Source organism: Mesorhizobium sp. M0208 (assembly GCF_040322015.1).
Lineage (GTDB): Bacteria > Pseudomonadota > Alphaproteobacteria > Rhizobiales > Rhizobiaceae > Mesorhizobium.
Window position 1 is genome coordinate 1 of sequence record NZ_JAMYSP010000027.1, and the last position, 57,299, is coordinate 57,299.

Annotated in this window: 47 protein-coding genes and 10 pseudogenes (1 of these 57 running past the window's edge); 20 read left to right on the plus strand and 37 right to left on the minus strand. The window is 60.8% G+C overall.

Annotated elements, in window-relative coordinates:
- From NKJ17_RS23450 to NKJ17_RS23465, 4 genes and pseudogenes are all read left to right on the plus strand, one after another.
- On the plus strand, positions 1-732 hold a 732-nt coding region (locus NKJ17_RS23450; RefSeq protein WP_352690158.1), incomplete at its 5' end, for a transketolase family protein.
- A 106-nt stretch (positions 733-838) separates the two neighbouring features.
- A pseudogene (locus NKJ17_RS23455) lies at positions 839-1,125 on the plus strand (transposase); the annotation flags it as partial.
- 79 nt (positions 1,126-1,204) lie between these two features.
- Positions 1,205-1,351 (plus strand): annotated as a pseudogene (locus NKJ17_RS23460) (ATP-binding protein); the annotation flags it as partial.
- A gap of 264 nt (positions 1,352-1,615) precedes the next feature.
- On the plus strand, positions 1,616-1,972 hold the full coding sequence (locus NKJ17_RS23465) for a hypothetical protein (protein WP_352690160.1): 357 nt from the start codon (positions 1,616-1,618) through the stop codon (positions 1,970-1,972).
- Positions 1,973-2,110: 138 nt separating this feature from the next.
- Here the strand turns inward: NKJ17_RS23465 and NKJ17_RS23470 are convergent, their stop codons facing one another.
- Entirely contained in the window at positions 2,111-3,079 is a 969-nt protein-coding gene (locus NKJ17_RS23470) for a glycosyltransferase family 10 domain-containing protein (RefSeq protein ID WP_352453731.1), read from the minus strand.
- Between the two features lie 536 nt (positions 3,080-3,615).
- Between NKJ17_RS23470 and NKJ17_RS23475 the strand changes: the two are divergent.
- Positions 3,616-4,740: pseudogene (locus NKJ17_RS23475) on the plus strand (site-specific integrase).
- A 241-nt stretch (positions 4,741-4,981) separates the two neighbouring features.
- Here the strand turns inward: NKJ17_RS23475 and NKJ17_RS23480 are convergent.
- The gene (locus tag NKJ17_RS23480; protein ID WP_352690162.1) at positions 4,982-6,643 is read right to left on the minus strand and encodes a tannase/feruloyl esterase family alpha/beta hydrolase; all 1,662 of its coding nucleotides are present in this window, start codon (positions 6,641-6,643) and stop codon (positions 4,982-4,984) included.
- A gap of 191 nt (positions 6,644-6,834) precedes the next feature.
- Between NKJ17_RS23480 and NKJ17_RS23485 the strand changes: the two are divergent.
- Positions 6,835-7,153: pseudogene (locus NKJ17_RS23485) on the plus strand (integrase); the annotation flags it as partial.
- Between the two features lie 2 nt (positions 7,154-7,155).
- On the opposite strand, the gene NKJ17_RS23490 reads toward NKJ17_RS23485, so the two are convergent.
- From NKJ17_RS23490 to nadE, 3 genes and pseudogenes are all read right to left on the minus strand, one after another.
- Positions 7,156-7,413 carry an aminopeptidase gene (locus tag NKJ17_RS23490; protein WP_352453904.1) on the minus strand — a complete coding sequence of 86 codons (258 nt, stop codon included), beginning with the start codon at positions 7,411-7,413 and terminating at the stop codon, positions 7,156-7,158.
- Positions 7,414-8,074: 661 nt separating this feature from the next.
- The gene (locus NKJ17_RS23495) at positions 8,075-9,157 is read right to left on the minus strand and encodes a sensor histidine kinase (RefSeq protein ID WP_352690164.1); all 1,083 of its coding nucleotides are present in this window, start codon (positions 9,155-9,157) and stop codon (positions 8,075-8,077) included.
- A gap of 404 nt (positions 9,158-9,561) precedes the next feature.
- Positions 9,562-9,893: pseudogene (gene nadE / locus NKJ17_RS23500) on the minus strand (NAD(+) synthase); the annotation flags it as partial.
- A gap of 1,013 nt (positions 9,894-10,906) precedes the next feature.
- On the opposite strand from nadE, the gene NKJ17_RS23505 reads away from it, so the two are divergent.
- The 4 genes from NKJ17_RS23505 (at position 10,907) to NKJ17_RS23520 (ending at position 16,073) form a co-directional block, all read left to right on the plus strand.
- Positions 10,907-12,973, plus strand: coding sequence for a carbamoyltransferase family protein (locus NKJ17_RS23505; protein WP_352690166.1), 2,067 nt, complete (start codon positions 10,907-10,909; stop codon positions 12,971-12,973).
- A gap of 582 nt (positions 12,974-13,555) precedes the next feature.
- Positions 13,556-14,740 (plus strand): glycosyltransferase family 9 protein, encoded by a 1,185-nt coding sequence (locus NKJ17_RS23510; protein WP_352453586.1) that lies wholly within the window; start codon positions 13,556-13,558, stop codon positions 14,738-14,740.
- Positions 14,741-15,278: 538 nt separating this feature from the next.
- Positions 15,279-15,563: a type II toxin-antitoxin system TacA family antitoxin gene (locus NKJ17_RS23515; protein WP_352690167.1), complete on the plus strand. Its 285-nt coding sequence runs from the start codon at positions 15,279-15,281 to the stop codon at positions 15,561-15,563.
- Positions 15,564-16,073, plus strand: coding sequence for a GNAT family N-acetyltransferase (locus tag NKJ17_RS23520; protein ID WP_352457366.1), 510 nt, complete (start codon positions 15,564-15,566; stop codon positions 16,071-16,073). It begins immediately after the preceding gene.
- Between the two features lie 214 nt (positions 16,074-16,287).
- Here NKJ17_RS23520 and NKJ17_RS23525 read toward each other — a convergent pair whose 3' ends face one another.
- From NKJ17_RS23525 to NKJ17_RS23535, 3 genes are all read right to left on the minus strand, one after another.
- Positions 16,288-16,596, minus strand: a complete 309-nt coding sequence (locus tag NKJ17_RS23525) for a hypothetical protein (protein WP_352690169.1) — start codon at positions 16,594-16,596, stop codon at positions 16,288-16,290.
- 100 nt (positions 16,597-16,696) lie between these two features.
- Positions 16,697-17,179: a hypothetical protein gene (locus tag NKJ17_RS23530; RefSeq protein ID WP_352690170.1), complete on the minus strand. Its 483-nt coding sequence runs from the start codon at positions 17,177-17,179 to the stop codon at positions 16,697-16,699.
- Complete coding sequence (locus NKJ17_RS23535) at positions 17,071-17,577, minus strand: class I tRNA ligase family protein (protein ID WP_502906566.1); 507 nt, start codon at positions 17,575-17,577, stop codon at positions 17,071-17,073. Before NKJ17_RS23535 ends, NKJ17_RS23530 begins: the two co-directional genes overlap by 109 nt.
- 441 nt (positions 17,578-18,018) lie before the next feature.
- On the opposite strand from NKJ17_RS23535, the gene NKJ17_RS23540 reads away from it, so the two are divergent.
- Positions 18,019-19,665 (plus strand): MFS transporter, encoded by a 1,647-nt coding sequence (locus tag NKJ17_RS23540; RefSeq protein ID WP_352690174.1) that lies wholly within the window; start codon positions 18,019-18,021, stop codon positions 19,663-19,665.
- Between the two features lie 891 nt (positions 19,666-20,556).
- Positions 20,557-20,756 (plus strand): annotated as a pseudogene (locus tag NKJ17_RS23545) (phage integrase N-terminal SAM-like domain-containing protein); the annotation flags it as partial.
- A gap of 751 nt (positions 20,757-21,507) precedes the next feature.
- Here the strand turns inward: NKJ17_RS23545 and rlxS are convergent.
- The 9 genes from rlxS to NKJ17_RS23590 form a co-directional block, all read right to left on the minus strand.
- Complete coding sequence (rlxS, locus tag NKJ17_RS23550) at positions 21,508-23,478, minus strand: relaxase/mobilization nuclease RlxS (protein WP_352690176.1); 1,971 nt, start codon at positions 23,476-23,478, stop codon at positions 21,508-21,510.
- 185 nt (positions 23,479-23,663) lie between these two features.
- Positions 23,664-24,350 carry a lytic transglycosylase domain-containing protein gene (locus NKJ17_RS23555; RefSeq protein ID WP_352690178.1) on the minus strand — a complete coding sequence of 229 codons (687 nt, stop codon included), beginning with the start codon at positions 24,348-24,350 and terminating at the stop codon, positions 23,664-23,666.
- Positions 24,338-24,886, minus strand: a complete 549-nt coding sequence (lepB, locus tag NKJ17_RS23560; RefSeq protein WP_352690179.1) for a signal peptidase I — start codon at positions 24,884-24,886, stop codon at positions 24,338-24,340. The genes NKJ17_RS23555 and lepB overlap by 13 nt, the downstream gene beginning before the upstream one ends.
- The gene (locus NKJ17_RS23565) at positions 24,883-25,152 is read right to left on the minus strand and encodes a helix-turn-helix transcriptional regulator (RefSeq protein ID WP_352690181.1); all 270 of its coding nucleotides are present in this window, start codon (positions 25,150-25,152) and stop codon (positions 24,883-24,885) included. The genes lepB and NKJ17_RS23565 overlap by 4 nt, the downstream gene beginning before the upstream one ends.
- Before the next feature lie 151 nt (positions 25,153-25,303).
- On the minus strand, positions 25,304-25,627 hold the full coding sequence (locus NKJ17_RS23570; RefSeq protein ID WP_023672372.1) for a DUF736 domain-containing protein: 324 nt from the start codon (positions 25,625-25,627) through the stop codon (positions 25,304-25,306).
- Positions 25,628-26,169: 542 nt separating this feature from the next.
- Positions 26,170-27,102: a hypothetical protein gene (locus tag NKJ17_RS23575; protein ID WP_352690183.1), complete on the minus strand. Its 933-nt coding sequence runs from the start codon at positions 27,100-27,102 to the stop codon at positions 26,170-26,172.
- A gap of 63 nt (positions 27,103-27,165) precedes the next feature.
- On the minus strand, positions 27,166-27,891 hold the full coding sequence (locus NKJ17_RS23580; RefSeq protein ID WP_352690184.1) for a ParB/RepB/Spo0J family partition protein: 726 nt from the start codon (positions 27,889-27,891) through the stop codon (positions 27,166-27,168).
- A gap of 78 nt (positions 27,892-27,969) precedes the next feature.
- On the minus strand, positions 27,970-28,389 hold the full coding sequence (locus tag NKJ17_RS23585; RefSeq protein WP_352690186.1) for a DUF2958 domain-containing protein: 420 nt from the start codon (positions 28,387-28,389) through the stop codon (positions 27,970-27,972).
- A gap of 211 nt (positions 28,390-28,600) precedes the next feature.
- Positions 28,601-29,563, minus strand: a complete 963-nt coding sequence (locus NKJ17_RS23590) for an ArdC family protein (protein WP_352690188.1) — start codon at positions 29,561-29,563, stop codon at positions 28,601-28,603.
- 343 nt (positions 29,564-29,906) lie between these two features.
- On the opposite strand from NKJ17_RS23590, the gene NKJ17_RS23595 reads away from it, so the two are divergent.
- Positions 29,907-30,071: a hypothetical protein gene (locus NKJ17_RS23595; protein WP_352690190.1), complete on the plus strand. Its 165-nt coding sequence runs from the start codon at positions 29,907-29,909 to the stop codon at positions 30,069-30,071.
- Positions 30,072-30,280: 209 nt separating this feature from the next.
- Here NKJ17_RS23595 and NKJ17_RS23600 read toward each other — a convergent pair whose 3' ends face one another.
- The gene (locus tag NKJ17_RS23600) at positions 30,281-30,508 is read right to left on the minus strand and encodes a hypothetical protein (RefSeq protein WP_352453620.1); all 228 of its coding nucleotides are present in this window, start codon (positions 30,506-30,508) and stop codon (positions 30,281-30,283) included.
- 154 nt (positions 30,509-30,662) lie between these two features.
- Positions 30,663-30,896, minus strand: a complete 234-nt coding sequence (locus NKJ17_RS23605) for a helix-turn-helix domain-containing protein (RefSeq protein ID WP_023679646.1) — start codon at positions 30,894-30,896, stop codon at positions 30,663-30,665.
- A 128-nt stretch (positions 30,897-31,024) separates the two neighbouring features.
- Between NKJ17_RS23605 and NKJ17_RS23610 the strand changes: the two genes are divergently transcribed.
- A complete protein-coding gene (locus NKJ17_RS23610; protein WP_352690192.1) occupies positions 31,025-31,294 on the plus strand; it encodes a DNA -binding domain-containing protein in 270 nt (89 codons plus the stop codon).
- Positions 31,295-31,389: 95 nt separating this feature from the next.
- Here the strand turns inward: NKJ17_RS23610 and NKJ17_RS23615 are convergent, their stop codons facing one another.
- The 11 genes from NKJ17_RS23615 to NKJ17_RS23665 all read right to left on the minus strand — a co-directional run bounded on the left by NKJ17_RS23615 (position 31,390) and on the right by NKJ17_RS23665 (position 44,554).
- The gene (locus NKJ17_RS23615; RefSeq protein WP_352690194.1) at positions 31,390-33,297 is read right to left on the minus strand and encodes a putative bifunctional diguanylate cyclase/phosphodiesterase; all 1,908 of its coding nucleotides are present in this window, start codon (positions 33,295-33,297) and stop codon (positions 31,390-31,392) included.
- Positions 33,298-33,596: 299 nt separating this feature from the next.
- The gene (ubiM, locus tag NKJ17_RS23620) at positions 33,597-34,778 is read right to left on the minus strand and encodes a 5-demethoxyubiquinol-8 5-hydroxylase UbiM (protein ID WP_352690237.1); all 1,182 of its coding nucleotides are present in this window, start codon (positions 34,776-34,778) and stop codon (positions 33,597-33,599) included.
- A gap of 423 nt (positions 34,779-35,201) precedes the next feature.
- Positions 35,202-35,354, minus strand: a complete 153-nt coding sequence (ccoS, locus tag NKJ17_RS23625; RefSeq protein WP_023679633.1) for a cbb3-type cytochrome oxidase assembly protein CcoS — start codon at positions 35,352-35,354, stop codon at positions 35,202-35,204.
- The gene (locus tag NKJ17_RS23630; RefSeq protein WP_352690196.1) at positions 35,351-37,639 is read right to left on the minus strand and encodes a cation-translocating P-type ATPase; all 2,289 of its coding nucleotides are present in this window, start codon (positions 37,637-37,639) and stop codon (positions 35,351-35,353) included. The genes ccoS and NKJ17_RS23630 overlap by 4 nt, the downstream gene beginning before the upstream one ends.
- Entirely contained in the window at positions 37,636-38,133 is a 498-nt protein-coding gene (locus NKJ17_RS23635; RefSeq protein WP_352457384.1) for a FixH family protein, read from the minus strand. Before NKJ17_RS23635 ends, NKJ17_RS23630 begins: the two co-directional genes overlap by 4 nt.
- Positions 38,130-39,689, minus strand: a complete 1,560-nt coding sequence (ccoG, locus tag NKJ17_RS23640) for a cytochrome c oxidase accessory protein CcoG (protein WP_352690198.1) — start codon at positions 39,687-39,689, stop codon at positions 38,130-38,132. The genes NKJ17_RS23635 and ccoG overlap by 4 nt, the downstream gene beginning before the upstream one ends.
- Before the next feature lie 132 nt (positions 39,690-39,821).
- Positions 39,822-40,685: a cytochrome-c oxidase, cbb3-type subunit III gene (gene ccoP / locus NKJ17_RS23645; RefSeq protein ID WP_352690200.1), complete on the minus strand. Its 864-nt coding sequence runs from the start codon at positions 40,683-40,685 to the stop codon at positions 39,822-39,824.
- 2 nt (positions 40,686-40,687) lie between these two features.
- A complete protein-coding gene (locus NKJ17_RS23650) occupies positions 40,688-40,837 on the minus strand; it encodes a cbb3-type cytochrome c oxidase subunit 3 (RefSeq protein WP_352690201.1) in 150 nt (49 codons plus the stop codon).
- A gap of 11 nt (positions 40,838-40,848) precedes the next feature.
- Positions 40,849-41,580, minus strand: coding sequence for a cytochrome-c oxidase, cbb3-type subunit II (gene ccoO / locus NKJ17_RS23655; protein ID WP_352690202.1), 732 nt, complete (start codon positions 41,578-41,580; stop codon positions 40,849-40,851).
- Complete coding sequence (ccoN, locus tag NKJ17_RS23660) at positions 41,571-43,202, minus strand: cytochrome-c oxidase, cbb3-type subunit I (RefSeq protein ID WP_352690204.1); 1,632 nt, start codon at positions 43,200-43,202, stop codon at positions 41,571-41,573. Before ccoN ends, ccoO begins: the two co-directional genes overlap by 10 nt.
- Before the next feature lie 605 nt (positions 43,203-43,807).
- On the minus strand, positions 43,808-44,554 hold the full coding sequence (locus NKJ17_RS23665) for a Crp/Fnr family transcriptional regulator (RefSeq protein WP_352690206.1): 747 nt from the start codon (positions 44,552-44,554) through the stop codon (positions 43,808-43,810).
- Between the two features lie 155 nt (positions 44,555-44,709).
- Between NKJ17_RS23665 and hemN the strand changes: the two genes are divergently transcribed.
- Positions 44,710-46,059: an oxygen-independent coproporphyrinogen III oxidase gene (gene hemN / locus NKJ17_RS23670; protein ID WP_352690207.1), complete on the plus strand. Its 1,350-nt coding sequence runs from the start codon at positions 44,710-44,712 to the stop codon at positions 46,057-46,059.
- 559 nt (positions 46,060-46,618) lie between these two features.
- On the opposite strand, the gene queE is transcribed toward hemN, so the two are convergent.
- Genes queE through queC form a run of 3 tightly spaced genes read right to left on the minus strand, consistent with a single transcriptional unit; the run spans position 46,619 to position 48,404 of the window.
- The gene (gene queE, locus NKJ17_RS23675) at positions 46,619-47,353 is read right to left on the minus strand and encodes a 7-carboxy-7-deazaguanine synthase QueE (RefSeq protein WP_023722052.1); all 735 of its coding nucleotides are present in this window, start codon (positions 47,351-47,353) and stop codon (positions 46,619-46,621) included.
- The gene (gene queD / locus NKJ17_RS23680) at positions 47,350-47,706 is read right to left on the minus strand and encodes a 6-carboxytetrahydropterin synthase QueD (RefSeq protein ID WP_023722053.1); all 357 of its coding nucleotides are present in this window, start codon (positions 47,704-47,706) and stop codon (positions 47,350-47,352) included. Before queD ends, queE begins: the two co-directional genes overlap by 4 nt.
- Positions 47,706-48,404 carry a 7-cyano-7-deazaguanine synthase QueC gene (gene queC / locus NKJ17_RS23685; protein ID WP_031194962.1) on the minus strand — a complete coding sequence of 233 codons (699 nt, stop codon included), beginning with the start codon at positions 48,402-48,404 and terminating at the stop codon, positions 47,706-47,708. Before queC ends, queD begins: the two co-directional genes overlap by 1 nt.
- A gap of 601 nt (positions 48,405-49,005) precedes the next feature.
- Here queC and NKJ17_RS23690 point away from each other — a divergent pair.
- The 3 genes and pseudogenes from NKJ17_RS23690 to NKJ17_RS23700 all read left to right on the plus strand — a co-directional run.
- Positions 49,006-49,395 carry a hypothetical protein gene (locus NKJ17_RS23690; protein WP_352453859.1) on the plus strand — a complete coding sequence of 130 codons (390 nt, stop codon included), beginning with the start codon at positions 49,006-49,008 and terminating at the stop codon, positions 49,393-49,395.
- Between the two features lie 674 nt (positions 49,396-50,069).
- A pseudogene (locus NKJ17_RS23695) lies at positions 50,070-50,954 on the plus strand (IS1380 family transposase); the annotation flags it as partial.
- A gap of 168 nt (positions 50,955-51,122) precedes the next feature.
- Positions 51,123-51,287 (plus strand): annotated as a pseudogene (locus NKJ17_RS23700) (LysR family transcriptional regulator); the annotation flags it as partial.
- Here the strand turns inward: NKJ17_RS23700 and NKJ17_RS23705 are convergent.
- A complete protein-coding gene (locus NKJ17_RS23705; RefSeq protein ID WP_352453892.1) occupies positions 51,274-52,479 on the minus strand; it encodes a beta-ketoacyl-[acyl-carrier-protein] synthase family protein in 1,206 nt (401 codons plus the stop codon). The pseudogene NKJ17_RS23700 and the gene NKJ17_RS23705 overlap by 14 nt on opposite strands.
- Complete coding sequence (locus NKJ17_RS23710) at positions 52,480-52,755, minus strand: acyl carrier protein (RefSeq protein ID WP_352458906.1); 276 nt, start codon at positions 52,753-52,755, stop codon at positions 52,480-52,482. It abuts the gene before it with no gap.
- A gap of 575 nt (positions 52,756-53,330) precedes the next feature.
- Between NKJ17_RS23710 and NKJ17_RS23715 the strand changes: the two are divergent.
- Positions 53,331-53,432: pseudogene (locus NKJ17_RS23715) on the plus strand (LysR family transcriptional regulator); the annotation flags it as partial.
- 69 nt (positions 53,433-53,501) lie between these two features.
- Positions 53,502-54,512, plus strand: a pseudogene (locus NKJ17_RS23720) (IS1380 family transposase); the annotation flags it as partial.
- Between the two features lie 694 nt (positions 54,513-55,206).
- On the opposite strand, the gene NKJ17_RS23725 reads toward NKJ17_RS23720, so the two are convergent.
- Together NKJ17_RS23725 and glmS are read right to left on the minus strand one after the other, a co-directional pair.
- On the minus strand, positions 55,207-55,467 hold the full coding sequence (locus NKJ17_RS23725) for a helix-turn-helix domain-containing protein (protein WP_352496595.1): 261 nt from the start codon (positions 55,465-55,467) through the stop codon (positions 55,207-55,209).
- 406 nt (positions 55,468-55,873) lie between these two features.
- Positions 55,874-57,299, minus strand: partial view of a glutamine--fructose-6-phosphate transaminase (isomerizing) gene (gene glmS, locus NKJ17_RS23730; RefSeq protein WP_352690209.1) — the 3' portion only. The gene runs 398 nt beyond the window's last position; only the last 1,426 of its 1,824 coding nucleotides appear in the window; its start codon lies beyond the right edge, outside the window; its stop codon occupies positions 55,874-55,876.

A 57,299-nucleotide genomic window follows, 5' to 3' on the forward strand; every position in this document is an offset into this window, starting at 1 on the left:
GGTTTTACGCCCTTCGCCACCACCTACGCCGTCTTCGCATCGCGACGTGCCTACGATTTCATCTGCATGGCGATCGCCGAGGAGAAACTCAATGTGAAGATCGTCTGCGCCTTACCGGGGCTGACGACCGGCTACGGCCCCAGCCACCAGGCGACGGAGGACATCGCGATTTTCCGCGGGATGCCGAACCTGACGATCATCGACCCTTGCGACGCGCTCGACATCGAACAGGCCACGGAGGCGATCGCGGACTACAACGGGCCGGTCTACATGCGGCTTTCGCGCGGTAAGATTCCTGTCGTGCTCGACGAAGACGACTATACATTTGAAATCGGCAAGGCGCGAATGCTGCGCGAGGGCGCGGACGTATTGTTCATTTCCAGCGGCCTGATGACCATGCGCGCGCTGGAGGCCGCGAAGGCGCTTGAAGCCGACAGGATCGGCTGCGCCGTTCTGCACGTTCCGACGATCAAACCTCTGGATACGGAGGCGATACTCGCTGCCGCGCGCCGTTCGGGACGGCTGGTGGTGGCGGCGGAGAACCACACCATCATTGGTGGCCTTGGCGAAGGCGTTGCCGCGCTGCTGATGCGCGAGAGAGTGACCCCAGTCTTTCGCCAGATCGCCCTGCCCGACGAGTTCCTCGACGCTGGCGCGCTGCCGACGCTTCACGATCGCTACGGGATCTCAACTTCCGAGCTCGTGCGCCGCGTCCGCATTTGGAGCGAATGAGAAGTAAGAGCTCTCCCCACACAACAGTTGAGTCATCGACCTTGACCTTGCCCCTCTTATCTAATCCGGTTTGAAGTTCGTTCTCGCCCATCGAGAGGACCAGGACATGAAACGTAGCCGCTTCTCTGAAGAGCAGATCATCGGAATTTTGAAGGAACATGAGGCCGGGGTATCGGTTGCCGATCTGTGCCGCAAGCACGGGGTCAGCGACGCCTCGATTTACAACTGGAAGGCCCGCTTCGGCGGGATGGATGTCTGCGAGGCTCGGCGACTGAAGGCTCTGGAGGACGAGAACACGCGGCTGAAGCGGCTTTTGGCCGACGCCATGCTCGACAATGCCGCGTTGAAGGATCTTGTGGGAAAGAAATGGTGACGCCCGCGGCCAAGCGGAAACCTTTCCAGCGACCAGATCGATCAACTTCAACGCCGACTGCAACGGACCAGGCGATCAAGGAAAGGTGCATCATGAAGCATTCGGGAGCCGACAATAGCCGACGCCATTCTCGACCGGATCATCCACAACGCCCATCGCATCACCCTCGAAGGCGACAGCATGAGAAAGCAAAAAACACCGCCGCCCTTGACCGGCGCCGAAAACGGCGAAATCAATCGCAAATGACTTCAACCAGACAACCGAGCGCCGACCCCATCCTGCTGTCCGCGATTAGTGAAACTGCTGTCCGCGATTTAGCGGAACGACTGTCCCGTTTTTGCGAAATACGCACGTCCGACGCAGCTTGCGTTGACAGAGGCGGTTTCCGCGCAGTTGCAATAGCACTTCCGCCGGCCTATTTTTGTGGAGTTCAATGGTGGTTCGGCCAAGGGCGCTTTGGGCGCCGGACCGGCCCCGTGTAAACCTCATTAAAGAGAGACGAACCCTGCCATGGAAGAATTCTTATCGCGCATCGCCACTGGTGCCAGCATCGGCCCGGCTCTCGCAGAGAAGGCCGTTGGGTTAATGCTGGGTTTCCTGCAACGCCACGCGGCCGACGGTCCCGTTGCGCGCATGATCGCGGCCATTCCCGGAGCTTCGGAATTAGTGGCGAAGTATCATGGCAACGACCCAGAGGGCGGAGGCGGCCTCATGGGGCTCGGCCAGCAATTGATGAGTGAGGGTCTCAGCATTCTAAAGATCGCCGCCATCGCCAACGAGACGATCGCCTTCGCCAAGGAACATGCCGGCGACGAACTCGTGGACGAGGTCCTCAATTCCGTTCCTGGCCTTCCCCAGTTCGTCTGATCAGCGGCAGCCGGGGGCGCATGACCTCGTGCGCCCGTGCCGGCCCGTCTGCGCAGGTAGGCATTCTCCGCCGAGCGCTCCGTACCGATCTCGCCAGACCACCAACCGCCGGGCACGCGAAGCGAGCGTTGGAGTACTTCATTCGTCTGTCCCAAAATCGACCGCAGGCGAACCGATGTGTATAACTTCCGGCGGTAAGGGTTTATCGTGAACGCTTTCGATGAAGCCCGCGAGATAAGCAAACGTATTGTATTTCTCAAGAACCAACCGCTTCGCCTCTTGTATTGCGCCGCGACGCTCCTTCCAGAGGTCCGAGTCGATGATTTCTTGAATTTTTTGGATTACGTTCTTGTCCTCTGGGTCAATCAGAACCATTGAGTCGGAAGGGAAGAACCTCGTGATTGCCGGGCTGCCGTAATAGATCGGCATTGTTTCAGCAACGAAGCAGTCCATAAGCTTCTCTGTAAAATAGTAATCAGCACGAGTATTCTCGAAAGCTATACTGTAACGGTACGGTGCGAGTGCGTCCCATTTATCTCCAATCAGCCGAAAACCTCGGCCGAACAGGTCAAAATCGAGCTCCTCTCTCAGCCGTTCCAGAAACGCCAGCCGATATCGATGCCCTTTAAGCAGGGCGATGTTACTGGTAATCCATGAGAGCCGAAGCGGCTTGTCCACGACTTCGCTGACCAGAAGTTGGTCATATGTCTTTGTTACAGACCAAGACCGAGTGATAGGTGGAGACAAAACGAATCGGCGCTCTGCATTCTGCCGAGCAGCCAGCTCTGCGTCAGACGTCAGGACGATGGTATTTTTCCCTTGCCCTTCATGAAATGCGCGATGAGCTTTCGTCGGCGGTTCGCCGATTGCAAAAATTGTCCTGTTTGGACTCGCCTCGATATCAACAGGGAGCCCAAAAATAGAAGCAGAGTTAAAGACAATATGCCAATCGGGCGCGAAGGATGTCCTGCGTACAAAAGCGACATTGTTCCAGATTCCACTGCCCTTTGGAGTGAGATGGTGGATTGCATCATCCAAAACGCCCCAAGAATCCAGACATGTAGCAACAATGGGCGCCGGACGTTCCGTCAACAATTTGGTCGACAAAGCAGTTCCACCCCATTCACTTCCGTTGGACCGGGAGCAACTCGTGCATCGGGCGCAAGACCTCTCTGCGCCTGAAATAGCTCGCGATCCTGATCGGTATCAAACACACGATTCTGTGCGACTTCGCGATTCTGTGCGACTTCGCGCCATTCGACAACTCATCTCTAAGACCGCGGGAATCCCTTCACTCGTGAAGGTACTCAATCGCCATTTCGGATTGCGGTAAGATTGGGCAGCATAAACCTTCCGGGACCCGCTGTCGAGGCAATTGTCGCTTTGCACCTAACCAGGTTCTTCCTCACTTTGTGTGGTGATCAGGCCGGTTGAGTGGCAGCATGCGTGCCCTCTAAAATATGGAAGTTGACTACATTCTTATTATTAATCGGGATATACGACCAGTTTAGAGGCGGCTCGCCTCTCACAGGCGACGTTTGCAGCGGCGACGGCAGATCGAGATATTGGCGGGTTGATGCCGGGGCTTTGTCCGAAATCTGTGGTCCGATTTCGGACGAAGTGACGGTCAAGATGTCCGAAATATGCTACGAATTTCGGACAAGCTTCACACACAAAGCGCCGCGGCTTTGCCCGACATCATCGATATCGTCATGCAGATGGGCGATGCCGACCTAGCCTCGTCCCCCTCCCCTTCCAGCCATTGCCAATCCCAGCCTGCCTGCGCAGCTTGAGGCGCTCGCCGGCCGCGCGCGCGATTATATCGAGGCGGCGAGTTCGGCCAACACGCGCCGCGCCTACGCAGCCGACTGGAAGCATTTTTCGAGCTGGCGCCGGCGCCAGGGCATCGAGATGTTCCCGCCCGATCCTGAGGTCGTCGGGCTCTATATCGCCGCCTGCGCGTCAGGTACGGCCACTGGCGACAAAAAGCCCAACACCGTTTCAACCATCGAGCGCCGGCTTTCGTCGCTCTCCTGGAATTTTGCCCAGCGCGGCCAGCCGCTGGACCGCAAGGACCGGCATATCGCCACGGTGATGGCTGGCGTTCGCAACACCCACGCCTCCCCTCCCCGGCAGAAGGAAGCGATCCTGCCCGAGGATCTGATCGCATGTTCGAGACCCTCGACCGCGGCACGCTGCGTGGTCTGCGCGACCGCGCCATGCTGCTTTTGGGTTTCGCCGGCGGCCTTCGCCGATCCGAAATCGTCGGCCTCGACGTCGGCAGGGATCAGACCGAGGACGGGCGCGGCTGGGTCGAGATTTTTGCCGATAAGGGTCTGCTTGTCACATTGCGCGGCAAAACCGGCTGGCGCGAGGTCGAAATCGGCCGCGGCTCCTCCGACGCCACCTGCCCTGTGGTCGCTCTGCAGACCTGGCTAAGACTGGCGCGCATTGCGCACGGACCGCTGTTTCGGCGCGTTGCTGGTCAAGGCAGAGCCGTCGGTGCCGATCGCTTGAACGACCAGGAGGTCGCACGCCTGGTCAAGCGCACGGCGCTCGCCGCCGGCGTGCGCGGCGATCTGTCGGAGGGCGAACGGGCCAAGAAATTCGCCGGCCACTCACTGCGCGCCGGCCTCGCCTCGTCGGCCGAGGTCGACGAACGCTATGTGCAAAAACAGCTCGGCCATGCCTCCGCGGAGATGACGCGAAATTATCAGCGCCGGCGCGATCGTTTCCGCGTAAATCTCACCAAGGCGTCCGGGCTCTGATGCCCCCGTTTTGCCCGCTGGGATGAGGCGGTCAGATCCCAGGCGATAACAATACCTCATCGAGCACAGGGAGCGCTGTATCCAGACTATCGGCGGCCGACGCTTCGTAGTCAGGCATGATCATCAACTGCGTTATGGCACGGCCCACAAATTCCGGGTTTAGCTTTTCCAACCGATCCTTGGTCCGGGAGACCTGTTCCGGGAATGCGCGCAGATTGAAGCGAACAAATGACGAGGTCTCTTATCCCCGACACGAATAGCTCGCGATCTCATCGGGATTTCCCTTACCGCCATAGGCAGCTTGAGTGGGATAAGCGCAGATCGGCTGGTGCTTGCCGGGGAATGCCTTGCTGCCAGCCGCGAGAGAATCCGGAGCCTTGTCTTGGTTTATCCAGCCCTCGATGGCGGCCAAAGGATCAAAGTCGTCGAAGGCTTGGCCATCGCCGCAGTGGGTCATCCCCGGGATTATGAACATGCGCACGAAACGGCGAGTCGCTTCCAAATCGCCGCCGCTTGTGACCTCGACGACTTGCTTGTACCAGCGCACCAGATCGTTGGCTGAGAAGACCGGATCGGAAAGTCCCTGAAACAAGAGCAGCTTTCCACCGTGGGCACCGAAGCTGGCGAGATACGTGCCGGTCGCATCATTGAGCTTGGCCGTATCCGCAACGCGTGCCGGATCCTTGTCGAAGTCGAACTTCAGGGGGTCAAAATTCGGCGCCGGGGGCGTCATGAAGTAGTATTGAAGCGAGCGGGCTCCCAGAACGATGTTATTTGCATCCGACTGGGAAGTGGGGGAATTGCCCAGCTTCCACATTCTCCAGTCCGCGCCCGCAACGCCCGTATCATATGGCCAATCGCTGTAAAGCTTTTCGCCATCGGAGCTTTCCGGACCCGCGAACGCGCGGCTCATGGCCTGCACTTGACCAGCCGTGAGGCAGCTGTCCGTCTTATCGCCTTGGCAGGACAGGACCTTTGGGTCGAACCGGCACTGCTGCCAGGCGTTGATGACGCCATCCTCAATGCCATCGCGAGCATCACAGGCAGCGAGAACCGCCTTGGCGACGATGTTCAGATCCTGCTGGGAGAAGGCGCGGGATAGAATGGGATGGCCGGCCTCATCCTTGGGAGCGATGCTCATGTACTGGCGAGTATCCCAAGCTTCGGCAATGTTGGCGGCACTGAGACGAAAACCCGGGCTACCTGCAACAATGCCGTCGAACTCGAGCGGATATCGCTGAGCCGCTATCAACGCCTCACGACCGCCATTCGAGCATCCCATGAACACCGACTTTTTCGGAGCCGCCCCATAGAACTTTGCAATCACCTGCTTCGAGACCGAAGTGACTTTGCCAATGGAGGCGTACGCAAAATCAATGCGTGCGGCTTGATCGACCCCGAAAGCCGGATCGGGGCTTGGGTGCCCGCCATCCATGCTTACAACAGCGTAGCCGCGCAAGAGCCCGGGAGCCGCGGTCGAGTTCCGGCAAGGAATGGTCCCGACGGCCGGCGCCAGGAAGCCATCAACTGCGCCGCCGCCCTGGAAAAGGAACATGTCGTTCCAGGTCGTCGGAAGACGCACCTCAAACCGGGTGCCATATGATTGACCATCGACCCCCTGGCGTTTCCCGATAACACCTCGGACAAGGCAGTGCCCGCCCACTTTTACCGCCTGAGGCGAGGCGCCGGTGAATGCAGTGAAGGGATCTGCGGGGATCTCCTGCGGCTTTTGAAGGCTAGCCTCGGTAAAGATCACGCTTGGAATTTGGAGCTTGGCGATGGACCGGCACGCCTGATCCGACGCGTTTGCCGCCAGTGCAGGCGCACATACAAATATGATCGCCAACATCAGTGCCAGCGTGCACCCGCGGTCCCGCAGCTTGAGCCCGTTAGCCAAGAACATACCCATCCTCCCTGGATGCGCCCGATAGCCCGAAAGCTGATCGCATTGGTAGCTAGTTGTGAGCTTTCAGTAGCTTGTCCATCCGGTCCGAACCGGGAAAGCTGAGATTATCGAAGCTTCAGTGACTCCAGGGGGACCGGATGAACATCCATAAGAATACCGGTCTGACGCCGCTCGGTCGAGAGCGGATTTTTTGCGCCTGGGCGCGCCGGCAGCACCTCGGAGGTGTTGCCGCCTGATCCGCAGACCGTCGGCCTCTACATCACGGCCTGTGCATCCAGAAAGGTTACAGGAGACAAGAAACCAAACTCTGTGGCGACGATCGAGCGCCGTCTCTCCTCCCTGGCGTGGAATTATACGCAGCGTGGCGAGCCGCTCGATCGAAAGGACCGCCATATCGCCACCGTGCCCGCCGGCATCCGTAACAGCCACGCAAAACCGTCTGTGCAGAATGAGGCCATACTTCCCGAAGACCTGATCGCCATGCTGGAGACGGTGCTCCGCAAGACCCATCAGGTCGCCCCAGGCCAGAGCAACCGGCTCGTCCCCGGGGAGGACGAAACGGTCGACCACTCCGCTTGTTCGACTTGTGTTCGGGCGACTATCCCGGCTTCTATGCATCGCGCTTCGGCGCGGCGAGCTTTGTCCAACGCGCCAAGCCTTTGAACCGAATCGCTGTAGACGGAAGTCGCGGCGAGCTTCGCGTTGTTGATCGGAGCATCGAACCAGGCGTCGTATCCGCGGTATCCACCCCATCGTCTGTCGCGCAATCTGTTGGCGAGCGCGTCCTCAGCCGTTCGATCGCGGCCGTCTTTGCCGCAAACTATTATATGGCGGCCGCCGATGCCATTCGGGCGCGCAATATCTCAGGGGTTGAAGGATCGTCGATCAGTTTTCCGATGTCTTGGCGGGCCGCGATGATCTGCACATGACCCTACAAAGATTGCGCGTAGTAGGAAATACTGGTGCAACTGGTCACCCCAGGCGTCAGGATAATCGTAGAACCAATCGAACGAATGCACGCATCGCGGTTTGCCTATAGCACTGCTCTCCTGTCCCGATAGCGCAAATTCGCGGTTACCTCCGGCCACGAACAGTCGGACCAATTTTATTTGTAAGTTAGACCTTCGTCCTCGGCAAGATTGGCCAAGCGATGACTCGCTGCTGAATTGCCGGCCCGCGCGTGATGAGCGCGAAGGCGTCAGGTGCCCCCGCCGTCAAGACTCAAGCCGCAACGTAATCAGGCGGGAGTGCCTTCCGCTAGGTGGGGATGGACTGGCCGCCGAAGTCAGAAGCAGCAAGCCTGGAGCATAATGGAAGACCTCGACCATGTGAAGCAGGCCGTGAAGGGCGACCTAGCCTATTTGCAGCCACCTGCTCAAAGCCGCGACATGAAGCCAGCCGCCAGCCTGCTAGTTCGACAGCAACCGTTCAGCTTGCTGCCGCCGACCGCTTGAAAACGATGGTCACCTTCGTCCCTTTGTTGGCGCTGGACTCGACGGCTAAGTGGGCCTTGGCGTTCTCGGTCAGCGATCGCGCGATCAGCGCTCCGAGCTTGCCTGGTTTGGGCCACACCTCGCCTTCCGGCAGGCCGATTCCGTCGTCCGCCACTATAACCCGGCAGCCGTCGCCATCGACGACGCTGTGCAGTGTTATCGTGCCGCCATCGCGGCCCCGGAACGCATGCTTTAGTGAATTGGTCAGCAATTCGTTTACGACCAGCCCGGCCGGCATGGCGACGTTTATTGACACGGGATATGTATCCACCTTCATATCCAGGCGGATCCCCTCGACTGCATGCGAGCTCATCACCGCGGACGCGATCTGGCTGAGATAGACGCCAAGATCGACCTCCTCCTTCGGCTCGTCGGCGGTTAGCGTCTGGTAGAGGATCGCCAGAGCGTCGACGCGACCGGCGAGCCGCTCAAACCGTCTCCGGTCGGCCTCGGTCGCGTTGCGGCTTTCCAGCCGGATCAGCGCGGTGATCATCTGCAGGTTGTTCTTCACCCGGTGCTGCAGTTCGCGCAGCAGCGTGTCTTTCTCGCTGACACGCTCCTCGGCCGAGCGCTGATCTCCCGCCTCGCCGTGAGCCGATACGTCGACCAGGGCCACCAGTCGGAAGCAAACCTTGCCGTTGTCGTCTTCGATCACGTTGGAATAAACGTCGACGATCGCGGGTTTGTCCTCGCCGCGCTCCAGCCTGAAGGTGCCGACCAAATCGGTTCCCTCGACCACCGCCTCGGCTAGCGGCCTGTCCTTTTGCTGATGGAGGCCCGTGCCTAAAAGGGCCGCCCAGTTTTCTTGGGTGAGCCTGGCGGCCATCAGGCCTGAGAGTTTCTCGAATTCCGGATTGGCGTAGACCACGCGCTCTTCACCGGCAAGGTCCGAAACGGCTATGGCGATCGGCACCTGGTCGAGGAATTTCTTGAACTGTTCGCTTTCCAGTGCGGTTGCAAGGTCAGGTGTATCAAGTAACTGCTCGACCGCCTCAGCCTTCTCTGAATCCGATGTCATTTGCGCGCCTGTTCTGTGCGGATGATATCAACAATGCGGCGAGCCCGCCATCGCCAAAACTGGAGCTGCATCTCACGTTTCGCATCACGCATCTGACAACCAGCTCTGCATCGCGTAACGGCCGCACGTCCAGCATTGCGACCGGCCGAAGGAGAGCGGCAAGGATCGGCTAGAATCCAGGTGCCTGGAATGTCGAAGCGACCGGTCAAGTGGGTACGCTGCGGAAGATCGATAGAGCAGGCATTCAGGGAGAATGAGTTCGCGTGCCGGCCTCGGCGATACGTGCCGACACTGTCAACCTCATGACCGCATGCGGGCTGAAAGAGCAGCGCTTCGCTCCAGCGGTAATTCAGGCCGCTAGCTGCCTAACTGCGGCAAGCCCATCGATCGTGTATGTTGAGACGCTATTGCCGATGCCTAAATATCGAACCCGTCATGGCAATCGTTGTGACGGGAAGCGCTCGCTTATGGGCTGTGCTGGAATGCGCATGAAGTATACGCCTGTGCGCCGCTTCGTTGATCTCTTGGCCTTCGAGGAAGTCGTCAATCTCATCGTATGTGAGACCGGGACGAGGTTCTCCAGGTCGGCGGTCGGGATCTTTTCAACAAGATCAGACGGAGCGCCCAGATACACTGCCAAGGCGCGAACTCTGCGCTTGTTCAGCCCGGAAAGAGGAAGAATGTCTGCGGCACCATCGCCGAACTTGGTGAAGAAGCCCATCAAGGCCTCGGCTGCTTCGAAGCGACTTCTGAAAAAGAAGTGTGGGTTTGCTCTCATACCCTTTGCTGAAAAATGTTGTCATAGAGCGCATGGAATGCCACGCGCTTCGAATCGGAGTAGCCATCCGGGAAGCCTGAAGCCCCTTTGAAGCGCATGTCCGGCAGCTATTCATAGCGTGGATGACTTTGATCGAAACAAACGATTTCATAACTCTTCGGAAATCTTGCATGGACAAAAGCACGTCCGCACCGATCACCCATCCAAAGGAGAAAATCTTCCATGCGCCCTGACGTGCAGTGGAGGTCGTGCCGAGAAGTGAGTTGCAACTGGCCGATCATGTCGGCGGTTCGACGCTAGTCGTCCCCAATGTTCCTGAGCTGCGAAGTCTTGCAGGCGAGCCAGCTGCCCAGCGCGATTCTGCTTGTGGCGGGCTTTTTGCCGCAGGCAGTCCGCTCGTTTGGGCAGCGGATTGGAGACCCGGCCGGCAGCGCTACCATACAACATCAGCGCACTTTACATCTACGCGGTATTGCCGGGCTTCCAGTCGGTGCCATGTTTGGCCGACGAATGACGCGATGCGGCCTCCTGCACAAGCGAAGGCGTTATCGGATGTGCGACCGGGAAGCAGGCGGACAGTGCAGCACATGTCACTCGCCTGTGCGACGGTCTTTCGGGAAATGAAATCGGGCCAGTTCACGGCGCGGCATTATTCGTCAACAGCCGCCCCTTCGCAAGGATATAGGCAGCCCGCGTCACAAGTTCGTGCTGCAGATGAAAACGGCATCGCCGGCATGCAAGTCAGCAGCCGCTCAAGATTCGATGATCCAGCCAAGCTCTCGGCGTCATGGAACGGCAGGCGCCACGATCGAAGCATCTCATGTTGATTCAGGCGGACCCTTATGAGGCGTTCTTTGATGCCGGTGATGCCTGACAGGCGGTTGCAGCTGCAAGCGACAACGCGGCCTATTTAGTTGGAAACGGTCTGAGGCAGGCCAATTTGGCTTGCCCGTCACTATGTGGAGAAAGAAATGCTGTGTCTAGGAATTAGCGGCGGACTTGACCAAGTCCATGAAAACCGATTCGAGCTTCGGAACGCCTTTATGCACGATGGCGCCGCGGTGCTCGTCCGAGACGGACGGGTGATAGCAGCCGTCGAAGAGGAACGCCTCAATCGGATGAAACACTCCAACAAGCTCCCAATTCGTTCGATTCAATACTGTCTGTCAGCGGCGGGGGTTCAGCTCAACGACATTGATCGTGTCGCGCTCTACGCCAGCGAGCCCTATGCCAACGCCATGCTTGAAGGTATGTCCGCATCCCACCCGGACATTCTCTCCATTCCGTTGGATGCTAAAACGTTGGTGCAGGATCTGTTAACGCGTGAGTTCGGCACTAAGTTGGACAGTTCGCGTATTTCATTCGTAAGTCATCATCAGGCGCACGCCGTGAGCGCCTTTGCAATGTCGGGCTTCGAACAAAGTCTCATTCTAGCGATTGATGGCTCTGGTGATTTCCTATCGGGCCTCTTGGCGGTAGGGTCTGGCACAGAAATTACGCAACTCGAGGCTTTCCCCGAGAACAATTCTCTTGGGCTGTTTTATCTCGAGACGATCCGCTATCTCGGCTACGGCTTGTTCGACGAGTATAAGGTAATGGGACTCGCGCCCTACGGCGACCCCGCTCCCTATCGCGAGCTCTTCGAGCAGTTCTACGAGCTCTCCGCCAACGGCGGTGGCTACCGTGTTCACCTCGACCGCATCGGTCCGGCGTTGCTCCGCAATATCGAGGTCAGGCGAAAGGGAATGCCCTTCACCCAGCAGCATCGAGATGTGAGTGCGTCACTGCAGGAAGCGCTTGAGCGGATCGTGTTCCACATTCTCCGGCATCACCGTGAGGCCACCGGCATGAAGCGGTTGTGCCTGGCGGGGGGGGTGGCCCACAACTGCACGATGAACGGTAAGCTGCTGTATTCAGGGCTTTTCGACGACATTTTCGTGCAACCCGCGTCTCACGACGCTGGCTGCGCATTGGGAGCTGCGCTGATAGTCTCTAACGAGATGGGCCGCCCCGCGCCGTGTGAGCGACTGCAGGAGGTCTATTGGGGTCCTGATCTCGGGACCGAGCGCGCCGTGCAACAGGAACTGAATGCATGGGCCGGACATCTCGAGGTTGAACGCTCTGATGACGTGGCAAGCAGTGCAGCCGACTGGATCGCCAACGGCGCCGTGATCGGCTGGGTGCAGGGTCGTTCGGAGTTTGGGCCACGTGCGCTGGGCAACCGCAGCATTCTTGCCGACCCTCGGCCCGCCGCAAACAAGGACCGGATCAATGCGATGGTCAAGAAGCGCGAAGGCTATCGGCCCTTCGCGCCATCTGTGCTGGAGGAGGATGCGAGCGAATTTTTCGACCTCCCGGACGGTAGGCACGAATTTCCATTCATGAATTTCGTCGTTCGCGTGCGTGACTCAAAGCGCGCCTTGCTCGGTGCCATCACGCACGTCGACGGTACCGCTCGCCTGCAAACAGTATCGCGCAACGCCAATCCCGCGTACTGGGAGGTCATCAATGCGTTCAAGAAGCGCACAGGCACTCCAATTCTGCTCAATACGTCCTTTAACAACAATGCCGAACCGATCGTGGATTCGGTTGCAGACGCGATTGCCACCTTTCTGACGACAGAGCTGGATGGACTTGTGGTCGGGCCCTTCCTGGTAAAAAAGCGGGCTGCAACGCTGCAGGATTGGACTGCGCTTGCGGTTTCGTTGCCGCCCTATGTGTCCCTCCATCAAACCCGCGCTTACAAAGCGCCAGATCGTCGGGAGACTCACTGCGAGATCAGCACGACCCACTTCAGCAGTGACAGTGTACGAATTTCACACGACTTGTTTAATCTGCTGATGCGGATTGAGGGCGAAGCCGTGTTGGGAGATCTCCTCAATACAATTGCGCCGGATCAGGCTAAGCGTGAAGCTCTGATGGAGGGCCTGCGACGGCTGTGGGAGCAGCGCCTCGTTCGATTGCATCCCTCACAAGCTGCTCGCATGGATCAAGACCGCGATCAAACGCTGGACCAGCATAACAGGCTCTCAGCGTGATAGAGGTGCCGCTATCCAAGCTCGGCGAATAAAGGTGTTCATCGACGCCGCCTGCCAGCTAACCGCGGGGAGGCGGGGGGCGTCATCACACGGTTGTTTAGTGCACTTCATGTTGGACGACCCGGACGCGCAGAAAAAAGCGCCTGCGGCGGGTCCTTTGTAACCACCATGATGCGGGACCACAGCGACAGGGCGTGCCGGAGACAGTCAATCCGGCCGGCGATGTCGTCGCCGGCGGCGACGGTCTCATTCAGGATCAGCATCGACCAAAGAGCGAGGCCACTGCCGTTATGCTCCGAGATCTGGGGACGGCGGCTTGGCGATCACCGTCTACTCGGCGTTGCCGAACTAATGCATGCGAGACCGTGACGAAGCCCTTCACATTGCGGGTCGGGACATAGCTGGCTTTCTTGGCGCGCTACCATCGCTAGAGATGCAGACTTCGCCCAACAGCTCCTGCTGGAGCGCGGCTTGGATCTGATGGCAGAATTCTTGCGGAGACGCGGACAAAGTGGGGAGCACTCCAACCTACACACGCGTCACTGGGCTATCAGTGTTGACCGTATAATCTTCGGAATGGCAATGGCATATTTTACAAAGCACGACGGCAATCAAATTATATACCGCAGCTGGGAAGAGCCGGAACAGTCAAGCGCAAGGATGAGAATTTTGGTCCTCAAGCTTGATCATGTCGGCGACTTTTGGATGTCTCTAGGGCCTCTAAAGGACCTTCGTCAGCGTTTTGCGCATGCCCACATTACGCTGGTGGTGGGAAGCTGGAACATCGCTACTGCAAAACAGTTTGACCTCGCCGACGATCACGTTGCTTTTGACTTTTTTCCTCGCAACCCAAAAGTCAAAACGCGCAAAGAAGCCGCGGACATAAGGCCGCTGCTGACCGGCGAGTTTGATCTTGCCATTGATATGCGTGTTCCGGAAGAAACAAGGCCGATCTTGCTTGAAGTTCCCGCCAGGCACCGTGCGGCGATAGTTGATCCGTACAGCATGCATCAGATCGATATTGCGATAGCGCCATTCAATCTGAAACTGCGCAGAACCATTTTCTACAAGCTGGTCCAAAAAATAGGGCTTGCTAACAAAATCCCCCGTAGATGGCTTGATTGGTTCATTGACCGTAAGCAGGTGCGTCTCCAGCATGTGTCAGAAATCCTCCTCTTTCTGGTCGCAAAGGCAGCTGCCTATTTCGAAAGCGGAGCGGGTCACCCACAGAATTCGACTACAGGCAATGCCCCGATTGTCGTGGCTCCGTTCTCCAATTCCAGCCTGCGAGATTGGCCCATTGAAAGTTTTGGCAAAGTTGTCGCTGCTCTTTCGACCCGTGGTGAGGTGGTCCTCGTTGGCCGTGGCGAATGCCTGGAAGCGCTTGAGGAGGTTGCGAAGATAGCTAGGGAACGTGGGGCCGCGAACATTCGGACGGCTGTCGACTTGTCAGAATTGGAATTCAATTGTCTCGTGAATTCGGCCGCGCTCGTCGTTTCGAACAATTCAGGCACCGGCCATGTCGCTGCCCAGCTTGGCCGCCCTACTATCGGCATTTTCACGGCGTCACATCTACCGGAGATTTGGGGGTTTCGAGGTCCCTTGGTCAGCATGCTTATGAGTGTTATTGAATGTCGCGGATGTGGTCTGGACCAAGTGCGGCATTGTCCGGTCAAAGTCCGATGCAAGTTCGACATCACGCCGGATCTCGTGATTGCCGAGGTAAACGCCTTGATGAATCATTGTAAGGGTACGGCACAAGCTTAGTGGCTCGCGGTCACCACAACCGCGATTGCCCAGCCCTTGTCGCTGATTCAATCGCTACAATCATCTAAAGGCCGAAATTCAGAATCGAATCGACTTGTTCGAAGGACCGCAGTGGCGATGTCACATTGGCCGACAGGTGGCATAGAGCGGCGCCTGAGAATGAAAGTGCCGCCGCCCAGCCTTCATAGCCGTTCCTCCTTTGTTGCGTGACGGCCCGAAAGTCGCCATCGCGTCAGATGTTCATCAGGTTCGGGATAGCCGGGGCTCGTCCGGCGACAGTCATGGCAGCGACTTCGCTTCTGGACCCGCTCATCCGGCCGCCAAAAACAAATGCGCTTTCTAAGCCGTAATTGATCCGCAGGAGCTGACCAAAGCCACCTTGCTCTGGGTTGCGGCAATGGCGACTGGGGCGAGAAGCCGAGAAGAACCGATGCGGCGAGAAATCCTGAGACCATCCGCCACGAGACGTCGCCAGGGAACGTAGTATTGCGTTCCGCGTTACACTAACGTATATACGTCCGCAGCACAGGAGCGCGCCATGGCCACCATACCCACCAGGAAGGAAGCACCCGTCTCGATGCGGTTTCGCGACGATGATCTCACCATCATCGACCGCGGCGCGGAGCTGCTCGGCCTGTCGCGCACGGAGTTCATGCGGCGCGCCGCGCTGCACGAGGCGCAGGCGGCCATCCTCAACGAAACCGTCATCCGCGTGTCCCCGGAAGCCTATGACGCCTTCATGCAGGCGATCTCAGCCCCGGCCGCTGCGCCCCCGGCGAAGGCGGCCGAGCGGCTGCGTCGGTCCCCGCCCTGGGACCGCTAGGTGGCGCTTTCAGGCATCGAACTCCTCGACGACGCGCACCGCCTCGACAGCTTCGATTGCGGCAAGCCGGCGCTCAATGCTTGGCTGGCCGGCTTCGCGCGAACGAACCAGGCCCGCGGGTTTACCCGCGTCCTGGTCGTTCACGACGAGGGAACAGTCGTCGGGTATTACGGCCTCGCGCCGGGCGTGATCCAGCCAAATAGCGCACCGCGCGCCATCCGCACCGGACGCCCGCCCGATCCGATCCCCTGCCTGCTGATCGGACAACTCGCCGTCGACCACCGCTATGCCGGACAAGGCGTCGGTAGCGGCTTGGTCAAGGACGCGCTGTATCGCTGCGTCGCCGGCGCCGACATCGTCGGCGGCCGCGCGGTGGTGGTGCGGGCGATCGACGCCGAGGCAGAGCGCTACTGGCAGAGCTGGGGCTTCATTCCCGCGCGGGACAATCCGTCGGTGCTCATGCGCTCGATCCAGGACGTGAGCCTCTGGCTGGCCGACAAAGGCCACTAGCTCCGCGCGCGTAGCGCCTCCGGAAGCGGCAGGTCTGCGCGCGGGCCTGCCGCCGACCGGGCTCTAGTTGCGGCGTCCCGCCGCTCCCCGAGCCGGCTTCGCCGTCTCGGCGTTCGGGTGACCCCTCACGCAGGGCCAGAGGGAGACGGCGGTCAGAGCGAGGGAGCCCTGGAGAGAAGGGAAAGTCATGATGTCGATGATATTCATAGGGGGTTCACGCGAGATATTTGAGCTGCCGGAACCTGCCATCGCTCGGATCCGCCCAATCGTTGTTGCCGTGCACGGCGTGCTGATTGGCGACGCCTCTGGAGCCGATGCCGAGGCGCAGCGCCTGCTCGCGGGCTACGGCTACAAACATGTCGGGGTCTTCCATGCGGCCAAGGAACCCCGCAATGATCTGGGCGACTGGGCTGTACGCCGCCAAAGACCGGGAGATGGCGCGCGCCGATTTTGGGATGATAGTCTGGGACGGCGCATCACCCGGCACGGCCGTCAACGTGCTTCGGCTCGCCATGGCGAACAAGCCGAGGTCATCTACGATCTGGCCAGGGGCAGCATGGCGACTACGCACCATGTCGTCCCGGCGAGAAAGTCGTCATTGTCCGTGAGGGTGACCGCCGCCTCTACGGTGAGAATATTGATCGCCGGCAACTTATGGCGCCTGCCGACCTCAAATTCGTTGAAGTCGTGCGCCGGCGTGATCTTGACCGCGCCGCTGCCTTTCTCCGGATCAGAATACTCGTCCGCCACCACCGCGATCCTGCGGCCGACGATCGGCAGAGGATGAGGTTCTTGCCGACAAGATGCCGGAAACGCTCGTCGTCGGGATGCACCGCCGACCGCCATATCGCCCAGCATCGTCTCCGGGCGGGTCGTCGCCACGGTGATGAAGGTTTTAGGATTTTCCGGATCCAAAACCTCGCCCTCGACGGGGTAGCGGAAATGCCAGAGGTTGCCGTTGACCTCCTGCTGTTCGACCTCAAGGTCGGACTCGCGATCAAGAGCTTCGGGTCCCAGTTGACAAGCGCTTGTCCTTGTAGATCAGGCCTTTCCTTGTAGAGCGTGACGAACACTTCGAGCACCGCCTTGGATAGGCCCTCGTCCATGGTGAAACGTTCTCGGCTCCAGTCGGCCGAGGCCCCAGCCGCTTCAACTGGTTGAAGATCGCGCCGCCGGATTCGGCTTTCCACTCCCAGACTTTCTCAATGAACTCGTCGCGCGTCAGGTCACGGCGGTGGATCTGCTTCTCCATAAGCTGGCGCTCGACCACCATCTGCGTGGCGATGCCGGCGTGATCCATGCCGGGCTGCCACAGCACGTTCTTGCCGCGCATGCGCTCGAAGCGCACCAGAATGTCCTGCAGCGTGTTGTTGAGCGCATGGCCATGTGCAGCGAGCCGGTGACGTTCGGTGGCGGGATGACGATGCTCAAGGCTTCCGCGCCCTCCTCGGCGCCTGCGCCGACACGAAACGTCTTTTACAAGCGTATTATGTTTTTTGCGCATAGACCAACGAGTTGAACGGCGGCCCCATGAATCGCCGATGTGTAGGTCGGGCAAAGGCGCCCACCAGCTCGTACTTGTCAAGACGATGCCACCCTTGATCTTGCACCCGCCTCCGATACCAGCGATGCACTGCGTCGTATGCTCATGCCTGTCAGGATGGGATGGGCGCTGCTAGCACCGTGGCAATTTGACAACCCGGCCATCGGGGCGGTAGCACCGTCCAAGGCCAAGAGTCGCAGGGCAGACCGCACCCCATCGGGCTGCGCGACCCAGACCAGCTGACGCCCAACTGGCACACTCATCGCGCATCGGCACCGTGGATGCGACATCTACTTTGTTGCGAGCGCGATATCGGAACTTGGTTGTGACGCAGCTGTGCGTAAGCGCACCGCTGTCAGCGAGTGAGTGAGTGAAAGAACTACGTGGTGGAGGTGAGAAGTCATGCGGCGTCAAGATTCCCCGCCCTTTGCGGCAAACACACTGATCCCTCTTCAGAATCCGGTCTTTCGTTCGATCTGGACAGCCACGCAGATATCCAGCCTTGGCTGGCTGGTGCAGAGCGTGGCTATAAGCTGGCTTATGGCAACGATTTCAGCCTCCGATCTGATGGTTGCGCTCGTGCAGGCTGCATCGACACTGCCCGCCTTCTTCTTGTCGATCCTTGCTGGAGCGATTGCAGACAGCTTCAGCCGCCGCGGCGTGATGCTTGCCGGACATTGCCTGATCGCACTGGCATCCACGGCGCTGGCTCTCTCTGTTGGACTGGGCTTTGTCAGTCCATGGCTGATCTTGGGACTGAGTTTCTTGGCGGGATGCGGCTTTGCCTTGAATGATCCAGCCTGGCACGCCTCGGTCGGCGACATCCTGGAAAAGCGCGACATACCCGCTGCAGTGACGCTGATGTCGGTGGGGTACAACGTGGTTCGAAGCATAGGACCGGCGCTTGGCGGTGTAATTTTGGCTTTGCTGGGCCCCCTTACGGCTTTCGCCTTCGCTGCGCTGACCGACCTGGTCCCGTTGAGCGCTGTACTGCGCTCCAAGTGGCAAGTTCGCTCTTCGCCTCTTCCGCGCGAGCGGATGACGACGGCCATTCATGATGGCATGCGCTTCACGGCAATCTCCTCGGAGATCAGAGTGGCGATCGTGCGTGCAACCCTGTTCGGGCTGTCAAGCATCTCGATCCTTGCTCTGCTCCCCCTCCTGGTTCGCGACCAACTGGCGGGGGGGCCAATTGTTTACGGCGTCCTGTTGGCCGGCTTCGGCACAGGCGCCTTCATCGCGGGCATTGGCAATAGCTACTTGCGACGCATCACGTCCCAAAATCGATTGATCACGTTCGCGTCCGTTGCTTGCGCAACGTGTTGCCTTTTACTGGCTCTCACATCATCGGTGGCTGTAGCAGCGATCGCGCTTGCAATCGCTGGCGCAGGCTGGGTTGTCACCTGGACCGGAACCGACGTGTGTGTGCAGTTGGCAAGCCCAAGGTGGGTCGTTGGTCGCACCCTGTCGATCTATTACGCCCTGACCTACGGCGGCATGGCAGCGGGCAGCTGGATCTGGGGTGCTGTCGCGCAGAACTATTCCCTGACGTGGGCTTTGGAAGGTGCTGCAGCGGCGCTGTTGCTGGTTGCAGCTGTGGGAAAGCTATTGCCGGTCCGCCTATGGGAGGAATCGGATCAAGGGGCCTTCGACTTCAGGCCACCAGAACTGGCCCTCGATTTGAAGCCCAGGAGCGGCCCGATCGTGATCAAGGTGGAGTACTCGATACCCGAGGAGAATATCGAGGACTTTCTGAGCTGCATGCGCGAAAGGCGGCGCGTTCAGAGCCGTGCCGGTGCGCGGGACTGGACCCTCCAGCGCGATCTTCAGAACTCGACTCTTTGGACCGAGACATTCCGCACGCCGACATGGACGGACTATCTTCGTCTAAACCATCGGCTAACGGTGACTGACAGGGAAGTAGGCGAGCGCCTTGCCGCTCTGCAGGTCGGTGATTCTCCTCCTCGTCTCTCACTTTCGATTGAGCGGTCGACAAGCCCCGCCCCCGGCAGCCAAGTCCAGCCTGTGCCCTTTGTATCGCGCCCGTAAGGAAACCAGTAACTTTTCTGGGTTCGGACACGGGAATGGCCGAGACCTACTCCTTCTTTCGTCGGGTCTGCCCGGATTGCCATACGTTGCAGCCGGTTAGGCGAGCATGAGGATTTGTGTGGCACGTATGTCCACCACGGGCCCATGTCCAGCCCCACCGCCTCTGCGGCCATCAGATCGGCTTGGGCACGGGTTCAGGTCGCCTGTCCCCCTGCATCGCGGCGAGCAGCGGGAGCAAGGGGGGCGGAAGGGTCTCCCCGGTCTGCAGGGAGCGCAGCGGGCAGACGGAGGAATCCGCCAGCGGCGGCTTGCTGGGAGAGGGCCGCGCGCCTCTTTCCCCTCCCTGACAAAACGTGCCGCCAAGCACGTTCACGTCGGCGCAGCCGTGCCGCAGAGGCGGCCGCAACAAAGAAGGCCTACAAGGCGGAAGCATCGAAATGTTCGCCAGCGGGACCAATTCAGTTCGGTGCTGGAGAAAGCGATTCAACAGGGCGGCCATGGGAGCGCCAGCATAGCGCCGCTGTCAGGCGCGATGCGGACCGACAGCCCCGGCGAAGGGCGCTGATTGATCGACCGAAATTGGATCGGGTCATAATCCATGAATTTTTCACGATGCTTCAGCACGCGCGTGGATTTGTGCATTTAACTGCAGCGTCCAGGTGGTCCGGTGGAAGCGCGCCCGGGGCATCTTGGAACTTATTTGATGCAGCCATCCAGGACTGCTGCATTGCCACAGCAATGGTCACAACCTGCTAGGATCCGGACCCATAAAGGGATTGAACGAAGCCGCTGACGCGTCATTTGGTGCGTGGGTTTGCGGATGACGCTTCTGTTTTGAAGGATTGCGGCTGTTGAAGCGCAATCTTGAGAACAGGAGTTTGAGAGTTTGAGATGGCCGAGTTGAGCCCTCTTCGCCGACGCATGATCGAGGACATGACGATCCGCAATCTGTCGCCGGCCACCCAGCGATCCTACGTGCACGCGGTGGCCAAGTTTTCGCGATATTCGACCGCTCGCCGGACCGGCTCGGCCTGGAGGACGTTCGCGCCTCCCAGGTGCATCTGGTCTCTACCGGAATCTCGTGCCCCTCCCAGGCGCTGCGCCAGTAAAGCGTCGGCGAGCCAGCATCCGACGGTGCGTTCGAAGCGATCTCATTCGGCGGCCATGATCGCGCCGGTCACCATGCCGCAGCGGAAAGCTGCCGAGCTCGTCTGGTCAGGTCGCTGACCGCCTCGTCGTCGCGGGCGACGATCGAAATCTTCCCCACCGCAGCGAGGTTTCTCCCGTTAGAAGATCCTCAGCGGGATGGGCTGCCAGTTCACGCCCGGTCAACAGCATCCGGCCCGCGGGGTCGACCTTGTCTCCCGGTCGTGTGAGCAGAAGAACATCGCGAAGTGCGGCTTCATCCTCGACGCCGCGAGCCTGCTTCGCCGTACCACGGCCGCCGAAAGCCCTAGGCGCTGTCACCAGGCGCCAGCCCACCTCTCTAGCTGGCGGACCATCTCATCGAGCGCGCCGATGGCTGCACGGTCAGTGATTGCAATGTCCTCAATGCGCCGCAACTGTTTGGGTCGGGGGCAGCCCTGTGCAACCAGGCCGGTAGCGCCGCGTCGGCGCGGCTTCCGTGGCACCGGGAAGAGTGCCGTGGTGGCGCAGGAGGGTTTTGGCTCAGAATCATGGAACACGATGAATCATCGCGGCGCATTTTGTAGAGCGAACGATAAGTCTTGCACGACCAGCCATTTATCCCTCGCGAGATCAATGCCGCGGGCAATTAGCAGGCGAACTCCGTCCGGACTGAGTACCTGTTTCAACGCGGGCAAAAGAAGTTGTGTAGCCATGTCACGAAATGCTTGGTCCGCTTCTCTGCCGGCCGATGGTCCATGAAATCCCCTCGCCACCCATGACACCAGACACCTCCTTGCCAACAGACCGATCAAGCACTGGCCTCCATGGTACCAGCGTGAACTCGCGCGCCTTCTCGACTATGACGTACTTGCCGCTGGCAAGGTCGATCGAGCGGCGCAATCGACCCTCTATTCGATCACCAGGCTGCGCTTCGGAATACGAGAGTCCGAGTTCGTCAGACAGTTGACCGGCAACACGGTTCAGCTCACGTTGACGCAGGATCGAAAGCATGTTGGCGCGATAGACGATCCGGTCCTGCTCTTCCCGAGCAAGACCTTGCGCAATCAGCCACTGCCGTCGGCGGCCTTGCGCCTCTCGGACATCGCGGCCGAAACCAGAGCTGTGCAAGGCCTCCGGTGTGTCGGAAACCAGCTCTCGATCGAGCCAGGTGGCGCCGTCGAAGCTGACTTGGCTCTCCAGCAGCATTGATGAGAGCTTGTCGACGACAACCGGCTCGGCCCTCGCTCGCTGACGCTCGTAGTCAGACACACGGTCGAGATGGTCCGGCGCGATAGTCCATGTACCGTCCGGCTCGCGCTCGACACCACCGGTCGCCCGGCGGATCGCCTCCAGTCGCCGCACGTGCGTTTCGGCAAAACGTTCGGTGGCCGACTGGTCATGCTTGAGATGGATATCGATGCTGTAGCGCCCGTCATGGGCCGTGGCGATCTCGGCAATTGTGCGGTCGACTTGCCTTGGCCCGGTGTCCCTCGGCGTGACCCGCACTATGCAGCCCTCTGCCGTCGGTTGGGTTGCCTCGCCTTTGCCGATATCAACATAGTGGCTTTTGCCGTCCACGCCGTCGACGACGAGGTAATGGCGGTCAGTGATTTCGTCGGCCAGGCCGCGCGCAACGATGCGGCCGACGACAGGCTGCATCGGCTCTGCAGATCGATCATGGACAACATAGTCGGCGGCACTGCGGGCGAGCCCCTTGCCGGTCAGTTCGCGGTGCATGGTCTTGATGATGTCGCCCCGCTCGCCGATGCGGCGCAGCGTCGCTTCAAGCTCGCCATCAAGGCGCCAGCGGCCCGAGCCGACTTCCTCAGCCAGACCCATCCGCTCGAGCTTACGCAGGCGCCCCTGGTGCAGCGTCTGGCGAAACGTGTCTCGGCTGGCCGGTGAGACATGCCCCTCATGGTCGCGCATGCGGAGCAGCTGCCGATCGATGCTGGTGAAGCGTTCCCGCTCCATTTCCTGGCGCAGGCGTTGCTCGATCTCGCGGTCCGTTCTCGGGCCAAGGTCGAGGCTGACCAGCTCGGCCGCCCGTTCACGGATTCCAGACGAGATGTAGTCTCGCGCGATGACAAGATTTTCGCCGCGGTCGTCCTTGCCGCGGACGATAATATGGGTATGCGGATGACCAGTGTTGAAATGATCGACGGCCACCCAGTCGAGCCTGGTGCCGAGGTCTTCTTCCATCTGCGCCATGAGGCGCCGCGTGAGCGGCTTCAGGTCATCATACTCGATGCCGTCTTCAGGGGCGACGATGAAGCGGAACTGATGCCGGTCGCCATCGGCACGATCGATGAAGGCCTTGCCATCGACGCGGTCGCTGTCGGCGCTATAGAGCTCGCCAGGCTCGCCTTCGCGGGTCACGCCGTCGCGCTGGAGGTAGCGAAGGTGTGCACGTGCCCCGTCAACACCCTTGCCGGCCAGCTTGACGATACGGGCCTTGACGACGGCGCGCCGCTGCCGAAACGCCGCGTGGGGGTCGCGCGCTCTGAGAACGGCGGCAGCAGCCCCGCCGCGCCCCGCCCGGCTTCCGATGAAGCGGCCACGGCGACCGCTGCCGCCGCCGGCTCGGTTGATCGCGGCGCGGATCTGGCCGGCGAAACGCTTGCCTGCCTTCGAGCCGCGCGATCCGATTTTGCCCAGGCTCGGCTTGAACTCTTCATCCTGCATTGAGCCTCCTAGTAATCTTGAGCAAAATCAAAGCTTTGTCGGCAGAATCTCTCCTGACGCTGAAGGCAGCCTCCATGAAAAACGATGTGCAGACAAAGACTTCGCCGCCTCCAGGAGGCGATGCCTTTATCTTGCCTTCCGCGGACCTGCCTCCCTGCCCCGCCCGACCCACGGTACCCCTGCCCTCACCTGCGATCCGGCCGGCCTGACCTTGCTCGCTCCGATCCGAGCGGCACCACAATTTGGCCATTCGGATCGGTCGCGGAAACACCGTTTCGCAGGAAAAACAGCGACTGCCCGGACGGGATTTCCGGCGCTTTTCCGGAACGGGATTTGCCGGTGAACGCGTCCATGTCGGCGGCCGAAATCCCCGCAGCCTTGAGCTGTTCCAAATACGAAACCGTCTCGCTGGGCAGCGGTCGCCCACGCTGCAAATGCTGTTCGTAGCGGTCCGGCCCAGCGTTATAGGCGGCAAACAGGCCGGGAAAGCCGAAGCGGTCATACATGGCGCGCAGATAGGCAGTGCCTGCCAGAATGTTGTCGCGAGGGTCGTGCGGATCGGCCCCCAGGCCAAGCTCTGCGCGCATCTCCTCGTAGGTGCCGGGCATCACCTGCATAAGGCCAATGGCGCCGGCGTGTGAGGCGATCGGCCGTCCGTCCAGCATTGTCTGCCCCCGGCTTTCGGCATCCATGACGGCATAAATCCAGGGTTGTGGAATGCTGAAACGCCGGCTTGCCTCAGCTACGTAGTGCTGCCATTTTGCCAGCTGCGGACCACGGGAGATGTCGGCCCGCTGAGCGTCGGTCGCGGCGGAACAGGCGCATGGCGCTATCGCGACCATGCCCAGCATCAGGAGGGTTACTCGGTCCATAGCGGCACGAGCCTCCCGGCAATATTTTCGGCCGGCACGGGCCCGAAATAGCGGCTGTCGAAGGAGCGGTTTCTATCGTTGCCGAGCAGGAAAAACTCGTCGGCGGCGAGCTTGCGGCAGGCATTCCACCAAGATAGCGGACGGTGCTGTGTGTCGGTTGCCAGCCGGCGCGCGACGATCTCGCCGCCGATGATGATGGCGTCGCCGAAGGCGCAGACATGCTCGCCAGGCAGCGCGGCAAGGCGCTTGACCAGCGGCACATTGCTGGGCAGATAGAAGCGTTCGGCGGCGAGATCGGCGACCGGTTTTGGCGGGCGGACGAGCACCAGATCGCCACGAGCCGGTGATCCGGACGCGAGGCGATAGAGGCCGACCGGCGCACTGGCCGAGGCGTTCCAGACCAGCCAGGGCGATGGGTTGTCGAAAGCGGCGAAGCCGATCAGGCCGAGGCCTATTGTGGCCACGGCGATCGTCTTGCGCGCCCGAATGCGCCGCAGATGGCTGCCGATCAGACGGATGGTGGGACGCCGGCTCATGAGCGGCCTCCCTCACCGGCCGATCCGGAATCGTGCTCGCCATCCTGGGACCGGGTCTCCTGCGCGCGTCCCTTCGACCAGTCGTCGAGCTCGTCGATGTGATAGCGGACATAGCGGCCGTGTTTGCGGAATTGCGGGCCACCGCCTTTGAGCCGCATCTTCTCCAGCGTGCGCTGGGACAGCCCGATATAGAAGGCGGCCTGCGCGGTGTTGAGAAACGGACTGCCCTTCTTGGCGCGGGCCGCGCGTTCGTTTTCGTCGTCCATGATGGTCCTCGTTTCGTTACGGACAAGCGAAGGCGAGGATCGGCGAGCGAGATCGTTTCGGGGACGGGCGAAGAGTGGGGGGCGAGTTTTCGCCGCCCCTTCTTGAGAAGAGCCCCGCGCCGGTTGCGGCGCGGGGCTCGAGGCTGGCGGTTCAGTCGACGGGGTTCCAGATGATGGCGTATGTGTCGTCGTCATCCTGGCCGGCGGCGCGGCCGAGATTGGCGTAGAGCTTGCGCGGACCGAACTCCGGGGCGGCAATCGACAGGCTCACATAGTCCTTGCCGGAGGTCTCGCCGGTGCGGATCCAGCCGGCCCCTACTTCGACCCCTTGCGTCAGCACCCGGAAGTCGGGATGGGTGTCGGCGCTCTTTGCCTGATTGGGCACGATGTCGATGTCGGCGCGGACGCTAAGCGTCTTGAGCTGGCCCTTGTAGCCGCCGTTTTCCTGTTTGGTAACGTATCCGATCGCGGTCATTTTCAGTCTCCTTTGGTGCTCGCAGGGGACCATTCCCCTGCGATGGCGGACCGTGATGGGCGCGTCCGGACCGCCGGAACCGGGACGGCCGCAGCGATAGCGGAGGACCCGAGCGGACAGCTTTTTTGAAGCGAAGCGGCGCGAGGAAGCCGCCGCAGGCGGCGGGGAAAAAAGCTGCTGGCGAGGGTTTCGGGCGGGCCGGATCCGCCCATAGGTCGTCAAGCCAGCCGCAGTGGAATGGTCCCTGAGACACATGGAGACAGGTGGCGCGATCGGTGGCACAAGAGCGGGCGGCAATGCAGGGGGCTGGCTGCGCGGGCTCTGTCGGCAACCGGATCGGACAATTGGCCCCATGCGCGGAGCGCCTCGGCAAGCAACCCGGCGTGGTGCAGGGCTGCCGAAATGGGGCGAGTTGGCGTCGGGATTTCTCGCGCGCGGCACCGGCTCGACAAGACGACCGATCGGCAGCCGGCGCGGTCCGGAGCGGCGCGCGCGACCTGAGCGGCGGCACTCGAAAGAACCGCCGCTTGAGGCTAATCGGTTCATTCGCGCACGAACAGCGGCTGCACATGTGTCCACTGATCGGCGGTGCGGAAGCCGCCGCGGCTGGTGTAGCTTTCGGCCGGGAATTTCATCCAGCGCGGCAGCCAGGTCTCGACCCTGAGGCGGCCATTCTCGCCCGCCAGGAAGTCGCGGATGATCTTCTTTTGCGTCTTGACCTTCTCGGCGACATTGCCGTCGGCGACCAGCTTGCCGCCGACATCGGCCAGCATCGAATTGGCGATTTCCTTGTCGCGCAAGAGGTCGAAGAACGCATCGTCCGCTTCCCACCATGCGCCCATATCCACGTTCAGATGGTTGCCGAGCGCCTCGATGACGGCGCTGCCGGCTGCAAGCGTCTCGGCCATGACAAGGGTGAGAACGCGCATGACATCGTCGTCGCACAGCGCCAAGAGGCGGGCGAACACGCCGGCGATAGCAAAGGCGTCGCCATTGCTGCCGGCCACCACTCCATCCTCATCCGGTGATCCGACCAGGGCCAACACTTCGCGCCGCTTTTTGCCGAATGCAGCTTCAGCCTTGCAGCCGGCAAGGCTGGCAGTCACCGTTTCATTGACTGCGCGCTGTGGCTCACGGCGCACCTGCCACAGGCCGGAACCGGTGATGGCGTGCGCCACCACGAGTCGCAGCGCCACGGCGGGATGGTCGAGAATGGCCGCGCGCACGGCCGCATGGCGATGCAGATCGACATAGTTCTGCATCGGGCCGGTGAGTTCGGGGCGCGGCGGCTTGGCGGCTGTTTCTTCTTGCTCACCGCCCTCGCGGGCGCGGCGGGCTTGCTTGTGTGACAGCCAGCCCTCGTGACACTCGACCTCGCCGCGAAACGTGACCGCGATAAAGACCTTGCCGCCCTTCTTCTTCGGGGTCTTCTCGTGGTCCCATGGGTGGAAATACTGGCCCGGCTCCAGCAGCACCACCTCGCTCCAGCCGTCGTTGAGATAGGTGTCGCGTCTGGCGGCAATCGCTTCGTTCTGCTTTTACCAGAACAGGTCGGCATCGGCGAAATAGCTGTCCTCGCCGAACAGGTCCGAGGTGATCAGGCCGGGATATTCGTCGATGGCAAACAGCGCCACCTTGGTGGAAATCGACTGGCCGCCGAACAGCCATTGCTTCAATTGAAAGCCACGCGGCGCGTATTGATCTGGATCGGCACAGAGTGCCAGCCAGTCCTTCTGCTGCGCCTTGGACGCCATGGTGAGATGGCGCACCGTCTCGGCGTCGATCTCCTCGCGCCGATAGGCTTCGCGGATTTTGGGCAAGAGGTCGCCAAGCGCCAGAATGCGTTTGACCTTCAGGTCAGTGATGCCGAAGGTCGCAGCGATGTCTGGAACGGTGCGGCCTTGCCTGACGAGCCGCGAAAACGTCTCCCATTGCGAGACTTCGTCAGGATCGAGGCGGGCGAGGTTTTCGATCAGCGAGGCTTCCAGCGCCTCGGCGTCGTCGCCATCCTCCATGATGGCGCAGGGCAAGGGATCGCGTTCGCCGCGCTCGTCGGCAAGCGATTTCGCGGCGAAATACCGCCGCCTGCCGGCAACGATCTCGAAGGTTTCCGGCTGGCCGTTGGGCCGCACAAGGAGAGGCACCAGCACGCCGCGCGCACGCACGGACGGCAGGATGTCGGATATGTCGGGCGCGCGTTTTCCATGGCGCATGTTGAGCGCGGAAATGTTGAGCTGATCTAGGGGGATGTGGGCAAGCTGCATGGTTACTCTCCTTCGCTTTGGTTGAGGGTGTCCCCGCCGCAGGGGCCGAAGGCCGGCGCGGCGGGACGGTTTTTGCGCCTATCGGCGCTGCTGTTCCGCCGTGTCGGGCGGAAGCTCGGAATGGGGCTTTGAAAGGGCGTCTGCTGCCTGCCGCAGAAGTCGCTCGGCCTCGGTGATGTGGCCGCACATGCGGGCGGCTTCGGCATAGACGGAGAGCGTAAAGCGCGCGTGGAAATGCAGGTCGCGCTCTATGCCGAGGCCAAGCGGACCTTTTACGGATGCAAGCTCGGCCAGACTGACGCTGCCGAGTTCGGGGAAGCCGAAGCCGAGATCGCAAAGGCCGAACAGCGTGTCGCCATCGGCGTCGAGTTCGGTCAAAAGCCACGTGGCGGCACCTGTGGGATTAAACAGTTTCACAACCGGAAAATGGTCGATGTCGGCCTCGGCGGCGCCATTGGCGAGCAGTCGTGCGCGCAGTGGATCGGTGATCAGGATCATGGAAAGACTCCTTGTCAGAACAGGTCGAGTTGATTTGTGCTGGCTTCATCGAAGAGGCCGATATCGAGCGGCTTTTGCGCCGCGCGGACACATCGGCGCGTCCATCAGGAGGGTGAGCCGATCGCGCGTGGTGATCGGCCGGACACCGGGAATGAGCATCTGCCGCCTTGCGGCGTCGGCTCGCTCGCGGTCAGTCGAGGATCGCGCATCGTCATGCCGCAATCCCTTCCTGCGCCTCGCCTTCGGCATCGGCCTGAAGGGCAAACAGGAAATCGGCGGCCTTGGAAGCAAGACTGGCGGCACGGAAGATGGCGCGGTTGTCCTCGCGCAGCACCTTCAGCCATGAGCCGATGTAATCGGCATGACGCACGGTCGGCTCGATACCGAGCTTGCTGCAGACGAAGGCGGCAGTGATTTCGGCGACCAATTCTTCACGCGCGTAAGCCTTGGAGCCGAACGAGCCGGAGAGGTCGCGAGCAAGCCGCGTCGGGTGGCCGGTCCAGTGGCCAAGCTCGTGAAAGCAGGTCCGGTAATAGTCGATCTGGTGATGGAACGCCGGCTGCGGCGGCACCTGAATGTGGTCGCTGCCCGGCATGTAGAAAGCGCGATCGCCGCCGACCCTGAAATCCGCACCGCTGGCGCGAATGAGCGTCTCGGCGTGCGGCACGATCTCGCACTGAGGCAGCGGCTCGGCGGCGGCATAGAGGTCTTCCGGAAGATTATCGCACTGCGCGACATTGAAGACGGTGAAGCGCTTTAAAAAAGGCACGGCCTGTGGTTCATCGCCCTCGTGGCGTGCGCGCTCCTTCTCGTCCTTGGGGACAAAGCGGTCGGCATGCACGATGGTCGTGCCGCGCTCGCCCTTCCTGACATTGCCGCCAAGCACGAGCGCCTGCCGGAAGGTGAGCCAGTTCTGGCTGGGATAGCTGCGCTCGATGACCGCGCCCCACAGGATGAGGATATTGATGCCGGAATAGATGCGCCCAGAGGATGCATTCCTCGGCAGGCCAAGGCCTGCCTTTGCGCTGCCCCATGGCTTGACCCATGGCACGGTGCCGCGCTCCAGTTCGGCAATGATGCGGTCGGTGATCTCCTGATAAAGGCTGGCGCCGGGGCGCCCGCCCTTGCCTGCGCCAGCCTCTCCGCTGGGGGTACGCTTGCTGTTTGCATGCATCGTCTCATCCTCCGCTCGCCAATCGCCGCGCCTTTCCCCGGAAGCGGGGTGGGCGGCGAGTCGCGACCGGAAAGGCCCGCCGTGGTAGGCGGACCGCATCCGAAGGACCGGAACGAAGAGGAGGACCCTGAGCGGCAGCGAAGGGTTGCGGGCTGCCGCGGCGGGCCTAGAAGGGAGTGCCGCCCACCCCGCGCCACCGGGAAAGGCCAACAGACAAACCGCGCCGCCCGCAAGGGTGGCGGCCGTCACAGCCCGAAGGGCTGCCCACGCCAAGGGGCGAAGCCGAATGGCCGAGACCGCCTGAGCTTGCCAAAGAAAAGCGGGCTCGGTTCACGAGCACCTGGTGCGCGTCGTCAGGCGCGCGGGCGCCCGCCAGGACGGCAGGCTGGACAGATTTTTCGCACGGATCATCGTCAAGCGCCGCAGTTACGTCGAGAAACTCGACGACATCGCCCCCGTGGCGCGGCTTCCTCCGAACAAAACCAGCGCTCGCCTTTCAACAGGTTGAGGCGCGTGTCCCAGTAATATTCCTGACCGGGATCATGATAGACGCGCTCGCCCGTTTTGTAGCTTGATATTGGCTTTGATGTTGCAGCCGAGGGTCGATTCGAAGGCAAGAAAGCCAGCCAGGAGTTGTCTTGATAGCGATGGTTGCCCACGCCCCTTCTCCCCGAAGAGAGAATGCGACGTTTGCAGCCTGGAGTCTATAAGTCTGGTCTAATTCACCGGTCCTGTTCCGAACCATTGAATGAACGGCGCATCCTTCCCGGTGATATCCTTCACCGTCTTCAACAGCGCTTCATGGGTGCGTTGGAGAGCCCGGTAATGGTTGCTGGTAGGTGATAGAAGCGGCTGGACGATGCTCTGGTGCAGCCGTTCCGCCTCCGCGAGAAAGCGCTCGATTTCAGCCTGTGAAAGCTGCTTGGAAAGTTTGGTCCTAGCCATTGCGATCTCCGTTGAGGAATCGCCCCACCTAGGATTATCATCCTATATCGGCATGGCTTGGTAAAGACCCACCCGCAGCGGAATGGCAGCTTGCCGAAGAAAAGCGCGCTCGGTTCACGGCACCGGCGCGAGCCGTTAGGCGCGCGGGCGCCCGCTAGGACCGCAGGCTGGACAGAATCTCGCACGGATCAGCGTCAAGCGCCGCAGTTAAGTCGAGAAACTCGATGACGTCGAGACGACGCTCTCCACCCTCGTACTTGGCCACGAAGGATTGGGGACGATCAAGCTTCTCGGCCACCTGCGCCTGAGTCAGGCCTTTGGCCTTGCGCAAGGAAACCAGCTGGGCCAGAAACCGCTGGTGGCGGGGCGATCGAAGAGACTTGGGCATGTAGGCGAACCGGTCGGGTAAAGACCGGATCAGCGACTAATCCCGGTTTCGGATTATCCCATTTTGGGATATGCTGCGTTGCATCCAGCGCTCAACAGCCGAGGCTCGCAACAGGCATGAATCGATCAATGGGAACAGATGAGACTCGAAGCTCAACTCTGTGTGACGAAGTCCCCTGGTCGGATAACCTCACGAGCTACGACAGGCAGCATTTCACGATCTACCTGCGGATCCTGGATGCCTGCGCCGACAATGCCAGCGAAGAGGAGATGGCCGATCTCATTCTCGGCATCGACCCGGCCCTTGAACCGGTCCGCGCCCGCAAGGCTCTTCGCAGCCATATCGACCGTGCGAACTGGATTGTGACGACCGGCTACAAGGAACTGTTCGCCGGCTGACGCACAGCACGGACTGTCATGCTCTTCAAACAAGGACGTTCAGATACCCGCCATTCATGAGCGCACGGCCGCGAGAGACGGCGCGGCGGGAGCGGTCACAACTGGTTCGCGTGCTGTTTGACTGCCATTTCTAGTGCTTGGCTCAGAGGCACAGCCTTGGAGAACAGGAAGCCTTGAGCGGTTCGGCAGCCAAGCTTGTGCAGGGTTTGCCGATCCGCCTCTGTTTCGACGCCCTCGGCCATGACCTCGATCCCGAGCATGTTACCGAGATCGATGACCGATTTGACAAGCAGTCGGTCCTCTCGGGACTTGGCCAAGCCGCGAATGAAGCCCTGGTCTATTTTCACCTTGCGTATCCGACTGTCCTTGAGCGATGCCAACGTAGAAAAGCCGGTGCCGAAGTCATCGAGCGCGATGGAAATGCCGGCATGTGAAAGCCGTCCGAGCTTTTCATCCACTCTGTCCGGGTCAACCGGGGATTCTTCGGTAATCTCGATCTCGAACATCGTTGCAGGGAGACCTCTTGCCGCCAGACCATCCAGAACCATGTCGTCGATATCGCCGGCTTCCAGTTCGCGCGGTGAAACATTCATCGCCACACGGAGATCACGACAGTCAGCTTTCACCAAGTCGTCGATAAAAGCACAACAGTCGGCGAATACGGTTTGCGTCAGCAGCTGAAGCATTCCGGTTTCGCGTGCAGCTGTGATGATTTCGGGTGGAGAGATGGCACCATGAGTCGGATGGGACCACCTCAGCAAGGCTTCAAAGCCGACCACAGCCTCGGTGTCGAGTTTCACGATCGGCTGGAACCAAGTTTGCAAGCTTCTCGTCTTTATCGCCGAATGAAGGTCCCGTTCGACGGACTGGCGGCGTTGCAGTTCCCTGTCGAGTTCGGCATCGAACAGGCAAAATTCGTTCCTGCCACGACGCTTGGCCGTATAAAGGGCGATATCCGCCCGCAACAACATTTCGGTCAGGCCCGGGCTTTCCGCCAGGTATATTCCTATTGATGCCCCGACCCGGACGGACGCGACCTCGATATAGGGGCGGGCAATTTTGGCTATGATATTGGAGGCGAGATCACTGGCAGAAAGCGAAACCCTCGTTGAGGGAAAAAACAGCACGAATTCATCGCCGCCGATACGAGCGAGCGTTGAGCCTTCCGGTGCTTCCTCCTCTATGCGGCGGGCGATCCTGACAAGCAGTTCATCACCGGTCCTGTGACCGTAGGTATCGTTGACGGATTTGAACCCGTCCAGATCAATCAGCATTGCCACGAAGGGGCTATCCGCGGTCTCGAACCGTCCGATAGCGTGTTCGAGGCCACGCCTGTTGAGAAGGGCCGTCAGGTGGTCCTGCCTGGAACTGGCCTTCATCTCCGCCGCAAGCCGCTCGGCCTCATGCCTCAGGCGGCTCGCTTCGCGGAACCGTGCTTGCCCAACAAACGAAGCTCGAACCAAGCCGCCCATGAAGAGCAGAACGGTAAAAGCCAGAATGTAGTCTTCAAAATTGCCTTTCGCCAAAAGGCAACCCACCGTGATGAGGAGCGGAGGTGTGATGAAGTTGGTCGCCGCCGCGGCATACGAACTGCCGTATGTAACCGCACCAGCGGAAATGCCCGCCAGAATGACCAGATGCAGCGGTGCTTGAGGTGTCGTGTATCCAACAGTCAGGACGGCCAGGAAGGACCAGGCAAACCCTGCCAGAAGGGCAAGGATGCCAAACCAGCGAAGCCGCGGCAAAACCCCCACTAAACCGTCATGGCGCCCCGTTTCCTTTAGCTGATAACGCGCGAGTGCAAGGCGGGCGGCATTTATCGCATTGACGGCCAGGAACCAGATTGCAGCGGCAAAGCCGCTGCCAGAAAGGGCGTGCACCGTCAAAATCAGGCCTGACAGGATAGCGCTTATCGGCATCGACACGAAGAGGCCGGTCCTCAGGTCAGCAAGCTGATCCTGACGGATTTTGGCCTCCAGCGTGTCTACTTTCTTCGGGGCCATGGACGGACCGGCTTGCTCCCATCGTTGTTCGCGAGGACAAGCTTACGCAGGCCCACTGAAGGACGGGTTAACTATCCAGCGGGGCTAACCAGTGCGCTCACCATGTCTTCGGGGCGCACGTCTGCTCTTGGCCTTGCCGTCTGACCATCGAGCTCTTGCCCGCACGCGTGCCTTGATCCGAATCATCCCAGAATCGGCAACGTCACCATGGAAGCAGCCCTGCCAACGGCATCAACGCGCCCGGCGAGACAAAAAGCCGGGCCGAGATAGCGTTCCAGAGCGGCAGCGCTGCCTGCGATTCACCGCCTGAGCATGGCCGAAATGCCATGGCGGATAAAGGGAAGATATTGGGCAAAGCGAAGCCCTGCATGTCTTGCAAGCCGTGCCGCCGGGTGCTCGCCTGAGTAGAGAGCGACAAGTGCATTCGTAGCATGATAGAGCGGTGCCGCCGACAGACGCAGCCGGCTTTCGTATCTGCCGAGTATGTCGGGATCAGCAATGTCGCGGCGCTCGCGACATGCCGCCAGGATTCTATCGGCGAGTTGCTTCTGGCCACTGAGGCCGATGTTGAAGCCATGCGCGGTCACCGGGTGCATGCCGAGGGCAGCATCGCCGATCAGTGCCGCACTCGGAGCCCAGAACTTGTGCGCCCAGGTCGTGACCAGCGGATAGGCATGGCGGGTGCTTGCCAAGGTCATCTCTCCGAGGCGTCCTCGACACCGGCTCGTCAATTCCATGAGGAACAAATCGTCGTCGAGAGCAAGCAGTCTGTCGGCCTCGCTTGAGCGCAAAGTGAGAAGCAGCGACGACACGCCTTCCATGAGCGGCAACATCGCTATCGTCTGATGGTGATCGAACCATTCGACCGCGATCTGGTGATGGGCGCGCTCGTGCCTCACCCGGCAAATCAGCATGGAGTTGCCAAGCCGATTGATGTCGGCGCCAATGCCGAGCAGGTCGCGCGTCGCGGACAAACGCGAATCCGCTGCAACGAGCAGCCGAGCGGCCAATTGCCTGCCATCAGAGAGCGTTATGACTGCTTCTTTGTGGCTGGTTGTTGCATTGACGACCGAGCGGCCGCACAGCAGCTGGGCATGATCCTGGAAGTGGACAAGCTTGAACAGGGCGTCGCGGATCCGACAATTTGGGACCAGAATTCCGAGTGGTTCCCCAGATCCGCTGGGAGAGTCGAAGCTCAGGGCGAAAGGGCTCGATCCGTTGAGCACGCGCGCGCCTTGTAGCGGTGATTTGTCCGAAGCGGGGATGGCATCCCAGGCGCCGAGCTCGCGAAGGATTCCAACCGATGCGTGGGTCAGCGCGATCTCGCGACCGTCGAAAGCCGGATTCGCCAGGCTTTCGAGCGACTGCCGTTCAACCACTGCCACCTTGAGTCGGCTCTGGGCAAGCGACGCGGCGAAGGAAAGTCCGACCGGCCCGGCTCCGACCACAATAACGTCGAATCTATCGACAGAGCCGGCCATCAGCGTGCCGCCATTGCGTCGGCTATCTGCGACGAAGGGCACTGGAACGCATCGCAATCGATCCACGGTTTGCGGCTCATCTCCCCAAGCGTCTCCACGCGACCTAACCGTCCGTTAGACATCCGTTCTCGTTCAAAAATGCTCAATGAAACCATGCCTATGAAGAGATAACCCTGATGTGGATCAACCAGGCTCGATAAACGCGGCAACGGCGGGTTCACGGTCGACTGGTCGACCGCCACGCCATGGTCTGGTCAGGTCATCATGGAATGGCCGGCTTCCCCGTTCGGTGCGGCCCTTTCCTGGCCGAAAGTTCGGCAACGTATTCTGGCTGATCCGTTCGCACCCGTCGCGCGCCGAAATCGGCATGACGCGAAGCAACCGCGGAAAATATTCGAGCGAGTCGTCGCAGGGCAGGCTGGGTCAACTGCGCGGCTCGTCGCGGTCGATCAGGATCCGCTCGGCGGCGCCATCGAGATCTTCATATTGGCCGCTCCTCAAGGCCCACAGGAACCCGGCCAGCCCAAGCGCTCCGAGGAACAGGGCCACAGGTATGAGGTAGGCGAGCGTCGTCATGAGGAGTGTGCCAGTGCGCCAATGTCGGAGCGCCTGTCATGTCGGGCATCTTGCACCGATGCATGTGACACGAAACCTTGCAGGCGTAGCGCATTGCCGATGACCAGGAGGGAGGAGGCGGACATCGCGACCGCCGCGATCAGTGGTGTAACGTGCCCCAGAATGGCGACCGGCACGGCGATGCCATTGTAAACGATCGCGATGGCGATGTTCTGCCGGATCAGCAGTCCGGCCTTCCGCGAAATGTCTAAAGCAAGTGGGACCGCCAGAAGACTTTTACGCAGGAACACGAAATCCGCGGCGTTGCGACCGATATCCGCCGCCGTGGCCGGAGCGATCGAAACGTGTGCGGCGCCCAATGCAGGCGTGTCGTTGAGCCCATCGCCGACCATCAGCACCTTGTGGCCAGTTCGCGTCAATGCTTCGATGTGTTCGACCTTCCCGGAGGGAAGCAACGTGGGAACGAAGCGCTCGACGCCCAGCGCTTCCGCGACTTCGCCGCAGGCAGCTTCTGTGTCGCCCGACAGCATCTCCACCGACACGCCGGCGCCGTTCAGTTGCTCGATGGCCGCCTTGGTATCGGCACGCAGCTCATCCTCGAAATCGAAAGTCGCGACAATGACCCCGTCCTTCGTCAGAACGGTTCCGCCATAGCCTTGTTTGCCTTCGCCGACGGTGCGGGCTTTCCACTCACCCCATCCGCGGCGACCCAGCCGCCAGGTACTGCCCTCGGCGATGGCTTCGATGCCGAAGCCCGGATGCTCGCTGACGGACGCGAGTTTCGGCTGGCCGGCAAAGGCTGCATTGCCAGCGATTGCCTTCGAAAAGGGATGGCGGGAATGCGCTGCCATCTCGGCCGCCATGGCGAGCATCGTCGGATCGATGGACGGCGCATTGATCAGCCTGGGCAGTCCGAGCGTAAGCGTGCCGGTTTTGTCGAACAATGCCGTGTCGATCCCCGCCAGGCGCTCCATGGCGGAGCCGTCCCTGACCATGACGCCGCTTTCAAACAGCCGCCGCGCAGCGACCACCTGCACGATCGGCACGGCGAGACCGAGCGCACACGGGCATGTAATGATCAAAACGGCGATCGCGATTGTTATTGCCCGGTGCCAGTCGCCGGTCGCCGCCATCCAGCCGAGGAACGTCACAAAGGCGGTGAGGTGGACCACGGGGGCATAGAGCGCGGAGACGCGATCGGCGATCCTGCGATGGCGGGCGCGGCCGCCCTCTGCCGCTTCCATCAGCCGAACGATTTCGGCCAGGAATGAATCCTTCGCGGCGGCCGTCGCCTCGATGGTCAGCGGACCGGTGATATTGAGTGTACCGGCCTGGACCTGCGCCCCCGGGCCCACCGTTCTGGGCGTGCTTTCCCCGGAAACCAGGTAACAGTCCAGATCCGATGCCCCGCCAATGATCCTGCCGTCGATGGGCACCCTCTCGCCAGCCGCAATCAAGAGCGCCATTCCTGGTTCGATCTCGCCAACCGGCAAGTAGTCGCGCGAACCATCCTCGCGCAGCACCATGGCGCCGCGCGCCGCCAGCCGAGCCAGTCCGTTTACGGCCGTGCGTGCCCGTTCCCGCATCACGTGATCCAGCGTGCGGCCGATCAGCAGAAAGAACAGCAGCGACACCGACGCGTCGAAATAAGCATGGTCGCCATGGTTGATCGTCTCGTAGAGGCTCATGGCGTAAGCGAGCGATACCCCGACCGCGATCGGCACGTCCATGTTCATGCGGCTGTGGCGCAGCGCATTCCAGGCCGAGCGAAAATAGATGCCGCCGGCGAAAGCGAGCGCAGGAATGGCAATCAAGGCCGAGACCCAATGGAACAGGTCGCGGGTCGCGCCTTGCGCGCCGGACCAGACGGAGACTGATAGCAGCATGATGTTGCCCGCCGCAAAGCCGGCGACCGCGACGGCGCGGATCAGTTCCGAGAGCGTCCTGTCCTGCCCGTCAGCCTCGGGATCGAACAGGTGCGCGCCATAGCCCAGCCGTCCAAGTGTGGCGACGAATGGCGGAACCTCGTCGCCGCGCCACCGGACCGAAACACGTTTCGTTGAAAGATTGACACGAGCGCCTTCGACGCGATCCAGCTTGCCGATCGCCGTCTCGATCGTCTGGATGCAGGCGGCACAATGCACAGCCGGCACCGAGAGGTCGGTCTGGCGAAGATTTTCGCCAATCGAGCGACTCGCCAGTCTGATTTCCTGGCCAGAAGGCAGGACCAGTGTGACCTTTTCCAGGTCCAATGCCGTTTCGGCGCCTGGCGCGCAGCAGCTCATTGCAGCGCTCCATCGGAGATCATGATCCTGCGCACGTCGCGGAAAGGTCTTGCCAGACCGGCATCGGCGTCGATTTCGACGATCCACACACCGTCCCTTGGGATGTGCTGCAGTACAAACTCCTGGCCCGAGGCGGCGGCGAGCGTGATGGACTCATCTTCTTTCTCGTAAGCGGGATGGCGAAACAGCACTTTGACGCCATGCAAGGGAACCGCCTTGCCGGCGGCGTCGGTGACGCCATAGCGGACCTCACCGCCTGCGATGGTCAGTTTGCCAGTCCAGCCGAGGGCTGCCTGAGCTCGCCCTTGCTCGGCCTTTTTGTTGAATTGCTGGCTCGCCACATAGGTGTTTTCGACGACAAGGCCGGTCCAGCTCGTGTTGGCGAGCGTCGCCATGGTCAGATTGACCGCTATGACCACGCCGAAGAAGCCAAGGATGGTGAACAGCATATGCCTGCCGGTGAATTCGCGGGATTGTCGCGAGGTGTCGCTCATCTGGCGATCTCCGGTGCGTTGAAAGTGGCCGTGTATTCGTCCGACTCGAACGTTGCCTTGTTTTCGACCCGGAACTTGAAGCTTTGCGCTGCACCCCGAACCTGATCTGCCGGCTGACGCACGAAAACCTTGAGCATCTTCAGCCGGTCGGGTTCGACCGGGATGGCGAAGGAGCGATCCGCCGGCAGGTCGATGCCGACAACGCTCATTTCGGCTCCATGCAGGCCCTGCATCGTGACAATGATCGTTCTTGGTTCGGGGATCATGTTGAGCAGCTTGACGATGTAGCCGTTGCGGATCGAACCGTCGGACAGCGTCACGAACTGCGGGTTGCGATCGTGCAGGACATTCAATTCGAGCCGTTCGCGGGTCAGCAGCGAATAGAGCAGCGCGAGACCGACCGCCGACCAGGCGCCCATGTAGACGAAGGTGCGCGGTCGAAAGATCTTGCGGATATGGAAACGGGCCACCTTGTCGGAGAACAGGCCGTCAGCGCTCCTGACCAGTGACGGGTTGACTGAACCGGAGCCGCCCGGGGTCGCCAGCATCATGTTGGCGTTGTAGTCGGCCAGCGTCGCATAGGAAATCAGTCCGCGCTCCCTGCCGAGCTTGTCCATGATACCGTCACAGGTATCGATGCAGAGCGCGCAGGTGATGCATTCAAGCTGCTGGCCATCACGAATGTCTATCCCCATCGGGCACACCGCGACACAGGCATTGCAGTCGACGCAGTCGCCGACGGGCTGCCCGGCGGCAAGGACCCTCTTGGCGTGACGCGAGCGCGGTTCGCCGCGCCAGTCATTATAGGTGACGGTGAGGGAATTCTCGTCGAGCATGGCCGCCTGGATGCGCGGCCATGGGCACATGTAGGTGCAGACCTGCTCGCGCATCAGCCCGCCGAACGTATAGGTCGTCGCCGTCAGCACGGGCACGGTGATGTAGGCAACGGGGGCGGCGGTGCCGGTGAAGAGTTCCCCAAGCAGCGTCGGCGCATCGGCGAAATAGAAGATCCAGGCGCCGCCGGTCAGAACCCCTATGACCAGCCAAATGGCGTGTTTCGATGTTCGCACCACGAGTTTGCGCGCAGTCCAGGGACCGGCATCGAGCTTGATGCGCGCGTTGCGGTCGCCCTCGATGGCTCGCTCGACGACCAGAAACAGATCGACCCACACGGTCTGGGGGCACGTATAGCCGCACCAGGCCCGGCCGACGGTGGATGTGATCAGGAAAAGGCCGATACCGGCCATGACCAGCAGGCCGGCGACGTAGTAGAATTCCTGCGGCCATATCTCGATGAAGAAGAAGTAGAAGCGGCGGTTGGCAAGATCGACCAGCACGGCCTGGTCCGGGGCAAATGGCCCGCGATCCCACCGCAGCCAGGGCGTCAGGTAGTAGATCCCCAGCGTGATTGCCATCACCGACCACTTGAAGCGGCGGAAACTGCCAGAGGCCCGGTTCGGGAAGATCTTCTTGCGTGCGGCATAGAGCGGCTGACGGGTCTTGGCGGAGTTGACCGCATCGGCTTCGAGCCGTTCTATTTGCGTGTTATCGAGCACGAGAAGCTCCAGTCACCAGCGACGATTTTGCCGGAAGCCCAACCCATCGGTTTCTGGATGATGCCGAGGCCCGGCTCGCGCCGGGCCTCGTCGCTTGGCGGTGGGGGGGAGGACGAGAATAGGCTTGCGTACCTATTCTCCGCCACCAAGCGAATGGATATAGACCGCGAGTTCCTTGGCCTTGATCTCGCCGAGACGCCCGATCCAGGCCGGCATGACGCCGTGCTTCGGCGCGCGGACCTGCGCGGCGATGGCTGTTTCGCCAGACCCGTATAGCCAGATCGCGTCGGTCAGGTCGGGTGCGCCGAGCTCCCTGTTGCCCTTTGCATTCTCACCATGACAGGCCGCACAATTCTCGGCGAAAACATTGGCGCCGAGTTCGATCAGGCTTGTGTCCTGAACAGGATCGGAGAGGCTTGCGACATAGGCGCCGACCTGCTTGATCTGATCCGTCGTGATGATGTCACCAAAAGCAGGCATTTCCGACAGGCGCGTATCCGGGTCTGATGCGAAGCGGATGCCGTGCGCAATCGTTTGCTGGATCTGTTCGGCGTTGCCACCCCACAGCCAATCGTCGTCGTTTAGGTTGGGAAAACCCTTGGACCCTTGAGCGCCCGAGCCATGGCACTGCACGCAATTGACCTTGAACGCGGCGCCACCTGCGGCGACGGCGAATTCGCGTAGCGTATCGTCGGCAGTAATCTCGGAGACGGTCTTCGCCTGAATGGCAGCGACAAATTTACCCTTGGCCACTTCGGCCGCCGCCAGTTCATTCTTGACGTTTCTGCGGCTCGAATACCCCAGCACACCCCTGGTCGCGGAAGTCAGCATCGGCCATGCCGGATAGACGACGGTGTAGCCGATCGCCCAGGCGATGGTGATGTAGAAGGTGATGACCCACCAGCGCGGAAGCGGGTTGTTGAGTTCCTTGATGCCGTCCCACTCATGGCCGGTCGTCGAGATACCCGAAACCTCGTCGATATGCTCGCTGCCCATGATCAGTCGTCCTTGAGAGGAATGTGAGCGGCTCTCTCGGCTTGCCTGCGGCTGCCGGGGCGAAGTGCAAAGGCAACGCATCCGACGAAGAAAAGCGCCATGGCAAGCAGGCCCCAGCTGTCGGCAAACTCCCGCATGAAATTGTAGGTCATCGCCATTCTCCTCAGCGGTAGCCGGCGGCTTCGTCATAAGTCCTGAAATCGACCAGCGTGCCGAGCATCTGGAGATAGGCGACCAGCGCATCCATTTCGGTGACCTGCTGCGGATCGCCGTCGAAGTCCCCAACCTTGGCTTTCGGATAGCGTCTCTCCAGGCCCGATGTGTCGGCATTCGCATCGGCCTGCGCCATGAGATCGGCATTGGCATGAGCGATCATGTCGTCTGAATAGGGCACACCGACACGGCTGTTGGCGATCAGATGCGTCGAGAAATCCTTCACCTCGATTGGCATGTCCTTCAGAAACGCGTAGCTCGGCATGATCGATTCCGGCACCACGGAGCGTGGTTCGGTGAGATGCTGGACATGCCATGCGTTGGAGTAGCGGTCGCCGACCCGGGCGAGATCCGGCCCCGTGCGCTTCGAGCCCCACTGGAACGGGTGGTCGTACATCGACTCGGCCGCCAGGCTATAGTGGCCGTAGCGCTCGACTTCGTCGCGGAATGGCCTGATCATCTGGCTGTGGCAGAGGTAGCAGCCCTCGCGCACATAGATGTTGCGCCCGGCGAGCTCGAGCGGCGAATAGGGCCGCATGCCTTCGACCTTCTCGATGGTGTTGTCGAGATAGAAGAGCGGTGCGATCTCGAGGATGCCGCCGACCGTTACGACCAGCAGGGACCCGAGGAGAAGCAGTGTGGCGTTCTTCTCGATGACCGCGTGTCTGTCCATCAAGCCCATTTTCTGGCTCCTGATCGCACAGGCTGGAGGGCGGGGATGGAGCGCGGCATCGGATCCTCCTCGCGCCGGTAGCCGAGGATGGTCATGGCGATGTTCCAGGCCATGATGAGGGCGCCCGACAGATACATCGCGCCGCCGATGGCACGCATGATGTAGTAGGGATGCATGGCTGCGACGCTTTCGGCGAAGGAGTAGACCAGGAAGCCCTGCTCGTTGTATTCGCGCCACATAAGGCCCTGCATGACGCCGGAGACCCACATCACCGCGGCGTAAACGACGATCCCAAGCGTCGCCAGCCAGAAGTGCCAGTTGACGAGCCGCAGCGAATAAAGCCGGTCGCGGTTCCATAACTTCGGGACCATGAAATAGATCGCGCCGAACGAGATCATGCCGACCCATCCGAGCGCGCCCGAATGGACGTGACCGATGGTCCAGTCGGTGTAGTGCGAGAGCGAGTTGACGGCCTTGATTGACATCATCGGGCCTTCGAAGGTCGACATTCCGTAGAAGGCGATGGCCATGACCATCATGCGGATGATCGGGTCGGTGCGCAGCTTGTCCCAGGCGCCCGAGAGCGTCATCAGGCCGTTTATCATGCCACCCCATGACGGCATCCAGAGCATGATGGAGAACACCATGCCGAGGGTCTGGGCCCAGTCCGGCAGGGCGGTGTAGTGGAGGTGGTGCGGACCGGCCCAGATGTAGAGAAAGATCAAAGCCCAGAAGTGGATGATCGACAGCCGGTAGGAATAGACGGGTCGGTTGGCCTGCTTGGGAACGAAATAATACATCATGCCGAGGAAGCCGGCGGTCAGGAAGAAGCCGACGGCGTTGTGGCCGTACCACCACTGCGTCAGGGCGTCCTGTACGCCGGAGAAGGCTGAATAGCTCTTGGAGCCCAGGAAGGAGACCGGCATCGACAGGTTGTTGATCACATGCAGCATTGCGATGGTCACGATGAAGGCAAGGTAGAACCAGTTGGCGACATAGATGTGCGGTTCCTTGCGCTTTAGGATCGTGCCGAGGAACAGGATGAGATAGGCGACCCAGACAATGGTCAGCCACAGGTCCACATACCATTCGGGCTCGGCGTATTCGCGGCTCTCGGTTATGCCGAGCAGGTAGCCGGTCGCCGCCATGACGATGAAGAGCTGGTAGCCCCAGAACACGAACCAGCCGAGATCGCCGCCGAACAGCCGAGCGCGGCAGGTGCGCTGGACGACATACAGCGACGTGCAGAGCAGCGCATTGCCGCCGAAGGCGAAGACGACGCCCGACGTATGCAATGGCCGTAAACGGCCGAAATTGAACCAGGGCTGGATGTTGAGATCCGGGTAGGCGAGCTGCAGGGCGATGACCACGCCGACCAGCATGCCGACGACGCCCCAGAATACGGTGGCGATGGCACCGTAGCGGATCGGCCCATCCATGTAAGCGGCGGGGTCGATCGGAACTGCCGGCTTGAACTCCGTGTTGCGCAACAGAATCGCAGTGAAGCCAGCCACGGCGAAGAACAAAACCCACATATGCCGGCGAAAAGGTTCATCTACGCCGAAGCCGGCAGCCACCAGGGCCGCAAACGCAAACAGGCTTAGAAGGACGATCTCTGTGCCGAATTTCATCGCAAGCCCCGATTTCCGATTCCGGCGGGCGCCAAACCGCAGTGCCTTATTGCGCAGCCGTGGCCTGCTCGCCCTGATCCATGTCAGAGCCGCACGATTTTGCTTCGAGCAGGATCGAGTTCGGTGCGATCAGACTGTGGCGATCGAATGTGGAAGCGCGGCACCGGCCGCCACGCTTATGGACAGGCCCGGCGTCCCAGGTCGGGCCGGGTTTGGAGGCGATCGCGGGCGTGTGGGAAGCGCGCCTTCTGTGACGCTGGAAAGTAGGCCGATGCCTTGCCGAACGTCGATCGTTTCAATGCCTTGGGACAGCCAGCGCCAGCGTTGCGCTAACTTCGTGACATACATGGTTCGGGGAGACGGCGATTTTCCCCTGCGTATGAAGCGTATTGACTTCGGCCGAGTGCGATCCTGCCTGGAACAGCCGGTTGCACGTCGAGCACGTCGAGGATGGATGCTTCGCCGACGAGTTGGCCGAAACGCACCTGGCTCATGCGATCGGATGGAGAGCGGGCTGTCGCTATGCGACTTCTTCTAACGCCCAACGCGAGCATGCCCTGCCCCGAACGAAGTAAGTGACGTAGGCCATGCAGCTTCGGTGTCATTCAAACGGCGGTTGCGCCTCGGCCGCCGCAGCGCCGTTCCAGCCGGCTCATGCTGTCCACGGTGATACGGCGGTTGTTCTCGATCCGAATCACGCCGTCCATTCTCAGGCTGGTCAGCTGACGGCTCACGGTCTCGTTTGTAATTCCAAGGAAATCAGAGATGTCGGCACGCGTCATCGGCAGCTCGAAGCACGCCGACCTGGCCGCCGGGTCAACACTGGAACCGATGTTCCGGGCGATCATGAGGAGAAAGCTCGCCACCTTCTCCGGTGCGGTCTTGCGCCCCAGAGTCACCATCCATTCGCGTGCCTCGTCGAGTTCGTTCAGCGCCTGCTTGAACAGGCGATGCACAAATTCCGGTGATTCCTTCATCAACCGTTCGATGGCCGCTCTCGGAAACGAGCATAGCGAGACAGCTGTTGCCGCTTCCGCATTGATCGCGCTTTTCATCTTGAAGGGCCGTCCCAGAAAATCCGGCGCGAACTGGAGACCGACGATCTGCTGGCGGCCGTCCGAAAGGCTCTTCGTGAGCTTCACCACGCCTGAAAGCACGTTTGAATAACAGTCGACCGCCTCGGCGTCGCCGATCAGTTCGACCCCCGGCTCGATATTGTGCCGCGACGACGTCTTGGCGAGCTGAGCCAAATGGTCTGGTTCGAGCGCACCACAGACACCGCGGTGCCGTGCCTCGCAAGACAGGCAAAGAACGGGAATGCCGGAACTGTGAATGTCCTGCCGTAATGTCATTCGATCGCTCTACCGGTCCACTTGCGGGCAGGATAGCAATCGACGGTAGAAAAATCCTTGCGGCAGTTTGTCCGTGCTGAACGTTGATCGAAATCAGGGCTTAGGCTCATCCAAGCATCCACAGTTCCGGCGACGCAAACACGGTGGACCACGACATGCGACTGGAGCTAGCTGCCAGACTTGGCGAGAACGTCCCGCGCTATACCAGTTATCCGACCGCGCCGCATTTCCATGCGGGGGTCGATGCCGTCGTTTACCGAGGCTGGTTGGAGGCGCTCGAAGGTGGTGACGAGATATCGCTTTACCTGCATATTCCCTATTGCGACAGGCTCTGCTGGTTCTGCGCGTGCCATACCAAACAGACGCGCCACTACGAACCAGTGACCACATATCTGCGCTCACTGCATGCCGAGATCGCCACCGTCTCCAGTCTTGTCACCGGCAAGGGCCGAGTTCGCGCGGTTCATTTCGGCGGCGGTTCGCCGACGATGCTCAAACCGGAAGATATCGTGGCGCTGGGAACCGTCCTGCGCAACAGCTTCACGTTTCTCCCCGGTGCAAAGATCAGCGTTGAGATCGAACCCAACGATATGGACGATGCCCGCCTCGATGCACTTGCCGAAATCGGCATGACAAGGGCGAGCCTCGGCGTCCAGGATTTCGACCCGAAGGTGCAGAAAGCGATCAACCGCGAGCAGAGCTTTCTGCAGACCAAGACAGTTGTTGATGGCATTCGTTCGCGCGGCGTCGAATCCGTCAATCTCGATCTGCTCTACGGCCTGCCGCATCAGACCAGGGAGAGCGTCGCCTCCACGGTTGCACAGGCGCTGACCCTGGAACCGGATCGGATCGCGCTTTTTGGCTACGCCCATGTGCCGTGGTTCAAGAAACATCAGACGATGATCGACAAGGCCTGGTTGCCGGGTCCGGCGGAGCGGTTTGCCCAATCGCAATTGGCAGCGCGGGCGATCATGGACCAGGGATACGAAGCAATCGGGCTCGATCATTTCGCCAAGCCGGGCGATGCGCTGGCGCTTGCGGCACGCGCCGGGACTTTGCACCGGAACTTCCAAGGCTACACCGAGGACTGCTACGAGACCTTGATCGGCCTTGGCCCATCGTCCATCAGCCAGTTTCGCCAGGGCTATGCACAGAATATGCCTTCGACCGCCGAGTATGGACGCATGGTTGCTGATGGCGGGCTGGCCGCTGTTCGGGGTATCGCGCTTTCCGATGACGACCGTGTTCGCGGCTGGATCATCGAGCGATTGATGTGTGACTTCGCCTTCTCGGCGATTGAGCTGGTGGAGCGCTTTGGCGAAGCCGGCCAAAGACTTCTCCTCAAGGCGAGTTCCACGGCCCTCCAAGATCCTGCGCGGTTGCTTGAACTTGATGGTGACCGCTTCGTCGTGCCTGCGGAAAGCCGGCCCTTTGTCAGGAGCATCGCGGCAAAGTTCGACAAATATTTCGAAAGTGGAACGGCCAGGCACTCAGCGGCAGTCTGAGCACCGCAGAGGAACGGTCATGGTTCTCAGTCGATCGTGAACCGATTGCGCTACATTTTTCACTGTTGATCGGCGACCGTCGTGTCGAGACAGGATTCGGAGCGGACCAGACGCGTCTTGGTATAGCGACGATATCGTCCGGTCGTGCCTTCCGGCGCCGTATTCCATTTCGCAGTCCCTGAAGCGCCACGTCGAGTCCGGCCTCTTTTCTGTATCGGAAGCAGTCGACAATCGTCCTGGCCAGATCATGGTTGTCGGCCGACAGCTCCCTTCGGCCTTGCAACAAGAATCCGCAAGGACCGTGCCAGCTGCAGCAGGCGCCGCCGCATCGCACCACCACACTATCCACCCGTGGCTCGCGCTAACCTTTGATTGGTTCGCGCCAGGCCGACGCCCGTCGAAACCGAGCCTCGGCAACATTCCGAGTCGTAAGCGGCTGGCCACGCTCTTGGTGCCGGTGGCAGAAAGTCCGCAAGCACCCCGGCAGCGCCGTCAAGCGTGGGACAACCCGTCCACCCGAATATCCGCCGGCGCAGTTTCAGTGAAAAGCGGGCCTAGGCTAGACGGCTCTCTTGTTACCCCAGAGCATAACGTGCAGCTGCGGCAGCACACGGGCTTCGAACCACCTGTCGCGGGTCACGGCATCAACCAGCCACTCCATGCGCTTCAATATTCCGTCAAGGTCGACAGGAGCGTCTTCATTTGCGGGGCGTGGCGGCGTGTGATTGCCGGGTTGCAGATAGATCGGAAGTCGCGGAAATCTCGCAGCGGCGTCTTTCGCGTAGGCGTAGTCCCTTTCGTCGAAAACAATGAGCTTGAGCACGACTTGCGGCCTGCCTTGTGCCGCCTGGAGGCACGCCTCGAAAGCGGCCCAATCGGTCGTCATTTGGCTTGACGGCGGCTTTGGGCTGAGGACTAGCACGTCGAGGTCGGCAAACCAGTCCCTGGCCACCGAACCTTGGGTTTCCAGCGCAAAACGGTAACCTTCACCATGGCCTCGCTCGATGAGCGCGCCGAGCGGCTGGATGGCCGGATTGCCGCCTGACAGCGACACCATCAGCGGGCGGCCACCGGAAAGCGCAAGCACGTTTTGCCACACCGCGCCAATGGACATCATCTCCCATTCATGGCGGAATTGATTGTCCACCGCATGCAGGCTGTCGCACCAGGAACAGCGATAGTCACACCCGCCGGTTCTGACGAAGACCGTGGGCAAACCGATGAGCACGCCCTCGCCCTGGATCGTCGGCCCGAAAATCTCACTCACGCGGATTGCGGGATGCGTATCGGTCATGGCCGGTATTCCGCCCAGGTTTTCGGCGTTTCGCTCACCCGCACGGCCGAGGTTTCGCGCAGGCGTGCCTTGCACCATTCATAAAAATGTCTGGCCAGATATTCCGCCGTGACTTGCTCATGTCCCAGCACGTCGTTGAGATGTCGGTGGTCGAAGCTCTCGTCGATGTAGCGTTTGAATGGCGCCAAATCGTGATAGTCGCGCACGAAGCCGTTGTCGTTCAGTCCATTCGCTGAAAGCTCCACTTCAACGATGTAGTTATGCCCGTGCAGGCGCGCGCATTGGTGATCGGGTGGCAACGAGGTGAGCTGATGCGAGGCTGAGAAGTGGAATTCCTTGGTGATGCGGAACATTACGCGGTCCTCCTTCGCAGCGCATCGAGCCAGAAGTCGGAGTCCTCGTAGTCGGTGGGGTCCGGCTGCCCAGAGAGATGAAACGCCTCGCGCCGCTCGACGCAGGTCCCGCACCTCCCGCAGTGACGCTCGGCGCCCTTGTAGCAGGACCAGGTCTGCGCAAACGGCGTGCCGTATGCTGCTCCATTCCTAACAATGTCCGCCTTCGTGAGATTCACATAGGGTGCATAAATGCGAATCTCCGCGTAGCCGTCGAGCGCGTGGTCCTGCATCATCTGGAAAGCGTCGATGAAGGCCGGACGGCAGTCGGGATAAATGAAATGATCCCCACCATGCACGGCCGTCGCCACCGCCTCAGCGCCGTGCGCTGCGGCGAAGCCGAAGGCAATGGCCAACATGATGGCGTTCCGGTTCGGCACCACCGTGACCTTCATCGTGTCTTCGGCGTAGTGCCCGTCGGGCACGTCCACATTATCGGTCAGCGCGGAGCCGGAAAGGCCGCCGCCGATCTCGTGGATGTCGATGATGCGGTGCGGGACGCTCAGTCGCTCCGCGCAAAGGGCGGCGAAGCCCAATTCCTTCCTATGCCGTTGGCCGTAATCGAAAGATAGGAGGCCGGCGAGTTCGTGCTCCGCTGCCACCTTGTGAGCAAGGGTAACGGAGTCCAATCCGCCGGAGCAGACGACGAGAGTCTTCATTTTTGGGTCCTTGTTTTAACCGGGTAGGCTGCGACCGGAGATTTCTCTGCGCTCCCAGTACTTCAGGAAATCCATTTTGTGAAGTGAACGGGGGACGAGTTTCATGCGCTGACGTGCCGCTGTGTGCAAGGCGCCCTCGCGGTGAGCCTGCAAGGAACACGGACTAGCGAAACGTCACGCTTCAGCGGAATGCTCAAAGGCGAGCGCACCGGAATATGCTCTGCAGGAGGTCCGGACCTTCGTAAACAAAGTTCTCGACGATCAAGCGCCCGGCGGTCCAGAGCTTCGAGGGACGCCACCGCGAGGGTTTCAGGTACAAGACGGCCCGAAGATGGGCTTGCCGCAAGAGAACGGACTTACCAGTGGGATGTTCAGCGACGCCGATGCAGATGTCTGGAATGATCACGACATCAATTGTCGCGGCAACTTTGGCCTCGGGTTCCGTAGATCCAGCGCATTCCGCTTCAGGATCGGTTCGAACCGGAGCACGCCCTCGGTCAATGGACGACCGGCAAACCCTGAATGATCGGTCGTGAGCCGACATCTGTGAACAAGCGGTGTGGTCGATTGCTATCACCCATGTGTTGCGCGCAGGTACCTTATGGCAGTGGATGAACTGGATTTGATGGTTTTACGGCTGGCGGTCGAAAGCGTCCGCTCGCTCTCCTTAAGCTTCGCTGAAAAGGCCGCCGAGGTAGCCACCAGGAGCCGCGGCATCCTGCTTTTCGACGTGCGGGTCGACGGTCATGCGGGGGTCCAGCGGGTCGCAGCCATCCGATATCAGGGCGACCAGATCGGCGTGCTGGCGTTGGACAGACAGGGCCTTGTTACCCACCATTGCATCGTCAACGGTACGTTCTCACATTTCATTGCGCCCTTGGAGACCTGGCACAGCATGCCCCTGTCGATGCAGGCCAAGATCGATGCCAACGGCCATGCCAGTCTCTTCCTAGGGGCCTTGCGAAATGCCGGACATTTGCTGGGCAGCTAGCATTTGGCCAGAATGCATCTGTGAATTTTTGCATGCGCATCGCTGCCGAACCGCCGGCATGATTGTCGTGCTCGAAAACGGCGGCGGCGATCGCGGCAAAGCGATCGCCGCGATCATGGCGATCAACGCGTGGGCGTTGCATCGATGCGCGATCGTTTGAGACGGAGATCTCCGCCTGGCATCGAGCAACATGCACGGAGGTACGCAAAGCGCAAATGCATCAAGTAGTTGAAGGGACGAGCCCCTCGCGCAAATGGAGCTTGCGCTGCCGTTGTCGTCCCATCGTGCCGCCGAACTCGGGGGCGTGACGATCGACCACGATGGCCTATTTTTTTGCAAAGCCGAATGTCCCGATTCCGAAGCCAAGGAAAAAACTCCGACCACAGCGAAGAATAGTAACAACACGGCGACGCGAGCCGCCTTGCGCTCTAGCAGGGGAGGTGCTTGCGGTGCTCTCACCGACACAAGATCGCAAATGGCACGTGGGTGAGCACCAGAACTGGCGACACGCATGGTGATCGGCTTGACTCGCTGGAGGAAGCACAAGGCCTCAGTGGGCGGAGGCGCCAGCGACGGTCGAATACTGACTGGCTGCTCGGGATCTGATCGTTGAAATGACGTAGGATTTGGTTGCTTAAGCCGATCCGAACCATTTCCCGGAGACCACACCCACCATGAACGATCTTGCGCTGCCGCTGAGCGGTTTGTCATCAGTCGGCGGCAAGTCCGTCGTCGCCCGTTTCGACGGCGGCATGCTGTCGTCCAACAGCGGCGTTCTGGCCTTGGCCGAGGTGGAAAAGCGGTTGCGGGTGGCCGAGCGTCTGGCGCGTTGCATCGACGATCCGCGCTGCCCGGACCAGGTCGTCCACAACCTGGCGGACATGATCGGCTTTCGCATGAAGATGATCGCCGCCGGCTACGAGGACGGCAACGACGCCAACCGGCTGCGCCGCGATCCGGTCTTCAAGATGGCCCAGGATGCGCTGCCGTCGGGTCGGGATCTGGCGTCGCAATCGACGCTGTGCCGGCTGGAGAACCTACCCGGCGTGCGGGAGCTGGTCGCGATGGGACGGGCGATGGTCGATCTCTATTGCGCCTCGTTCCGGCAGGTGCCGAAGCGGATCGTGCTCGACATTGACGACACCTTTGATGCCGTGCATGGCGGCCAGCAATTGCGCCTGTTCAATGCCCACCATGACGAGTACGGCTTCCAGCCGATCGTCGTGTTCGATGGTGCGGGACGGTTCGTCAGCGCGATCCTGCGACCGGCCAAGCAGCCGAGTGGGGCTGAGATCCGCCCCCACCTGCGCCGTCTGGTGCGGGCGATCCGGATCAACTGGCCGAACATTCGAATCCTGCTCCGCGGCGATAGCCATTATTGCAACCCGCAGGTCATCGACTGGTGCCGCGCCAACGATGTCGACTTCATCCTCGGGCTGGCGCCCACCACGACGCTGCGCAAGCATGTCGCGGATCTGGAGGCCAGCACGACGGCGCGCTTCGAAGCGTCGGCCAAGACAGGCAAGGTCCGCAGGTTCAAGGAGTTCGTTGACGGCGCCCGCGGCGCGGCCGGGCCGGCAGCACTCAGGCGACTATAACGGGCGCAGAGCCGACCCTGCGGCTTCCAGACATTGTCGTGTACAGCTTCAGACCCTCAAGCCGAGCCCGCAGGGCCTCGCTTACCTTTTACGGGGCGGCGGTACGTCCAAGCCGCTTCAACAGTTAAGAATTTCGCAAAGACGATACCCCCGGATCGTCGAGCTTCCGCTGCCACTTCCCGCATTCGCCGAGGCGGTCAATGACCCGCCCTTCACAATAGTTATCCGGCAAGCATCTGGATGCGAGAGATAATGTTGCCGGAGGCATCTCTCATGGCTTCTACACCTGCCTGAACGCCAGAACCGCGTTCGTGCCGCCAAAGGCGAAGGAGTTGCTCAGTGCCACGCGCACCTTGCGCTCGCGTGCCACATTGGGCGTGACGTCGAGATCGCAATCGGGGTCCAGCTCACGATAATTGGCAGTCGGCGGCACGACGCTCTCGCGGATAGCCATCACGCAGGCGATCAACTCGAGCGCGCCGGACGCGCCGAGGCAATGCGCGTGCATGGACTTGGTAGAAGAAATGGACATTGAGAAGGCGTGCTGACCGAAGACGCGCTTGATCGCCGCCGTCTCGATCTGGTCGTTGGCCTTGGTGCCGGTGCCGTGCGCGTTGAGATAGTCGACATCCTCGGCGTCCAGCCTGGCATCGGCAAGGCAGGCCCGCATTGCTGCCTCCGGCCCCTCGACAGTCGGCGCGACGATGTCGGACGCATCGGCGGAAAGGCCGGCACCGGCAATTTCGGCAAGGATGGTGGCGCCCCGAGCCAGGGCATGCTCGTAGCTTTCCAGCACCGCCATGCCGGCGCCTTCACCAAGCGACAGGCCCTGGCGATCGGCCGAGAATGGCCGGCAAGTATCGGGCGAAAGCACGCGGATCGCTTCCCATGCCTTCAGCACACCCCATATGAGCGGCGCTTCGCTGCCGCCGGCAAGCATCACGTCGGCCCGGCCGAGCCTGATCTGGTCCACCGCGCAGGCAATCGCATGGTTTGCCGAGGAACAGGCGGACGTGACGCCGAACACCGGCCCGCGCAGACCAAGACTCATGCTGACCTGGCCGGCAGCGGCACCCGGCATCGCCTTGGGTACAGTCAAGAGAGCGGCACGCTTACCGCCCAGAAGGATGGCGCGGTAGGTTTGCTCGATCGCATCCCACCCGCAGCCGCCAACGCCCACCGTCGCACCGAAGCGATAGCTATTTCCCTCTTTGGAGGAAAGTCCGGCCTGACGCATGGCTTCGCGCGCCGCAAGCACAGCGAGCAGGCTGAAGCGGTCCATGGAGATGAGTTGCTTGCCGTCGATGTCATGCTCCGGCAGCGCCTTGATCTCGGCACCGATCCTGACCCTCAATTCATGGAGCTCGGAGTTGACGATTGGGCCGATGGCGGAGCGGCCTTCTCGCATCTCTGTCCAAATGGCGGCGGCGTTGGTCCCAAGCCCGCAAATACCGCCAATCCCAGTAATCACGACGCGCCTGTCCATTCACACCCCCTTAGCGAGCAAGCTGCGCACGGCTTCCACCATGTCCCCAACATTCTGGAGATCCGACCATGCCTCGGCCGTATTCATCTCGATCTGGATGCCGTAGGCCTGCTCCAGGTCCCAGAGAACGTCCGCCAATCCCAGTGAATCGATACCGAGCGAAGTCAGTCCCGTGGCAGCCGTTATCTCGCCGCCTGTGGCAGGCGCTATGCCGCCCTCCGACGCGGCGCGCTTCTTGATAATGGCGATTATTTCGTTGGCGAGTTGATCTGCCATCTTGTTCCTTTCCAGCTTGCGTTTTCGGCGTCGTTCAAAACCCGAGTCGCGTCGCGTTGCCAAAATTGCCCCTCATGGAGCCTGTGCGACCGACCAAGCCCAATGCCCATAGGAACCGGACGAGTTCCGGCTTCTGCGGCGTCAGCCCGATGACGAAGAAAAGTCGCCGGCCTCCCGCTTTTGCGCCAGCACATCAAGAATCTGCGTGTAAATGGATAGGAACCGTCGTCAAACGTCAGCTAAACGCTGCGACGGTGGGTGCTGTCAGCGTATTCACTCGGCACCTCATATGTAATCGAGATGTTTCATAGCTCCGGACCAGTTGCGATCAACTATTGTACCGGTCCGCCATTCGTCGGAGAGTTCGACATGATCGGAGCGCTGCCTCTCATTCCCAGTACAATCTCCACCGCACGCGACAGATTTCCTCTTTCGGGCTCTTCTCAAGGGACTCGCCACGCGATAGAGGCAGTGATCGGCGCACGTGAGGTCCTGCCAAGTCCATGCGACATTCCGGAAAATTGGTAAAATCGTTTGTTTCAATCAAATGCATCCACGCTATGGATAGCTAAGACATGCGTTTCAAAGGGCTCGATCTGAATCTTCTCGTCGTTCTCGACGCGCTGCTGAGCGAGCGCGGCCTCACGGCGGCGGCACGCCGCATCAACCTAACCAAATTCATCGGGGTTGGTGGATGTGGCGCAAGCCGTTGAAATGACGTCAGGATTTGGTTGCTAAAGCCGGGTCGGGATCTGGCGTCGCAATCGACGCTGTGCCGGCTGGAGAACCTACCCGGCGTGCGGGAGCTGGTCGCGATGGGACGGCCGATGGTCGATCTCTATTGCGCCTCGTTCCGGCAGGTGCCGAAGCGGATCGTACTCGACATTGACGACACCTTCGACGCTGTGCACGGAGGCCAACAGCTTCGCCTGTTCAATGCCCACCATGACGAGTACGGCTTCCAGCCGATCGTCGTGTTCGATGGTGCGGGACGGTTCGTCAGCGCGATCCTGCGACCGGCCAAGCGGCCGAGTGGGGCTGAGATCCGCCCCCACCTGCGCCGTCTGGTGCGGGCGATCCGGATCAACTGGCCGAACATTCGAATCCTGCTCCGCGGCGATAGCCATTATTGCAACCCGCAGGTCTGCCGCGCCAACGACGTCGACTTCATCTTTGGCCTCGCGCCCACCACGAGCCTGCGCAAGCATGTCGCGGATCTGGAGGCCAGCACGACGGCGCGCTTCGAAGCGTCGGCCAAGACAGGCAAGGTCCGCAGGTTCAAGGAGTTCGTTGACGGCGCCGCTAGTTGGAGCCGCGTCGAGCGCATCATCGCGCGGGTCGAGGTCGGCGCCCAAGGTGCCGATACCCGCTTCGTCGTCACCAACCTTGCCGGTGGGAAGGCCAAGGCGCTCTACGAGGATGTCTACTGCCGGCGCGGCGCGGCCGAGAACCACATCAAGTCGTGGAAGACGCATCTTGCCGCCGACCGCACATCCTGCACCAGAGCGACGGCCAACCAGTTCCGGCTATGCCTGCATGCCGGTGCTTACTGGTTGATGTGGGGCTTGCGGGCCGCGATGCCGAGGCGCTCGAGCTTTGCCGTCGCCCAATTCGACACGCTGCGATTGCGCCTCATCAAAATCGCTGCGCGGGTGGTCGAGATGAAATCGCAAATCCGTCTGCACCTGCCGACATCATGCCCCGACCAGCGCATCCTGCGCATCGTCCTCGATCGCATCCCTCAACTCGTGACATAACGATGGGGCGCAGACGCCCCGAAACGAACCCGTCGACCGCAACCTGCAAACCCCCGCCTGCCATCACGACGAAGCAATCCCGGCGCCTGACGAGGCGCGTGGAAAAGCACCACAACGGCGACCACAACGTCGCTTCAGGCGGTCAAAAGCTTATCGCCGTGCATCAAGGCGGCTAGAAGCGCGCCGGCAGCCTGGCGGGGGGCTTGGGGTTAGACTGCCGGCGCACGCCACTCATGAAGAGCGGCCCCTTTTTGCGGTTCCGACACCCATAGTCAACCCGGCAGCGTCTGGATGCCCGCTGTGCTCTTTTCAGAGCGGCTCGCGATGCCGGCCATGTCGGCCGATCCTGCCTAGGATGGGGGGCCACTCTCGTCGGCCGAGTTGATGCTCCAGCCAGTATCGCCTTGCCGACCAGCATGGGTTCGCCGTTAGCAATCCATCCTCGCGGGCCAATGCTATCGTGCACGTGTCGCAGCACTCCGGGCGGCTATATCGCCTAAGACAGCATGACGAAGCGTTCCAACTTCCTGTCGGCGAGCCCGTGTGCAGTTCCTGACTCGGACAGTGGACGAGAATTCTCTTGGCGGTACTGCGCCAGAAGGCATTCGCGTCCAACGGAATCAAGCGACGACTATCAGCCGCAAACGTCACATCACAAGAGCGGTCTTCCACCCATTGCAGATTATCCGACTGATCAGGCGGCGTCCGATATGTCCGACTCTGCCTCAAGAATTCCCACAGGTATGGACAGCGATCTCGCTATCCGATTCCGATAGCCCTTATTGTACTTTAGACCCCGCTCGATGTTTTGGATTTCCTGAGCGGCAAGCCCGCACGCGACCGCGAGGTCCTCGATTGAATACCCAAGGTGCTCACGATAAGCGCGGATGATGTGGGTCCCCTGCGACATAGCCGTCAAGACTGGCTCGGGAATGCGCGAATCCTTCATAAACATCTCCAAGAAGATGGGAGCGCCTGACAAATCGGGAGATTTCCTCCCCAACCCTGGCGCACACCCAGCAAATCAAAAAAATGGACGTCCATTCGGCCGGACCGGCCTCATCCATAATGGGCCACTTGAAATTGGCAGCCGGGTCGGAATATGGCGGCTCACCTGCTTCTGATCAAGTTCTAAGAACCTGCCCGCCATGAGATGGCCTGATCGGCTGTAGCGCATTCGACCTGCGATCCTACACGACTCATTCTCCCCGATGGCTTTCTTGAACAGCAACTCGAACTCTCACTGACGCCTCCAGTGGCTATTCGCGGCACCGTCCACCCAGCCTCGCGGACGCTGATACCTTCGACCACCGCCGATGCAGCGAAGATGGACAAGCATCGCCACCTATAAAGGTTCACAATCACTCGACCGTGACCGATTTTGCGAGATTGCGCGGCTGGTCTACGTCTGTGCCCATGAAGAGCGCCGTGTGGTAGGCAAGAAGCTGTATCGGCAGCGAGAAGATCATCGGCGCGATAATCTCGTCGACAGCCGGCAACACGAGCGTGTGCATGGTGTTGAGTTTCGATGCGGCTGCCCCTTTTTCATCGGTGATGAGGATAATCCGCCCTCCACGGGCAGCCACTTCCTGCATGTTGGAGACGGTCTTGTCGAAAAAGCGATCATGGGGCGCGATGACGATCACTGGCATGTTGTCGTCGATCAATGCGATCGGACCGTGCTTCAATTCACCCGCCGCATAGCCCTCGGCATGGATGTAGGAAATCTCCTTGAGCTTCAGCGCACCTTCCATCGCTAGCGGGAAACTGGTGCCACGGCCGAGATACAGGACGTCACGACACTTTGACAGTTCGCGCGACAGGAACTCGATCTCCGGCTGGATGCTGTTGAGTACCTGGCCCATGACGCGCGGCACTTCGGCGAGGCTCCTGACGAGCGCCTGCAGCTCGTCTTCGGTGACGGTCCCGCGGGCTCTGGCGGCGCCGATGGCGAGTGCGGCTAGAACGGCAAGCTGGCAGGTAAACGCCTTGGTGGAGGCGACGCCGATCTCCGGTCCGGCAAGGATCGGGAAGACCGCATCGGCTTCCCGAGCCATGGTCGATTCGCAGGCATTGACGATAGCGCCAATTTTCAGCCCACGCTCCTTGCAGTACCTCAACGATGCGAGCGTATCGGCGGTTTCGCCGGACTGCGAAATGAAAAGAGCCGCCGACTGCGGCGACAACGGGATCTCGCGGTAACGGAATTCGGACGCAACGTCGATTTCAACCGTCAGGCGCGCATAGCGTTCGAACCAGTATTTTCCGATCAGTCCGGCGAGATAGGCGGTCCCGCAGGCCGAGATCGCCAAGCTCGGGATCCTGGCGAAATCGATGCCAGAAACCATGTCGGCGCGATTCTCTATGATGTTGCTATAGTGACGGAGAGCATGGGCGATGACTTCGGGCTGCTCGTAGATTTCCTTCTCCATGAAGTGGCGATGGTTGCCCTTGTTGGCCAGATCGGCCGCGGCCGTGGAGGTATGGCGCGGACGCTCGACTGGATGGCCGTCGAAATCGAAGATATGGGCGCCCGAATTGCCGACAATGGCCCAGTCGCCCTCGATGAGATAGGTAATTTCATTGGTGAAGGGAGCAAGCGCGATCGCGTCGGAGCCCAGGAACATCTCGCCGTCGCCGTGACCGATCGCCAGCGGTGGTCCGTTGCGCGCCGCCATGATGGTCGACGGATCATCTTCGAAGAGGACGGCAAGCGCATAGGCACCCCTAACGCGTTTCAGCATGGCACGCATCGCCTCTTGCCGCCTCATGCCGTCCCGGCGGGCT

What these genes read in the sequence shown, in the direction of transcription:
- NKJ17_RS23585 (WP_352690186.1), bottom strand. Translation starts at nt 28,389, where the DNA reads ATGATCCTGATCACCGATCCACTGCGCGCACGACTGCTCGCCAATGGC.
- NKJ17_RS23535 (WP_502906566.1), bottom strand. Translation starts at nt 17,577, where the DNA reads ATGCGCAAAAAACATAATACGCTTGTAAAAGACGTTTCGTGTCGGCGC.
- ccoP (WP_352690200.1), bottom strand. Translation starts at nt 40,685, where the DNA reads ATGGGCAGCGAGCATATCGACGAGGTTTCGGGTATCTCGACGACCGGC.
- NKJ17_RS23515 (WP_352690167.1), top strand. Translation starts at nt 15,279, where the DNA reads ATGGCCACCATACCCACCAGGAAGGAAGCACCCGTCTCGATGCGGTTT.
- ubiM (WP_352690237.1), bottom strand. Translation starts at nt 34,778, where the DNA reads ATGGCCGGCTCTGTCGATAGATTCGACGTTATTGTGGTCGGAGCCGGG.
- NKJ17_RS23665 (WP_352690206.1), bottom strand. Translation starts at nt 44,554, where the DNA reads ATGACATTACGGCAGGACATTCACAGTTCCGGCATTCCCGTTCTTTGC.
- NKJ17_RS23705 (WP_352453892.1), bottom strand. Translation starts at nt 52,479, where the DNA reads ATGGACAGGCGCGTCGTGATTACTGGGATTGGCGGTATTTGCGGGCTT.
- NKJ17_RS23710 (WP_352458906.1), bottom strand. Translation starts at nt 52,755, where the DNA reads ATGGCAGATCAACTCGCCAACGAAATAATCGCCATTATCAAGAAGCGC.
- NKJ17_RS23630 (WP_352690196.1), bottom strand. Translation starts at nt 37,639, where the DNA reads ATGAGCTGCTGCGCGCCAGGCGCCGAAACGGCATTGGACCTGGAAAAG.
- NKJ17_RS23555 (WP_352690178.1), bottom strand. Translation starts at nt 24,350, where the DNA reads ATGGACCGAGTAACCCTCCTGATGCTGGGCATGGTCGCGATAGCGCCA.
- queC (WP_031194962.1), bottom strand. Translation starts at nt 48,404, where the DNA reads ATGAAGACTCTCGTCGTCTGCTCCGGCGGATTGGACTCCGTTACCCTT.
- NKJ17_RS23565 (WP_352690181.1), bottom strand. Translation starts at nt 25,152, where the DNA reads ATGGACGACGAAAACGAACGCGCGGCCCGCGCCAAGAAGGGCAGTCCG.
- NKJ17_RS23495 (WP_352690164.1), bottom strand. Translation starts at nt 9,157, where the DNA reads ATGACATCGGATTCAGAGAAGGCTGAGGCGGTCGAGCAGTTACTTGAT.
- NKJ17_RS23540 (WP_352690174.1), top strand. Translation starts at nt 18,019, where the DNA reads ATGCGGCGTCAAGATTCCCCGCCCTTTGCGGCAAACACACTGATCCCT.
- ccoO (WP_352690202.1), bottom strand. Translation starts at nt 41,580, where the DNA reads ATGGGCTTGATGGACAGACACGCGGTCATCGAGAAGAACGCCACACTG.
- NKJ17_RS23505 (WP_352690166.1), top strand. Translation starts at nt 10,907, where the DNA reads ATGCTGTGTCTAGGAATTAGCGGCGGACTTGACCAAGTCCATGAAAAC.
- NKJ17_RS23650 (WP_352690201.1), bottom strand. Translation starts at nt 40,837, where the DNA reads ATGACCTACAATTTCATGCGGGAGTTTGCCGACAGCTGGGGCCTGCTT.
- NKJ17_RS23590 (WP_352690188.1), bottom strand. Translation starts at nt 29,563, where the DNA reads ATGCATGCAAACAGCAAGCGTACCCCCAGCGGAGAGGCTGGCGCAGGC.
- NKJ17_RS23635 (WP_352457384.1), bottom strand. Translation starts at nt 38,133, where the DNA reads ATGAGCGACACCTCGCGACAATCCCGCGAATTCACCGGCAGGCATATG.
- hemN (WP_352690207.1), top strand. Translation starts at nt 44,710, where the DNA reads ATGCGACTGGAGCTAGCTGCCAGACTTGGCGAGAACGTCCCGCGCTAT.
- lepB (WP_352690179.1), bottom strand. Translation starts at nt 24,886, where the DNA reads ATGAGCCGGCGTCCCACCATCCGTCTGATCGGCAGCCATCTGCGGCGC.
- NKJ17_RS23600 (WP_352453620.1), bottom strand. Translation starts at nt 30,508, where the DNA reads ATGGCTAGGACCAAACTTTCCAAGCAGCTTTCACAGGCTGAAATCGAG.
- NKJ17_RS23530 (WP_352690170.1), bottom strand. Translation starts at nt 17,179, where the DNA reads ATGGACGAGGGCCTATCCAAGGCGGTGCTCGAAGTGTTCGTCACGCTC.
- NKJ17_RS23480 (WP_352690162.1), bottom strand. Translation starts at nt 6,643, where the DNA reads ATGTTCTTGGCTAACGGGCTCAAGCTGCGGGACCGCGGGTGCACGCTG.
- NKJ17_RS23615 (WP_352690194.1), bottom strand. Translation starts at nt 33,297, where the DNA reads ATGGCCCCGAAGAAAGTAGACACGCTGGAGGCCAAAATCCGTCAGGAT.
- NKJ17_RS23580 (WP_352690184.1), bottom strand. Translation starts at nt 27,891, where the DNA reads ATGCAGCTTGCCCACATCCCCCTAGATCAGCTCAACATTTCCGCGCTC.
- ccoN (WP_352690204.1), bottom strand. Translation starts at nt 43,202, where the DNA reads ATGAAATTCGGCACAGAGATCGTCCTTCTAAGCCTGTTTGCGTTTGCG.
- queE (WP_023722052.1), bottom strand. Translation starts at nt 47,353, where the DNA reads ATGACCGATACGCATCCCGCAATCCGCGTGAGTGAGATTTTCGGGCCG.
- NKJ17_RS23605 (WP_023679646.1), bottom strand. Translation starts at nt 30,896, where the DNA reads ATGCCCAAGTCTCTTCGATCGCCCCGCCACCAGCGGTTTCTGGCCCAG.
- rlxS (WP_352690176.1), bottom strand. Translation starts at nt 23,478, where the DNA reads ATGCAGGATGAAGAGTTCAAGCCGAGCCTGGGCAAAATCGGATCGCGC.
- NKJ17_RS23510 (WP_352453586.1), top strand. Translation starts at nt 13,556, where the DNA reads ATGGCATATTTTACAAAGCACGACGGCAATCAAATTATATACCGCAGC.
- NKJ17_RS23610 (WP_352690192.1), top strand. Translation starts at nt 31,025, where the DNA reads ATGGGAACAGATGAGACTCGAAGCTCAACTCTGTGTGACGAAGTCCCC.
- NKJ17_RS23570 (WP_023672372.1), bottom strand. Translation starts at nt 25,627, where the DNA reads ATGACCGCGATCGGATACGTTACCAAACAGGAAAACGGCGGCTACAAG.
- ccoS (WP_023679633.1), bottom strand. Translation starts at nt 35,354, where the DNA reads ATGACGACGCTCGCCTACCTCATACCTGTGGCCCTGTTCCTCGGAGCG.
- queD (WP_023722053.1), bottom strand. Translation starts at nt 47,706, where the DNA reads ATGTTCCGCATCACCAAGGAATTCCACTTCTCAGCCTCGCATCAGCTC.
- NKJ17_RS23690 (WP_352453859.1), top strand. Translation starts at nt 49,006, where the DNA reads ATGGCAGTGGATGAACTGGATTTGATGGTTTTACGGCTGGCGGTCGAA.
- NKJ17_RS23465 (WP_352690160.1), top strand. Translation starts at nt 1,616, where the DNA reads ATGGAAGAATTCTTATCGCGCATCGCCACTGGTGCCAGCATCGGCCCG.
- NKJ17_RS23725 (WP_352496595.1), bottom strand. Translation starts at nt 55,467, where the DNA reads ATGTTTATGAAGGATTCGCGCATTCCCGAGCCAGTCTTGACGGCTATG.